This window comes from Methylobacterium sp. GXF4 (assembly GCF_000272495.1).
In the GTDB taxonomy this organism is placed as follows: domain Bacteria; phylum Pseudomonadota; class Alphaproteobacteria; order Rhizobiales; family Beijerinckiaceae; genus Methylobacterium; species Methylobacterium brachiatum.
The window spans coordinates 1-57671 of record NZ_AKFK01000086.1; the positions used below are offsets into that span (position 1 = coordinate 1).

General features: G+C 69.0%; 47 protein-coding genes, 1 pseudogene and 1 riboswitch (1 of these 49 running past the window's edge). Of the genes and pseudogenes, 24 read left to right on the forward strand and 24 right to left on the reverse strand.

Annotated features, from left to right (window positions below):
• Positions 1 to 86: 86 nt before the first annotated feature.
• Both WYO_RS24695 and WYO_RS24700 read right to left on the reverse strand, forming a co-directional pair.
• Positions 87 to 1283, reverse strand: coding sequence for an FAD-dependent monooxygenase (locus WYO_RS24695; protein ID WP_007567734.1), 1197 nt, complete (start codon positions 1281 to 1283; stop codon positions 87 to 89).
• Between the two features lie 11 nt (positions 1284 to 1294).
• Positions 1295 to 1546 (reverse strand): zinc-finger domain-containing protein, encoded by a 252-nt coding sequence (locus WYO_RS24700; RefSeq protein WP_007567736.1) that lies wholly within the window; start codon positions 1544 to 1546, stop codon positions 1295 to 1297.
• A 215-nt stretch (positions 1547 to 1761) separates the two neighbouring features.
• Between WYO_RS24700 and map the strand changes: the two genes are divergently transcribed.
• The 6 genes from map (at position 1762) to WYO_RS24730 (ending at position 7657) form a co-directional block, all read left to right on the forward strand.
• Positions 1762 to 2589 (forward strand): type I methionyl aminopeptidase, encoded by an 828-nt coding sequence (gene map, locus WYO_RS24705; RefSeq protein WP_007567737.1) that lies wholly within the window; start codon positions 1762 to 1764, stop codon positions 2587 to 2589.
• A gap of 39 nt (positions 2590 to 2628) precedes the next feature.
• Entirely contained in the window at positions 2629 to 3336 is a 708-nt protein-coding gene (gene radC / locus WYO_RS24710; protein ID WP_047170932.1) for a DNA repair protein RadC, read from the forward strand.
• 97 nt (positions 3337 to 3433) lie between these two features.
• Positions 3434 to 4873 (forward strand): circularly permuted type 2 ATP-grasp protein, encoded by a 1440-nt coding sequence (locus tag WYO_RS24715; protein ID WP_007567741.1) that lies wholly within the window; start codon positions 3434 to 3436, stop codon positions 4871 to 4873.
• A 59-nt stretch (positions 4874 to 4932) separates the two neighbouring features.
• The gene (locus tag WYO_RS24720) at positions 4933 to 5880 is read left to right on the forward strand and encodes an alpha-E domain-containing protein (protein ID WP_007567743.1); all 948 of its coding nucleotides are present in this window, start codon (positions 4933 to 4935) and stop codon (positions 5878 to 5880) included.
• Positions 5881 to 6005: 125 nt separating this feature from the next.
• Positions 6006 to 6833 (forward strand): transglutaminase family protein, encoded by an 828-nt coding sequence (locus WYO_RS24725; RefSeq protein ID WP_007567745.1) that lies wholly within the window; start codon positions 6006 to 6008, stop codon positions 6831 to 6833.
• A gap of 74 nt (positions 6834 to 6907) precedes the next feature.
• Entirely contained in the window at positions 6908 to 7657 is a 750-nt protein-coding gene (locus WYO_RS24730) for a hypothetical protein (RefSeq protein WP_007567748.1), read from the forward strand.
• A 2-nt stretch (positions 7658 to 7659) separates the two neighbouring features.
• On the opposite strand, the gene WYO_RS24735 is transcribed toward WYO_RS24730, so the two are convergent.
• From WYO_RS24735 to WYO_RS24775, 9 genes are all read right to left on the reverse strand, one after another.
• Positions 7660 to 9426 (reverse strand): ATP-binding cassette domain-containing protein, encoded by a 1767-nt coding sequence (locus WYO_RS24735; RefSeq protein WP_007567750.1) that lies wholly within the window; start codon positions 9424 to 9426, stop codon positions 7660 to 7662.
• Between the two features lie 176 nt (positions 9427 to 9602).
• On the reverse strand, positions 9603 to 10229 hold the full coding sequence (locus WYO_RS24740; protein WP_007567752.1) for a thiamine phosphate synthase: 627 nt from the start codon (positions 10227 to 10229) through the stop codon (positions 9603 to 9605).
• Positions 10226 to 11029, reverse strand: coding sequence for a thiazole synthase (locus WYO_RS24745; RefSeq protein ID WP_007567755.1), 804 nt, complete (start codon positions 11027 to 11029; stop codon positions 10226 to 10228). The genes WYO_RS24740 and WYO_RS24745 overlap by 4 nt, the downstream gene beginning before the upstream one ends.
• Before the next feature lie 2 nt (positions 11030 to 11031).
• Positions 11032 to 11244 carry a sulfur carrier protein ThiS gene (gene thiS, locus WYO_RS24750; RefSeq protein WP_007567757.1) on the reverse strand — a complete coding sequence of 71 codons (213 nt, stop codon included), beginning with the start codon at positions 11242 to 11244 and terminating at the stop codon, positions 11032 to 11034.
• A complete protein-coding gene (gene thiO / locus WYO_RS24755; RefSeq protein ID WP_007567760.1) occupies positions 11241 to 12464 on the reverse strand; it encodes a glycine oxidase ThiO in 1224 nt (407 codons plus the stop codon). The genes thiS and thiO overlap by 4 nt, the downstream gene beginning before the upstream one ends.
• 64 nt (positions 12465 to 12528) lie before the next feature.
• Positions 12529 to 12657, reverse strand: a riboswitch (TPP riboswitch).
• 121 nt (positions 12658 to 12778) lie between these two features.
• Positions 12779 to 14038, reverse strand: a complete 1260-nt coding sequence (locus tag WYO_RS24760) for an adenylate/guanylate cyclase domain-containing protein (protein WP_007567762.1) — start codon at positions 14036 to 14038, stop codon at positions 12779 to 12781.
• Between the two features lie 77 nt (positions 14039 to 14115).
• Positions 14116 to 16116: an RNA polymerase sigma factor RpoD gene (rpoD, locus tag WYO_RS24765; RefSeq protein WP_007567764.1), complete on the reverse strand. Its 2001-nt coding sequence runs from the start codon at positions 16114 to 16116 to the stop codon at positions 14116 to 14118.
• Positions 16117 to 16316: 200 nt separating this feature from the next.
• A complete protein-coding gene (gene dnaG, locus WYO_RS24770) occupies positions 16317 to 18215 on the reverse strand; it encodes a DNA primase (RefSeq protein WP_007567766.1) in 1899 nt (632 codons plus the stop codon).
• A 121-nt stretch (positions 18216 to 18336) separates the two neighbouring features.
• A complete protein-coding gene (locus tag WYO_RS24775; RefSeq protein WP_007567769.1) occupies positions 18337 to 18798 on the reverse strand; it encodes a GatB/YqeY domain-containing protein in 462 nt (153 codons plus the stop codon).
• 192 nt (positions 18799 to 18990) lie between these two features.
• Here WYO_RS24775 and carA point away from each other — a divergent pair, with 192 nt between their 5' ends.
• Both carA and WYO_RS24785 read left to right on the forward strand, forming a co-directional pair.
• Positions 18991 to 20223 (forward strand): glutamine-hydrolyzing carbamoyl-phosphate synthase small subunit, encoded by a 1233-nt coding sequence (gene carA / locus WYO_RS24780; protein ID WP_007567771.1) that lies wholly within the window; start codon positions 18991 to 18993, stop codon positions 20221 to 20223.
• Positions 20224 to 20349: 126 nt separating this feature from the next.
• Entirely contained in the window at positions 20350 to 20727 is a 378-nt protein-coding gene (locus WYO_RS24785; protein WP_007567773.1) for a hypothetical protein, read from the forward strand.
• Positions 20728 to 20758: 31 nt separating this feature from the next.
• Here the strand turns inward: WYO_RS24785 and WYO_RS24790 are convergent, their stop codons facing one another.
• Positions 20759 to 21193 carry a pseudoazurin gene (locus WYO_RS24790; protein WP_007567775.1) on the reverse strand — a complete coding sequence of 145 codons (435 nt, stop codon included), beginning with the start codon at positions 21191 to 21193 and terminating at the stop codon, positions 20759 to 20761.
• Positions 21194 to 21498: 305 nt separating this feature from the next.
• On the opposite strand from WYO_RS24790, the gene carB reads away from it, so the two are divergent.
• From carB to trxB (WYO_RS24820), 6 genes are all read left to right on the forward strand, one after another.
• On the forward strand, positions 21499 to 24972 hold the full coding sequence (gene carB / locus WYO_RS24795; protein WP_007567777.1) for a carbamoyl-phosphate synthase large subunit: 3474 nt from the start codon (positions 21499 to 21501) through the stop codon (positions 24970 to 24972).
• 90 nt (positions 24973 to 25062) lie between these two features.
• The gene (greA, locus tag WYO_RS24800) at positions 25063 to 25539 is read left to right on the forward strand and encodes a transcription elongation factor GreA (RefSeq protein WP_193375366.1); all 477 of its coding nucleotides are present in this window, start codon (positions 25063 to 25065) and stop codon (positions 25537 to 25539) included.
• A 5-nt stretch (positions 25540 to 25544) separates the two neighbouring features.
• On the forward strand, positions 25545 to 26048 hold the full coding sequence (locus tag WYO_RS24805) for a hypothetical protein (RefSeq protein ID WP_007567781.1): 504 nt from the start codon (positions 25545 to 25547) through the stop codon (positions 26046 to 26048).
• Positions 26049 to 26081: 33 nt separating this feature from the next.
• Entirely contained in the window at positions 26082 to 27143 is a 1062-nt protein-coding gene (locus WYO_RS24810) for a mitochondrial fission ELM1 family protein (protein ID WP_007567782.1), read from the forward strand.
• 14 nt (positions 27144 to 27157) lie between these two features.
• Positions 27158 to 28108 (forward strand): thioredoxin-disulfide reductase, encoded by a 951-nt coding sequence (gene trxB, locus WYO_RS24815; protein WP_007567784.1) that lies wholly within the window; start codon positions 27158 to 27160, stop codon positions 28106 to 28108.
• Between the two features lie 43 nt (positions 28109 to 28151).
• The gene (gene trxB, locus WYO_RS24820; RefSeq protein ID WP_007567786.1) at positions 28152 to 29156 is read left to right on the forward strand and encodes a thioredoxin-disulfide reductase; all 1005 of its coding nucleotides are present in this window, start codon (positions 28152 to 28154) and stop codon (positions 29154 to 29156) included.
• 376 nt (positions 29157 to 29532) lie between these two features.
• On the opposite strand, the gene WYO_RS24825 is transcribed toward trxB (WYO_RS24820), so the two are convergent.
• The 5 genes from WYO_RS24825 to WYO_RS24845 form a co-directional block, all read right to left on the reverse strand.
• Positions 29533 to 31812 carry an AAA family ATPase gene (locus tag WYO_RS24825; protein ID WP_007567789.1) on the reverse strand — a complete coding sequence of 760 codons (2280 nt, stop codon included), beginning with the start codon at positions 31810 to 31812 and terminating at the stop codon, positions 29533 to 29535.
• Complete coding sequence (locus tag WYO_RS24830) at positions 31809 to 32318, reverse strand: hypothetical protein (RefSeq protein WP_007567791.1); 510 nt, start codon at positions 32316 to 32318, stop codon at positions 31809 to 31811. The genes WYO_RS24825 and WYO_RS24830 overlap by 4 nt, the downstream gene beginning before the upstream one ends.
• Complete coding sequence (locus WYO_RS24835; RefSeq protein ID WP_007567793.1) at positions 32318 to 32971, reverse strand: hypothetical protein; 654 nt, start codon at positions 32969 to 32971, stop codon at positions 32318 to 32320. The genes WYO_RS24830 and WYO_RS24835 overlap by 1 nt, the downstream gene beginning before the upstream one ends.
• 1 nt (position 32972) lies before the next feature.
• Positions 32973 to 36419 (reverse strand): hypothetical protein, encoded by a 3447-nt coding sequence (locus WYO_RS24840; protein WP_007567795.1) that lies wholly within the window; start codon positions 36417 to 36419, stop codon positions 32973 to 32975.
• Positions 36420 to 37000: 581 nt separating this feature from the next.
• Positions 37001 to 38437, reverse strand: coding sequence for a site-specific integrase (locus WYO_RS24845; protein WP_007567797.1), 1437 nt, complete (start codon positions 38435 to 38437; stop codon positions 37001 to 37003).
• 151 nt (positions 38438 to 38588) lie between these two features.
• Here WYO_RS24845 and WYO_RS24850 point away from each other — a divergent pair.
• The 3 genes and pseudogenes from WYO_RS24850 to WYO_RS24860 form a co-directional block, all read left to right on the forward strand.
• Positions 38589 to 38732: pseudogene (locus tag WYO_RS24850) on the forward strand (thioredoxin reductase); the annotation flags it as partial.
• Between the two features lie 262 nt (positions 38733 to 38994).
• Positions 38995 to 39885 (forward strand): LysR family transcriptional regulator, encoded by an 891-nt coding sequence (locus WYO_RS24855; protein ID WP_039904094.1) that lies wholly within the window; start codon positions 38995 to 38997, stop codon positions 39883 to 39885.
• A 42-nt stretch (positions 39886 to 39927) separates the two neighbouring features.
• Positions 39928 to 40188: a YARHG domain-containing protein gene (locus WYO_RS24860; RefSeq protein ID WP_007567811.1), complete on the forward strand. Its 261-nt coding sequence runs from the start codon at positions 39928 to 39930 to the stop codon at positions 40186 to 40188.
• Between the two features lie 106 nt (positions 40189 to 40294).
• Here the strand turns inward: WYO_RS24860 and msrP are convergent, their stop codons facing one another.
• From msrP to WYO_RS24880, 4 genes are all read right to left on the reverse strand, one after another.
• Entirely contained in the window at positions 40295 to 41248 is a 954-nt protein-coding gene (gene msrP, locus WYO_RS24865) for a protein-methionine-sulfoxide reductase catalytic subunit MsrP (protein ID WP_007567812.1), read from the reverse strand.
• 141 nt (positions 41249 to 41389) lie between these two features.
• Positions 41390 to 43144 carry a long-chain-fatty-acid--CoA ligase gene (locus WYO_RS24870; RefSeq protein ID WP_007567813.1) on the reverse strand — a complete coding sequence of 585 codons (1755 nt, stop codon included), beginning with the start codon at positions 43142 to 43144 and terminating at the stop codon, positions 41390 to 41392.
• A 102-nt stretch (positions 43145 to 43246) separates the two neighbouring features.
• A complete protein-coding gene (locus WYO_RS24875; protein WP_039904097.1) occupies positions 43247 to 43873 on the reverse strand; it encodes a hypothetical protein in 627 nt (208 codons plus the stop codon).
• Between the two features lie 316 nt (positions 43874 to 44189).
• The gene (locus tag WYO_RS24880; RefSeq protein WP_007567815.1) at positions 44190 to 45701 is read right to left on the reverse strand and encodes a leucyl aminopeptidase; all 1512 of its coding nucleotides are present in this window, start codon (positions 45699 to 45701) and stop codon (positions 44190 to 44192) included.
• A 183-nt stretch (positions 45702 to 45884) separates the two neighbouring features.
• Between WYO_RS24880 and lptF the strand changes: the two genes are divergently transcribed.
• The 5 genes from lptF (at position 45885) to rsmA (ending at position 53066) form a co-directional block, all read left to right on the forward strand.
• The gene (gene lptF, locus WYO_RS24885) at positions 45885 to 47045 is read left to right on the forward strand and encodes an LPS export ABC transporter permease LptF (RefSeq protein WP_007567816.1); all 1161 of its coding nucleotides are present in this window, start codon (positions 45885 to 45887) and stop codon (positions 47043 to 47045) included.
• A gap of 7 nt (positions 47046 to 47052) precedes the next feature.
• Positions 47053 to 48141 carry an LPS export ABC transporter permease LptG gene (gene lptG / locus WYO_RS24890; protein ID WP_007567817.1) on the forward strand — a complete coding sequence of 363 codons (1089 nt, stop codon included), beginning with the start codon at positions 47053 to 47055 and terminating at the stop codon, positions 48139 to 48141.
• 78 nt (positions 48142 to 48219) lie between these two features.
• Positions 48220 to 50814, forward strand: coding sequence for an LPS-assembly protein LptD (locus WYO_RS24895; protein ID WP_007567818.1), 2595 nt, complete (start codon positions 48220 to 48222; stop codon positions 50812 to 50814).
• A gap of 282 nt (positions 50815 to 51096) precedes the next feature.
• Positions 51097 to 52215 carry a 4-hydroxythreonine-4-phosphate dehydrogenase PdxA gene (pdxA, locus tag WYO_RS24900; RefSeq protein WP_007567819.1) on the forward strand — a complete coding sequence of 373 codons (1119 nt, stop codon included), beginning with the start codon at positions 51097 to 51099 and terminating at the stop codon, positions 52213 to 52215.
• Entirely contained in the window at positions 52212 to 53066 is an 855-nt protein-coding gene (rsmA, locus tag WYO_RS24905; protein ID WP_007567821.1) for a 16S rRNA (adenine(1518)-N(6)/adenine(1519)-N(6))-dimethyltransferase RsmA, read from the forward strand. The genes pdxA and rsmA overlap by 4 nt, the downstream gene beginning before the upstream one ends.
• Positions 53067 to 53362: 296 nt before the next feature.
• Here rsmA and WYO_RS24910 read toward each other — a convergent pair whose 3' ends face one another.
• The 3 genes from WYO_RS24910 to WYO_RS24920 form a co-directional block, all read right to left on the reverse strand.
• A complete protein-coding gene (locus tag WYO_RS24910) occupies positions 53363 to 54328 on the reverse strand; it encodes a TIM44-like domain-containing protein (protein ID WP_007567822.1) in 966 nt (321 codons plus the stop codon).
• A 124-nt stretch (positions 54329 to 54452) separates the two neighbouring features.
• Positions 54453 to 55547, reverse strand: coding sequence for an ATP-binding protein (locus WYO_RS24915; RefSeq protein ID WP_007567823.1), 1095 nt, complete (start codon positions 55545 to 55547; stop codon positions 54453 to 54455).
• A 102-nt stretch (positions 55548 to 55649) separates the two neighbouring features.
• Positions 55650 to 56282 (reverse strand): helix-turn-helix transcriptional regulator, encoded by a 633-nt coding sequence (locus tag WYO_RS24920; protein WP_007567824.1) that lies wholly within the window; start codon positions 56280 to 56282, stop codon positions 55650 to 55652.
• 532 nt (positions 56283 to 56814) lie between these two features.
• Between WYO_RS24920 and WYO_RS24925 the strand changes: the two genes are divergently transcribed.
• Together WYO_RS24925 and WYO_RS24930 are read left to right on the forward strand one after the other, a co-directional pair.
• Positions 56815 to 57165 (forward strand): DUF952 domain-containing protein, encoded by a 351-nt coding sequence (locus tag WYO_RS24925; RefSeq protein WP_007567825.1) that lies wholly within the window; start codon positions 56815 to 56817, stop codon positions 57163 to 57165.
• Positions 57162 to 57671, forward strand: the 5' portion of a protein-coding gene (locus tag WYO_RS24930; RefSeq protein WP_007567826.1) for a quinone-dependent dihydroorotate dehydrogenase. Its footprint extends 567 nt past the window's final position; 510 of the gene's 1077 nt are visible here — the first part of the coding sequence; the start codon lies at positions 57162 to 57164; its stop codon lies beyond the right edge, outside the window. Before WYO_RS24925 ends, WYO_RS24930 begins: the two co-directional genes overlap by 4 nt.

Sequence of the window (57671 nt, forward strand, 5' to 3'; positions counted from 1 at the left end):
TAGGAGTGCAAGATTTTAAGTCTCGTGCGTCTACCGGTTCCGCCACGTCCGCATGGGTCCCTCGGTAGCCGCGCCGGCGCGCGCGATCAAGCGGGGGGCGTCCAGCCGTAGAGCCAGGCGTAGCGGTCGCGCATGCCGTCGGGGCCGAGGCGGCGCATCACCATGTTGCGGGCAAAGCCCATCAGGCGGCCGGAATGGTAGGTCCGGCCGTTGGAGCGGGCGGCCCATTGCACGCGCCGCACCCGGGCGGTCCGGTCGGCCGTATATGCCGCGAGCGCGGCGGCGACGTCCGCGTGGTCGGCGAGCGCCCGCCGGAGCACGGCGGCATCCTCGATCGCCAGGGCCGCGCCCTGCGCGAGGTAGGGCAGGACCGGGTGCGCCGCGTCGCCGAGCAGCGCCACCCGGCCGGCGGCCAGCGGGCGCGCCACGGCCCGGTCGGCCAGCGACCAGACCAGCCAGGAATCGGGCAGGCTCAGCAGGTCGCGCAAGGGGCCGGCGCAGCCGCGCAGATGCGCGCGCAGCACGGCGGGCTCGCCCAAGCGCCCCCAATCCTCGTCGCCCACCGCCTCGGGCACCACCGCGACGACGTTCAGGAAGCGGCCGCCGCGCACCGGGTAATGCACCACGTGCCGGCCCCGGCCGAGCCAGAGGCCCGTGGCCGGGCCCTGGAACGCCTCGGGCACCGCTTCGCTGGGGATCAGCGCGCGCCACGCCGCCGCCCGGCCCGGCCTCAGGGGCGCCGCGTCGAGATGGCCGCGCAGGCGCGAGCGCAACCCGTCGGCCCCGATCACGAGGTCGAACGGCAGGGCCTGCCCGCCACCGCTGCTTTCCGCGGTGAGCATGGCGCCGGAATCGGTCTCGGCCAGGCCGGTGATGTCGCGGCCCATCATCAGGCGGATCGCCGGACGGCTGCGCAGGGCGTCGAGCAGCAGGGTCTGCAGGTCGGCCCGGTGGATCACGTAATAGGGCGCGCCGAAGCGCTGCTGTGCCGCCGCGCCGAGGCTGACGCCGCCGATCCGGCGGCCGCTGTCGAGGGCGCGGACCTCCACCGCAGGCGGCTCGCTCGCCGCCCGGCGCAGGGCCGCCGACAGGCCGAGATCGGCCAGCACCCGGCTGGCATTCGGGGAGATCTGGATCCCGGCCCCGACTTCGCTGAAACCGGTGCGGCGCTCGATCACCGTGACGGCGTGGCCGGCATCCGACAGGGCCAGGGCCGCGGTCAGACCGCCGATGCCAGCCCCGACGATCCCGATCTCCAAGGGCGTTCGACTGTCCGAGGGCAAGGGAGGGTGCGCTACTCCGCGGCGACGGCGTCGTGCCAGACGCAGGCCTGCGGATCGGCCTGGTCGGCCTTCAGGCCGGCGCGGTAGCGATAGAGCGTCGAGCAATACTGGCAGATGATCTCGGTGTCGGCGCCCATGTCGAGGAACACGTGCGGGTGGTCGAACGGCGGCAGCGCGCCGATGCACATGAATTCCTTCACCCCGACCGCGATCACGGGCACGCCCGGCTCGTTGTGGAAGTGCGGTACCGCCTTGCCTGCCATACGGCCCTCGCCTGCCCTGCGCCCGTCCGCTGGGGCGAATCTGCCCGGACGCTCCGGGGCGTCTCGCGCCCGCTTATGCCGCCAGCCCCGCGGCCGGCGCAAGCCTCCCGAGCCGCGTACCCGCGCGCCGCCGGGTGCCGGCGGCTTGGCCTGCCGCGCCCGGCACCGTACATAGGTCCGACAGCCGATTTACGACGCCGCAAAAAGTCTCGACGATGCAACAGGAACAGGCCACCGCGCAGGGCACGCGCCGGGCGCCGGAGCCGCCGATCCACGGCCCGGAGGGATTCGAGGGCATGCGCCGGGCCGGCCGCCTGACCGCCGAGGCCCTGGACGTCCTGATGGAGGCGACCCAGCCCGGCGTCACCACCGAGGAGCTCGACAAGCTCGCCTACGAATTCGCCATGGATCACGGCGCCTATCCGGCGTCGCTGCTCTATCGCGGCTATCCCAAGTCGATCTGCACCTCGATCAACCACGTCGTCTGCCACGGCATCCCGAACGACAAGCCCCTGCGCGAGGGCGACATCGTCAATCTCGATTGCTGCCTGATCCTCGACGGCTGGCACGGCGATTCGAGCCGGATGGCCTATGTCGGCGAGGTCCCCCGCAAGGCGCAGCGCCTGTGCGAGATCACCTACGAGGCGCTGATGCGCGGCGTCGCGGCGGTGAAGCCCGGCGGCTCCACAAACGATATCGGCCGGGCGATCCAGACCTATGCCGAGAGCGAGCGCTGCTCGGTGGTGCGCGACTTCTGCGGCCACGGCCTCGGGCGGATCTACCACGACGCCCCCACCATCCTGCACTACGTCGAGGCGAGCTACGACGTGCCGCTGAAGCCCGGCCAGTTCTTCACCATCGAGCCGATGATCAATCTCGGCCGTCCGGCCGTGAAGGTGCTGGGCGACGGCTGGACCGCGGTGACCCGGGACCGCTCGCTCTCGGCCCAGTTCGAGCACACGGTGGCGGTGACCGAGACGGGCGTCGAGATCTTCACGGTCTCGCCGAAGGGGCTGCATCAGCCCATCAACCCGGCGGCCTGACCGTCCGTGGCGCCGGCCCCGGACGACGGCGCGGCGGGGCTGTTCGACGACAGCCCGACGCCCGCCGCCAAGGAGGCGCCGCATTATCACGGCCATCGCGACCGCCTACGGGAGAAGTTCGCGGCGGCCGGAGGCGAGGCCCTGCCGGATTACGAGCTGCTGGAGCTGGTCCTGTTCCGGGCGATTCCCCGCCGGGACGTGAAGCCGCTGGCCAAGGCGCTCGTCGCTCGCTTCGGCAGCTTCGCCGAGGTGGTGAGCGCCGAGCCGGCGCGGCTGATGGAGGTCGAGGGCGTCAGCGCCGGGGTCGCCGGCGATCTGAAGGTGATCGAGGCGGCGGCCCGGCGGCTCACCCGCGGGGCGCTCCGCGAGCGCGACCTCCTCAATTCCTGGGGGGCGCTCCAGGATTATCTGCGCACCACCATGGCGTTCGCGCCGCGGGAGGAATTCCGCATCCTGTTCCTCGACAAGCGCAACCACCTCATCGCCGACGAGGTGCAGGGGCGCGGCACCGTCGACCACACGCCGGTCTATCCCCGGGAGGTCGCCCGCCGGGCCCTCGAGCTCTCGGCGACCGCGATCATCCTGGCGCACAACCATCCCTCCGGAGACCCGGCGCCCTCGGCGGCCGATGTGGCGATGACGCGGGAGATTGTTTCGGTTCTGGCACCACTGAAAATTGTGGTGCACGACCATGTCATGCTCGGTCGAAACGGACATGCCAGCCTGAAAGGCCTCAAGCTGATCTGATCTTCCTGCCGTCTTGAGCGTTGTCGACCGCGCGTATAGCCCTGTTGGGGGTGGCGCGCCTCTTGCCTGAAGAGCGAGAGCGTGAGGGAGAAGCGGAATGGCGTTGACGGCCTTCGACGAGATGAACGGGATCGTCAACGGTGCCGCCGACCCGGCCGCCGTCCGCGACGCCTACGGCAAGCTGAAGACCTGGCTCGAGACCACGCCGCCCGAGCATTTCAACACCCGAAGGAGCCAGGCCGAGCTGCTGTTCCGCCGGATCGGCATCACCTTCGCGGTCTACGGCGACAACGAATCGACCGAGCGGCTGATCCCGTTCGACATCATCCCGCGGGTGATCACCAAGCCGGAATGGGATTTCCTGGAGCGCGGGCTGAAGCAGCGGGTGACCGCGATCAACCTGTTCCTGAAGGACGTCTACGGCGCCCAGGAATGCATCAAGGCCGGCATCATCCCGGCCGATCTCGTCTACCGGAACGCCCATTACCGGATGGAGATGCGCTCGTTCCGGGTGCCCCACGACCTCTACGTCCACGTCGCCGGGATCGACATCGTCCGCACCGGCGAGAAGGATTTCTTCGTCCTCGAGGACAATGCCCGGATCCCGTCCGGGGTCTCCTACATGCTGGAGAACCGGGAGGTGATGCTGCGCCTGTTTCCGGACCTGTTCTCCAAGCACCGGGTCGCCCCCGTCGAGAATTATCCCGACGCCCTGCTCGCCACCCTGCGCAGCCTGGCCCCGGGCTCGGCCACCCGCGACCCGACCGTGGTCCTGCTCACACCCGGCCGCTACAACTCGGCCTTCTACGAGCACTCGTTCCTGGCCGACAAGCTCGGCGTCGAGCTGGTGGAGGCCTCCGACCTCTTCACCAAGGACGACGTCGTCTACATGCGCACCACCGAGGGGCCGCGCCGGGTCGACGTGATCTACCGCCGCCTCGACGACGATTTCCTGGATCCCCTCGTCTTCCGGCCGGATTCGGTCCTCGGCGTGCCGGGCCTGATGAACGCCTACGAGCGCGGCTCCGTGACATTGGCCAACGCGGTCGGGACCGGCATCTCCGACGACAAGGCGGTCTACAGCTACATGCCGGAGATCGTGAAGTTCTTCACCGGCGAGGAGCCGATCCTGCACAACGTGCCGACCTATCGCTGCCGCGAGAAGGACTCCTTCGCCTACGTGATGGACAACCTGTCCGAGCTGGTGGTGAAGGAGGTCAACGGCTCCGGCGGCTACGGCATGCTGGTCGGGCCGCATGCGAGCAAGCGCGAGATCGAGGATTTCGCCAAGAAGCTGAAGCACGCGCCGGACGGCTTCATCGCCCAGCCGACCCTGTCGCTCTCGACCTGCCCGACCTTCGTCGCCTCCGGGGTCGCCCCGCGCCACGTCGACCTGCGGCCCTTCGTGCTGTGCGGCGCCGACCAGATCCGCATCGTGCCCGGGGGGCTGACCCGGGTCGCGCTGAAGGAAGGCTCCCTGGTCGTCAATTCCAGCCAGGGCGGTGGTACCAAGGATACCTGGGTGCTCGACGCTTGAGGGAGTCGCCGCTCCACCCGTTCTGACGCGCCGCCTGCCGCCGAGCCGAGTCGCACACCATGCTGTCCAGGACTGCCGACAACCTCTTCTGGCTCTCGCGCTACGTCGAGCGCGCCGACTTCGTCGCGCGCATCCTCGACGCGGCGCACCGGCTGGCCTCGCTGCCCACGAGCTATGGCGGCGGTGAGACCAACGAGTGGGAATCCGCCCTCGCCTCGGCGGGCGACCCCGACCTGTTCAAGCCGCATTACAGCGTGATCAACGCCGACACGGTCTGCGACTTCCTGGCCTTCAGCCCGCACAACCCGTCCTCGATCCGCTCCTGCATCGAGTCCGCCCGCGAGAATGCCCGCTCGGTGCGCACCGCGCTCACCACCGAGATGTGGGACGCGATCAACGGCGCCTGGCTGGAGCTGCGCAACTACAGCGGCAAGGAGCTCAGCCGCGACGAGTTCGGCCGGTTCCTCGATTGGGTGAAGACCGTCTCGCTGACCTTCGACGGCTCGGCCTTCCGCACCATGCTGCGCAACGACGCGTTCTGGTTCACCCGCCTCGGCACGGCGATCGAGCGGGCCGACAACACCGCGCGCATCCTCGACGTGAAGTACCAGATCCTGCTGCCGCAGAACGAGACAGTGGGCGGCAGCCTCGACTACTTCCAGTGGACCACGATCCTGCGCGAGGTCTCGGCTTTCAACGCCTATCACTGGGTCTATCGCGAGAGCGTCAAGCCGCTGCTCGTCGCCGACCTGCTGATGCTGAACAAGCAGATGCCGCGCTCGTTTGCCAATTGCTACGGCGTGATCGTGGAGTATCTCGACCTGATCGCCGACGCCTACGGACGGCGCGGCCCGAGCCAGCGCCTGGCCGGGAACATGCTGGCCAAGCTCGAGAGCGAGGATATCGACCGCGTGTTCAATTCGGGCCTCCACGAGTTCGTCGAGGCCTTCATCGCGGAGAACAACAGGGTGGGCGAAGCCATCGCCAAGCAGTATCTGGTCGGCTAGCGGATCATCCCGGGGCTCGGATCCGGGACGGTGCGCCGAGAACGTGACGCCGCATCATCGTCGCCTGATGGCCGGCGAGACCCGTTCGGGATGATGCAATCGGACGAGACGGACAGGCCCGGCGCATGCGCATCCGCGTGGTCCACGAGACCATCTACACCTACGAGCAGCCGGCCCGTGGCCTGGTGCAGGTCATGCGCCTGACGCCCCGGGACCATGACGGGCAATATGTCCGCAGCTGGCGGATCGACACCTCCATCGACGGGCGGCTCACCGCCCGGGAGGACGGGTTCGGCAACATCGTCCACTGGTTCACGCCCGACGCGCCGGCGGACGCGCTGACCATCCGGGTCACCGGCGCGGTCGATACCGAGGACACCCACGGGGTGATCCGCGGCACGGTCGAGCGTCTGCCGGACGAGTTCTACCTGCGGGATACGGATCTCTGCACGACGACCCCGGAACTCCAGATCTTCGCCGAGCGGGTCGCCACCGACGGCGACGGCACGCCGCTCGCCGTGCTGCACCGCCTGCGCGCCGCGGTTCCTCAGGCGGTGGCCTACGAGCCCGGGCCGGCCGTCAACGGCGTGCCGTCCGGGAAGGCCTTCGCCGCCGGCAAGGGCATCTGCCAAGATCTGACCCACGTGTTCATCGCCGCCGCCCGGCATCTCGGCATCCCGGCGCGCTACGTGGCGGGGTATCGCGCCCGCGACGACGGTGAGGCCGATGTCGAGGCCCCGCACGGCTGGGCCGAGGCCCTGGTGCCGAATCTCGGCTGGGTCGCGTTCGATGCCTGCTACGAGAACGCCCCGTCCGACGGCTACATCCGCGTCGCCACCGGGCTGGACTATCTCGGCGCGGCCCCGATCCGCGGCAGCCGCACCGGCGGCGGGACCGAGACCCTGGACGTCAAGCTCCGCGTCGAGCAAGGCAGGGACGCCACGCAATCCTGATTCCCTGCCTGATTCCCTGAAGTCGGGCCGCCGGCCGCATGCCAGCCGGAGGCCCCCGCGAGAGCCCGAGATCCATGACCTACTGCGTCGGTGTCCTCGTCGAGGAGGGGCTCGTGATGGTCGCCGACACCCGCACCAATGCGGGGCTCGACGACATCTCGACCTACCGCAAGCTCCATCATTTCAACGTGCCCGGCGAGCGGGTCATGATGCTGGCCTCGGCCGGCAACCTGTCGATCACCCAATCGGTCCTGAGCCTGCTGCAGGAAGGCGTGCCCGGCGAGGACGGCGAGCCGGCCCAGAAGCTGATCGAGGCGCCGACCATGTTCCAGGCGGCGCAGCTCATCGGCCGCGCCATCCGGCGGGTCCGGGCGATCGAGAAGGACGGGTTCGAGGCGGCCAGCATCCGGTTCTCGATCTCGCTGCTGTTCGGCGGCCAGATCGCCGGCGAGGCGATGCGGCTGTTCCTGATCTATTCGGCCGGCAACTTCATCGAGTGCAGCACCGATGCGCCGTTCCTCCAGATCGGCGAGCACAAATACGGCAAGCCGATCCTCGACCGGGCGGTGAAGTTCGAGAGCGACCTCTACGACGCCCTGAAGGTGAGCCTCGTCTCGATGGATTCGACCATGCGGTCGAATCTCGGCGTCGGCCTGCCGATCGACATCGCCGTGGCCCGGCGGAACGCCCTGGTCCTCGAGGTGAACCACCGGATCGAGGCCGGCGAGGGTTATTTCCACGACCTGCGGGAGCGCTGGTCGGCGGCGCTCCGGGCCGCGCACCGGGCGATCCCGCGTCCGCCCTACGGCCCCGCTGCGCCGTAAGGTCAGCTCACCGCTTCGGCCTCCCGCCCGGCGGGCTGGGCCATCGAGCGGGTGTAATCCTCCCAGAGCGCCGCATAGAGCGGCACCTCGCGCAGCAGATCGTCGTGGCGGCCGTCGCCCAGCAGCCGGCCGCCGTCGAGGATCAGGATCCGGTCGGCCTGGCGTGCGGCGGCGAGGTGGTGCGTGACCAGGATCAGCAGCCGGTCGCGGCCCCAGGCCGTGAGGTTCCGCTCCAGCGCCAGGGCGGCTTCGGGGTCCAGAAAGGCAGTCGGCTCGTCGAGGAGCGCGACCGGCGGGTTGCGGATCACCGCCCGGGCGATGGACAGGCGCTGGCGCTGGCCGCCGGACAGGATCCGGCCGCCCTCCCCGAGCGCGGTGTCGAGGCCTTGGGGCAGGGTCTCGACCAGCGCCCCCAATCCGGCGAAGCGCAGCGCCGCTTCGATCGCCGCCGCGTCGGGACGCTGCCCGGCGAGATTCTCCCGCAGGCTCCCGGAGAACAGCATCGTATCCTGATCCACGGTGCCGATCCGGCCGCGCAGCCAGCGGGGATCGTAATCGCGCAGGTCCGCGCCGCCGATCTCCACGCGACCGGTATAGTCGCGCTGCAGGCCGAGCAGGATGCGCAACAGGGTGGACTTGCCCGAGCCGTTGCGCCCGACGATGGCGACGATGCCCCGCTCCGGCAGCACCGTGCTGAGATCCTGCAGGGCCGGCCGCGCCGTACCCGGATAGGTCAGCGACACGCCATCGAGCCGGATGCCGCCTCGGCCGAGCCGGCGCAGGGGCGGATGGCGGCTCGCCCGCTCGCGGGGCAGGTCGAGGAAGCTGCCGATCTCCCGGATCGCGACGTTCACCTCCTGGGCCATGCGCAGGATGTCCGCGCTGCTCAGGAGCGGGCCGGTGATCCGGGCCGAGACGACCTGGATCGCCAGGAACTCGCCGACGGTCAGATGGCCGCCATAGATGCGCCAGCAGCCGACGCCGATCACCAGCAGCGTCACGGCCCGGGACACCGCCTGGGACCGCAGCCCGTAGCGGCGCTGGAGGTCCATCACGGCGCTGAGCTCGCCGAGGACGCTGGCGATGACCGCGTCCCAGCGGCGCATGCGCGGCCCTTCCAGGGCGAGCGCCTTCACGGTGGGCAACCCGTTCACGGTCTCCGCCAGCGTGCCGTCGCGGACGCTGACCGCTTGGTAGTAGGCTTTCGCGGATTTCCAGATTCCGCTGATCTGGTTGCTGGCGATCACGACGATCACCGGCGCCGCCGCGGCCAGCGCCAGGCCGACGGCGAGGTCGTAGTAGAACACGAGGCCGAACGCGACGAGCGCGCCGCCGGCATCGATCACCGAGTTCGGGATCTGATGCAGGACGAAGTCCCGGATTTTCGTGACCTGCTGGAAATGGTTCAGCACCTCGCCGGACTTGAAGTTCGCCCCGTCGATCCGCACGCGCAGGAGATGGGCGAAAACCCGGCGCGACATCCGGCGGTCGAGATGGACCGCCAGGTCGATGATCAGGCGCCCCCGGAACGCGGTGAGCGCGACCTCCGCGCCGATCGACAGGAGGGCGAGCATGGCCAGTCCGAGCAGGGGCAGGTCGGCCCGCCCGGCCACGATCGCGTCGACGATCCGCTGCGTGGCGACCGGGAAGACCAGCCCGACGCCGTAGCCTGCCGCGATGGCGAGGAGCAGCCGGGCCACCTGGCCCCGGCGCAATGCGAGGGAACGGCCGAGCCAGCGCCAGCCAAAGGACGAACGGTCTGCGCGCAACGCCACCCTCCGAATCGGGGGCGGATTGAGACATAGTTTGCTGCGGCTGACGACCTGCGCCCGTGTCGGGTCGGCACCTCATCCGCCCCGCGGGCCGATCGCGGCGACGCAGGGCGCGGGCTCCCAGGGCAGGATCGTGCTCAGCGTTCGAGAACGACGCGGGGGGGGGGCGACGCTTACTCAGCCCAGGGGGCGAGGAAGGCCCGGGCCGCGGCGGCGGGGTCGGGCGCACGCATGAGCCCGCCCATCACGGCGATGCCGGCCGCCCCGGCATCCCGGCATTCCGGGATCCGATCCGGCGTGATGCCGCCGAGCGCGACCACCGGCAAGCCGGCGCGGCAGGCCGCCGCGATGCCGTCCGGGCCCAGGGCCGGGCCGTAGCCGGGCTTGCTGGCGGTGGGATAGATCGGGCTCAGAGTGACGTAGTCGGCGCCGGCAAGTGCGGCGGCCTCGACCTCGACGGGTGCATGGGCCGAGACGCCGATCAGGGCGTCTGGCCCGAGCGCCGCGCGGGCGGACGCGACCATGTCCGGACCGGTCCCACCGCCGAGATGCACCCCATCGGCATTGAGCGCCCGGGCCAGCGCGACATCGCCGCCGACCGTCAGGAATGCGCCCGCCGCGCGGATCCGGCCGGCGAGGCCGGCGCCAAGCGCGCGGCGCGCCTCCGGATCGAGATCGCGGTCGCGGAACCAGACCCAGCGCACGCCGCCGTCGAGCAGCGCCTGCACGGTCTCCATCAGCGGACGCGACAGCCCGTGCCGGTCCGTCACCGCCAGGAGCGGCGACGGCAAGCTCCTCACGAGCCGACGAGGCCGAGCTGCGGGCTCGACGGGTCGGCCCTGCCCCGGCGCGGGATCCGGCCGGCAAGATAGGCGTCGCGCCCCGCCTCGACGGCCCGGCCCATGGCGCGGGCCATCCGGACCGGGTCGTCGGCCTTGGCGATGGCGGTGTTGATCAGGCAGGCGGCCGCGCCCAGCTCCATGGCAATCACCGCGTCGGAGGCCGTGCCGATACCCGCATCGACGATCACCGGCACCCCGGCCCGGCGGCAGATCAGCTCGATATTGGCCGGGTTGGCCACCCCCATGCCGGAGCCGATCAGCGAGCCCATCGGCATGATCGCGGCGCAGCCAAGATCTTCCAAGCGCTGGCAGACCACGGGATCGTCGTTGCAATAGGGCAGCACCACGAAGCCTTCGTCCACAAGGTGGCGGCAGGCTTCGATCAGCTCGGCCACGTCCGGGTAGAGGGTCTCGCGGTCGCCGATCACCTCGACCTTGATCCAGTTGGTGTCGAGCGCCTCGCGGGCGAGCTCGGCGGTCATGATCGCGTCGCGGGCGGTCTCGCAGCCGGCGGTGTTGGGCAGGAAGCGCTTGCCCTTGAGGATGCGCACCGTGTCGGAGCCGTGGCCCTGGAGCGAGACCCGGCGGATCGAGGCGGTCACCACCTCGGCCCCGGAGACCGCGACGGCGTCGCGCATGATCGCCTGGGTCGGGTAGCCGGCGGTGCCGATGAACAGCCGGGACGCCAGCTCGACGCCCGCGACGGTGAAGCGATCCGCCTCGGCCTCGGCGCGCAGCGGCGTGACATTCTGGTCCATGATCAACCTCCCTGCATGGCGCGGACGATCTCGACGCGGTCGCCCTCCGTGACCGGCGTCTCGTCCCAGTCCCGGCGGCGCAGCACGCGCCCGTTCAGCGCGATGGCGACGCCCTGCGGGCTCTCGATGCCGATCTCCTCGGCCTCGGCCCGGAACAGGGCCGCGACGGTCTCGACCGCGAGATCCCGCGGTTCTCCGTTCACCAGAAGCTTCATGCCGAGGCCCTCCGGGGTTCGGGTTGGTCGAAGCGCGAGCGGGTGAACGGTTTGGCGATCTCCGGCAGCGCGCCCCGCGTGATGAGTTCGGCCACCGCATCGGCGGTGACCGGAGCGAGCAGGTAGCCGTTGCGGTGATGGCCGGTGGCGGCGACCAGGCCCGGCGCGAGGATGTCGATGATCGGCGCATCGTCGTCCGAGGTCGGGCGGTAGCCACTCCACACGGCCTCGACCTCCATCTCCTCGATGCCCGGCAGGACCCGGCGGGCGCCTTCGAGCAGCGCGTAGAGGCCGCCGGCGGTGACGCCCGGACGGAAGCCGCAATCCTCCACGGTTGCGCCGACGATGAGCTGGCCGTCGCTCTTCGGCGCCATGTGGACCTGCTCGGTCCAGATCATCCGACTGAGCGTGCCGGTGCGGGCATTGGTGCGCAGGGCCAGAGACTGGCCCTTGAGGGGGCGCACCGGCAGGGCGAGGCTCTCGGGCAGCAGGCCGCCCTCCCCGCTCCAGGCGCCCGAAGCGAGGACGACCGTGCCGGCCGCCACGCCCTGATCGCCCGCGCGGAGACCGGTGACCGTCCCGCCGGACCAGTCGAGCCCGGTGACGGCTGTGCGTTCCACCAGGATCACGCCGGCGCGCCGGCAGGCCTCGGCCAGCGCCGCCATGACGAGACGCGGATCGACCTGGTGATCCAGCGGGCAATGGACGCCGGCAGTGACGGAGGGGCGCAAGCCCGGCTCCAGGCGGCGTACCTCTGTGCCCGGCAGCCACTGGGCGTCGAGCCCGGACCGGCGCTGCAGATCGTAGCGGAAGCGTAGGCGCTCGACCTCGTCGCGGCCGATGGCGACCACGACGGTCCCGTCCGGCCGATAGTCGATCGGCAGTCCGGTCTCCGCCTCCAGCGCGTCGCGGAAAGCCGGCCAGAGCCGCAGCGATTCGAGGGCGAGCGGCAGAAGTGGATCCGAGCCGGGCTCGTGCTCGGCGGCCGGGGCGAGCATGCCGGTGGCGGCCAGGCTCGCGCCGGCCCCGATCGTGTCGCGCTCGACCACGACCACCGCGCGGCCCGCCCGGGCGAGCCGCCACGCGATCGACAGGCCGATCAGCCCGCCGCCGACGATGGCGACATCGGCCCGCGCGGGCAAGGTTTCCTGCGCGGCCAGGCCGGTCGGGCTACGGCGGCGTCCGATCGGTGAAACGGGGCGGTCATAGGCCAAAGTCATCTCCGCGGAATTCCGTCGCGAAGATCGGGCCGTCTGCTTCGGTACGAAGCTGTGGCCTGCCTGTCGGGCGGCCGCGGTCCAATCCCTACGCCGGTATGAGCCGGATCAGGTTCAAAGGATTTCCGCGCCGCAGGTCCGGGTGGACGTGCCAGCGGTTTCTCAGCCCCTTGCCGGGGATCTCCCTGGAACAGGCATAGATCTGGTCGCGCGGGGCGCGCCGGTCAACCCCGGCGCCCGCCGGTGGCGCGAGCGGGGGCGAACAAACGGCCGGCGGCCGTCACAGCACGGAGGGAAGAGCAGAGACGACGCGCCGCTCAGCTCGGCGCGCGCGGCCGCAGGAATTTCGGCCGGAACACCGCCATGGGCTCGCGGAAGCCGTCCAGCACGTGCTCGCCCAGCGGCACCGGATCGCCCCACAAAAAATCCACGAACGGTTTCGACATCAGAAGCGGCTCGCCCAGGAGGCGGTTGAGCTGGGCGAGCCGGCTCGCGAGATTCACGTCCCGGCCGATCACCGTGAAGTCGAGCCGCGAGCCAGAGCCGACATTGCCGTAGGCAGCCTCGCCGTGGTGCAGCGCGATTCCCGCCGCCACCGGCACCGAGAATTGGTGGAGGGCGTTGGCCTCGTCGAGGGCGGCCAAAGCGTTCTGGGCCGCGGTGAGCGCGCCCTTGGCGGCGCCCCCGAGATCGTCGCCGGATTCCCGGAAGATCGCCAGCAGGCCGTCGCCCAGATACTTTAGGACCTCGCCGCCCTCGCGCTCGATCGGCGGCACCAGGCAGTCGAAGAACACGTTGAGCAGCCCCACCGCCTCCTCGGGGGTCATGTCGGCGGAGGTGCGGGTGTAGTCGCGCATGTCGGCGAACAGGATCGCCGAACGGATCCGCGTCACCTGCCCGCGGCGGATATCGCCCGCCAGGATCGCGCGGTGCGGCTCGTCGCCGACATAGAGCCGCAGGACATGGTCCAGCTGCTTGTTGAGGACGCGCATCTCCACCACGGCGGCGAGCGCCGGCATGACGAAGCGCATGATCGCGATGTCGTCGTCGCCGAACCCTTCCGGTGCCTTGGTGGCGAAGGTGATGCCGTTCTTGGTGCCGTTGGTGAAGAAGAGCGGCGCGACGACGTAATGGGTGTAGCCGCCGGCCTTCAGGTCTGGGATGATCGCGAAGGCGTCGTCCGGGGTCTCGGCGACGTCGAGGATCAGCCATTCGCCGGTCTCGTGGACCGTGTGGAACGGGCTGTTGAGATAGGCCTCCTGCGAGCGGCCTCCGTGCGGGAACAGGCGCACGCTGGTGCCGCCGTCCCGGGTCCAGACCCGCCCGACCCCGGCATATTCCGAGTGCAGCGTGTCGATCGCCGTGGAGGCCCGGTCCACCGGCACGCCAATGGCGATCAGCCGCTCGGCGAGGCCGGAGAGCATGTCCTCGGCCTTCTGCAGCCGGGCGCCCTCGCCCAGCAGCCAGTCGCGAATGCCCACGGAGGGCTGGAGCGCGCCGAAGGGCACGTCGTCGGCCTCGGACCCGTCCGCGAAGGCCGTCGGCAATCCGGGCGTTGGCGGGCGGCGTTCGAGCATGGCGCCACTGTGGATGCCGCGCAACCCCGTGGCTGCGCGGTCGTAGGGAGAGGCGCCGCGGGGGCCGCGACGGGGGCTTAGTTGTCCAGGAAGCTCCGGAGCTTCCGGCTGCGCGACGGGTGCTTCAGCTTGCGCAGGGCCTTGGCCTCGATCTGCCGGATGCGCTCGCGGGTCACCGAGAATTGCTGGCCGACCTCTTCGAGGGTGTGGTCGGTGTTCATCCCGATGCCGAAGCGCATGCGCAGGACACGCTCCTCGCGCGGGGTCAACGACGCCAGGACGCGGGTCGTGGTCTCGCGCAGGTTCGACTGGATCGCCGCGTCGATCGGCAGGACGACGTTCTTGTCCTCGATGAAGTCGCCGAGGTGGCTGTCCTCCTCGTCGCCGATGGGCGTCTCGAGGGAGATCGGCTCCTTGGCGATCTTCAGGACCTTGCGGACCTTCTCCAGCGGCATGGCCAGCTTCTCGGCCAGCTCCTCCGGGGTCGGCTCGCGGCCGATCTCGTGCAGCATCTGGCGCGAGGTCCGGACGATCTTGTTGATCGTCTCGATCATGTGCACCGGGATGCGGATCGTGCGGGCCTGGTCGGCGATCGAGCGGGTGATCGCCTGCCGTATCCACCAGGTGGCGTAGGTCGAGAACTTGTAGCCGCGCCGGTACTCGAACTTGTCGACCGCCTTCATCAGGCCGATGTTGCCCTCCTGGATCAGGTCCAGGAACTGCAGGCCGCGGTTCGTGTACTTCTTGGCGATCGAGATCACGAGGCGCAGGTTCGCCTCGATCATCTCCTTCTTGGCCTGCCGGGCCTCGCGCTCGCCCTTCTGGACCATGTTGACGATGCGGCGGTACTCGCCGATTTCCAGGCCGGTCTCGGAGGCGAGGTCGAGGATCTGGGCGCGCAGCTCCGACACCTGCTTCGAGCCGCGCTCGACCAGGTTCTTCCAGCCCTTGCCGCCCAGGGTGCCGACGCGCTCCATCCAGTTCGGATCGAGCTCGTAGCCCTGGTAGTGGCGCAGGAACTCGTCGCGGGCGACGCCGTGGCTCTCGGCATAGCGCATCAGCCGGCCCTCGTGGCCGATCAGCTGCTTGTTGATCGAGTAGAGCTGGCCGACCAGCGCCTCGATGCGGTTGTTGTTGAGCGACAGCGACTTCACGTCGGCGACGACGCTGTCCTTCAGCTCGATCTGCTTCTGGTCCTGGGCCGGGCTGTTCTTCTCGCCGGCGGCCTTGCGCTCGGCGCCCTCGGTCTGGAACTTGCGCAGCTTGCGGTAGTTCGCGGCGATCGCGTCGAAGGTCTCGAGGACCCGCGGCTTGATCTCGGCTTCCATCGCGGCGAGCGAGACGTTGTTCTCGAGGTCGTCCTCGTCGTCGCCGCCCTCCGGGGGCGCCGGCGGCTCGCCGTCCTCGGCGCCTTCCTCGCCCTCGCCTTCGGCGATCTGCGGCGCGTTCTTGCCGTCCGGGCCGGCATAGGTCGCCTCGAGATCGATGATGTCGCGCAGGAGGACCTTGCCCTCCACGAGCTCGTCCCGCCAGATGATGATCGCCTGGAAGGTCAGCGGGCTCTCGCAGAGGCCCGCGATCATCGCCTCGCGGCCGGCCTCGATGCGCTTGGCGATCGCGATCTCGCCCTCGCGGGACAGGAGCTCCACCGAGCCCATCTCGCGCAGGTACATCCGCACCGGATCGTCGGTCCGGTCGGTCGGCTCCTTGGTGGTCGTGGTGACCGCGACGGCGCGCGTCGGCGCGACCTCGGCCACCTCGCCGCCCTCGGCCTCTTCCTCTTCGCCGTCGGCGCCGTTGGCGGTCTTCTCGCCGGCCGCCGCCTCGTCGGTCTCCTCCGCCTCGACCACGTTGATGCCCATCTCGGACAGCTGCGACAGCACGTCCTCGAGCTGGTCGGGGTCGGATTGGCCCTCGGGCAGGACCTCGTTGACCTCTTCGTAGGTCACGTAGCCGCGCTTCTTGGCGAGCTTGACCATCCGCTTGACCGAAGCATCCGTCAGGTCGAGGAGCGGCCCGTCGGTCTGCTGCTCGGGGGCAGCGTCCGTCTCGTCCCGTTCCGTTGCCTTCGTCGCCATGATCAGCCTATTGTTTCGGATGCGGCGCGCTGCGGAGGCCTGAAGAAGGCCGCTCCACGCCGTCGGCGCCGCGATACTTGCGAGTGGCTCCGGATTGCTCCGGACGCCTTGGGTCGTCGGGTTCCGTATGCAAGCCCGAGGCTTGACCGAATGTTAACTATGGCGCGGCTCTGCCCGTCGCCACCGCCATCGCACAGCCGTCATGCGGCGGTCGAGTCGTTCGACACCGGCTTGTCGGCTTCAGCCTCGGCGGCGATGACGGTCTCCAGCCTCGCCTTGACTTCGCAGAGCCATGCCCACCCGGCATCGGTCGGATCGTCCTCAAACGCCTGCCGTGCTTCGCGAAGTTCGCTATGTAGCGCTCCTGCCTGCCGGTGCAAGATCATCGCTTGTCTGAGAGCGTCCCCGCGCTGCTGCGGATCGGCGTGCGGAGACAGCGTAATGCGGTCGCGCGAGCGGGCGAGCGCGAGAATCCGCTCCGCCGCCTCTCCGAGACCGGCCCGTGTGATGCGGCTTTGCAACAGGTCGGCGTTCGTTTGTCCGTCCTCTGCGGCACAAGCGACCAGGACCGACAGGAGCGCCCGGGCGTCGGGATCCTCGAAGTCGAGTTCCGCGACCTCGTCGCCGAACTCGGCCAGCATTTCGGGGTGGACCAGCAGCGTTCCGGCGATCACCGCCTCGCGCACCGGCGCCGCCCCGGAGAAGCCGGCCGAGGCGGTCATCGAGGCGCTGGGGCTGCCGGTGATGCGCGGCGAGACCGGCTCGCCCGGACGGGTGAAGCGACGGCCCTGCCCCTTCGGACCCGGCCCGGGCCCGGCCGCACGCGCGCCGCGGGGCGACAGGCTGCGCAGCCGCTCCTCGATGTCGTCGCGATAATAGCGCTTCACCGTCTCGTCGCGGATTGTGGCGACGGTGGCGCGCAGCGTCTGGGTGAGCCCCGCCCGCCGCTCCGGCGTGTCGACCGGGCCGGATTCGAGCGCCCGGCGCCAGAGCAGTTCCGACAGGGGCAGCGCGGCTTGCAGCACCTGGTCGATCGCGCCCGGTCCGCCCGAGCGCAGGAGGTCGTCGGGGTCCTGGCCGCCGGGCAGCAGGGCGATCCGCAGGGACCGGCCCGGCTCAAGGGCCGGCAGCGCGATGTCGAGGGCGCGGAAGGCCGCCCGCTGGCCGGCCTTGTCGCCGTCGAAGCACAGGATCGGCTCGTCGGCATGGCGCCAGAGCAGGGCGAGCTGCTCCTCGGTGAGGGCGGTGCCGAGGGGCGCCACGGTCTCGGGATGGCCGGCCAGCGTCATGGCGATGACGTCGACATAGCCCTCGACCGCGATGATCGAGCCGCGCTCGTGCGCCGCCTTGCGGGCGCCGTGCAGGTTGTAGAGCGTCCGGCCCTTGTGGAAGAGCGGCGTCTCGGGGGAGTTCAGGTACTTGGCGCGGACCTCCTTGGAGAGCGCCCGCCCCCCGAAGGCGACGACCCGGCCGCGCGTGTCGGTGATCGGGAACATCACCCGGTCGCGGAAATAATCGTACGGGACTGAGACATCCTCGCCGCCGGCGAGGAGCCCGAGCTCGACCATCAGCGCCTTGTCGACCCCCTGCCCGGCCAGATGATCGCGCAGGGCGTAGCGCTCGTTCGGCGCGTAGCCGAGCCGGAAGGCCCGCTGCGTCTCGTCCTTGAGCCCCCGGCGTTCGAGATAGGCGCGGGCCTCGCTACCCTGCCCCGAACGCAGCCGCTCCTCGAACCACCGGGCGGCCATCTCCATGACCTCGATGGCGCCGGCGCGCTTCTGCTCGGTGGCGCGGTTGTCTTCCGTGGGCGCCGGCAGGCTGACGCCGGCCTCGCTCGCCAGCCGCTCGACCGCTTCGGGGAAGCTCAGCCCCTCGGTCTCCATCAGGAAGGTGAAGATGTCGCCGTGCTTGGACGAGGAGAAGCAGTGATAGAACTGCTTCTGGTCGTTCACGTAGAAGGACGGCGTCTTCTCGGCGTTGAACGGCGACAGGCCGCGCCATTCCCGGCCGGCCTTCTTGAGCTGCACCCGCCGCCCGACCACGGAGGAGGCCGGCAGCCGGGCGCGGATCTCTTCCAGGATGTGGGGTGGATAGCGCACGGGGCCTGCGGGTCGATGGCTTGACCGCTGGATATAGCGCGACGGGGGTGCCCGAGTCCCGCCCGGTCGATCGATGGCGCGATCGGGCGGGGGATTGCGGGGAGAGCCGGAGGTCCGAGCCTCAGCCCTTGGCCGCCAGCGCGGCCTTCACCAGCCCGCTCGCCTTGCCGAAATCCATGCGGCCCGCGAAGGTGCCCTTCAGGGCGGCGATGACCTTGCCCATGTCCTTCTGGCCGGCGGCGCCGGTCTCGAGGATCGCGGCATCGACCGCCGCCTTCATCTCCGCCTCGTCCATCTGCTTGGGCAGGAACGCCTCGATGATCGCGATCTCGGCGCGCTCGTTGGCGGCGAGCTCCGGGCGTCCGCCCTGCTCGTAGACCGAGGCGGATTCCGTGCGCTGCTTAATCATCTTCTGGAGGAGCGACAGGATCTCCTCGTCGGAGGCCGGCTCCTTGCCGAGGCCGCGGGCCTCGATATCCTTGTCCTTCAGGGCGGCCTGGATCATCCGCACGGTGGCGAGCTTGTCCTTGTCGCCGGCCTTCATGGCCTCCTTCATCTCGGTGGTGAGGCGGGCGCGCAGCATCTCGATAAACCTTCCGACGGGAGAAACGGGGGGCTGGCCTGCAGTTTGCGGGTGTTGAGCGGCTTCGGCCACAGGGCCACATTGACCCCATCGCGGGCCGCTCGCTAAGAGCGCCGCACACGATCATGCCGCCAGCCGAGCGCGCCGCAACGCGGTGCCTGCCTTCGGCCGCACATAAGCGAGACCGACCCGATGCTGCAAGACGCCGCCGCGCAGGCCTCAGGCCCCTCCGCCCCCGAGCCCTGGGCCGAGCCCGTGGCGACGGCCCTGCTGGTTCTGGCGGACGGGACCATCCTCGAAGGCTTCGGCATCGGCCGGACGGGCGTCGCCGACGGCGAGGTCTGCTTCAACACGGCGATGACCGGGTACCAGGAGATCCTGACCGACCCGTCCTATGCCGGGCAGATCGTCACCTTCACCTTCCCGCATATCGGCAATGTCGGCACCAACGACGAGGATCTGGAGAGCCTCGAGGCGGCCCCGGCCTCGGGCGTGCGCGGCACCGTCATCGCCTCGGCGGTGACCAAGCCGTCGAGCTGGCGCTCCTCGTCGCATCTCGACGGCTGGCTCGATGCCCGCGGCATCGTCGGCATCACCGGGATCGACACGCGCGCGCTCACCGCGCGCATCCGCGACAACGGCATGCCCAACGCCGTGATCGCCAACGATCCCGAGGGCCGGTTCGACCGCGAGGCCCTGAAGGCGCGGGCCGCCGCCCTGGCCCCCATGGAGGGGCTCGACCTCGTGCCGCCGGTGACCAGCCGCGCGACCACGGAATGGTCGGAGACCGTCTGGGCCCTCGGCGACGGCTACGGCAAGCGCGCGCCCGGCGAGGGCCTGAAGGTGGTGGCGATCGATTACGGCGTGAAGCGCAACATCCTTCGCCTGCTCGCCCAGGCCGGCTGCGACGTCACCGTGGTCCCGGCCACGACCAGCGCCGAGGAGATCCTGGCGCTGAAGCCGGACGGCGTGTTCCTGTCGAACGGCCCTGGCGACCCGGCGGCGACCGGTGCCTACGCCGTCCCGGTGATCCGCAAGCTGCTCGACGAGAAAGTGCCGACCTTCGGCATCTGCCTCGGGCACCAGCTCATGGGCCTCGCGCTCGGCGGCCGGACCGTGAAGATGGGCCAGGGCCATCACGGCGCGAATCACCCGGTGAAGGACAAGACCACCGGCAAGGTCGAGATCGTGTCGATGAATCACGGCTTCGCGGTGGATCCCGCGAGCCTGCCCGCCAGCGCGGTCGAGACCCATGTCTCGCTGTTCGACGGCTCGAATTGCGGCCTGACGCTCACCGACCGGCCCGCCTTCTCGGTGCAGCACCACCCGGAAGCCTCGCCGGGCCCGCGCGACAGCCACTACCTGTTCGAGCGCTTCGTCACGCTGATGCGCTCCGGCGAGCCCGAGAAGGCCGCGAACGCCTGAGCGGTGAGGGACTGTCGGCGCGGTCCCATTCAGGCCGCGCCGGGGTCACAAAATCCGCGAATTCCGGCGGCTTAACCGTCCCATCGACGGACAGCGCATGGCGGTTCCGTCCGAGGGGATTGCCGGATGACCATCGACGAGGCACGCGACGACTTCTCCCGCCTGCACCGTACCTTCACGTTCCATCTCGGTGTCGCGGCCAGCCTCGCCTGGGCGACCGCGCTCTACGCCGCCCTCTACGCTCCCTGGGTGCGCAACATCCGCGCCCTGATCGATCCGGCCGCCGGCCTCGACCGGGTCGAGAGCACGGTCTCCTACCTGTTCGCGATGCCGGCCGTCCTCGCCTTCGCCTGGGTCTCCCTGTATTTCGGCCGGGAGATGCTGCGCCGGGCGCAGACGCTCTCGAACGTCGCGCTGGAATTCGCCGCCGCGGCCGTGGTCGCCTTCGGGATCTTCTATCTCTCCATCGACCGGGCGCTCGCCGCGCTGCACGCCGGGTTCTGAGCGAGGGCGGCGGGCCGCCCCCGCCGGATCCCTACTGCACCTTCTCGAACAGCGGCTCGAAGCGCTTGGCGGCCAGCTTGCCATGCTGGACCGCCTTGGCGGCCTCGAGGTTGTCCGGCTTGTCGCCGACCTCGATCAGGCCGACCATTCCCATGATGTAGTGGGGCGAGCACTTGAAGCCGTAGAGGCCGGGCTTGTCGAAGGTCACGGTCTCCTCCTTGCCGACCACGGTCTTGAAGGTCGGCGCGCCCTCGGGTGCCATCCCCTTGATGAGCTCGGCGTTGTGGCCCTTGTCGGCCGGGACGAACCGGACCGTGTCCCCGGGCTGGATCTTCACGAAAGCCGGATCGAAGACCATCATGCCGCCCGGGCCGCTGTTGAGCGTCTTGATGGAGACTTCGGTCGCATAGGCGCCTGCCGTCGCGCCGAGCAGAAGCATCGCCGCGCTGAACGTTTCCCTGATCATCGTCTATCTCGAATTGGTATCGTTATAATCGACGGACCCGTCGATCGGACGAGCTTTATGGCCCCGGTCCGGACTCGACAATGCCGCGGGCACTCGTCCAAATACTTCAGAACTCTTTGAATCTGGGCCGCGGCGCGCCGGCGCGTCCGCGATCCCCCGCGCAACCGCCGATCGGGCACGGCCTTCCAATGCGCGGATCGCCCGTGTAAACGCGGCGTTCAACGACAATCCCGCCACGCGCGTCCGGGAGCAGGGCCGATCCGAGCCGTGCCCGACCGGGCGCGCTTGGCCTGAAAAGGCCGCCAATGCCCAAGCGCACCGACATCTCCTCGATCCTCATCGTCGGTGCGGGACCGATCATCATCGGGCAGGCCTGCGAGTTCGACTATTCCGGGACCCAGGCCTGCAAGGCGCTCCGCGAGGAGGGCTACCGGATCGTCCTGGTGAACTCGAACCCGGCGACGATCATGACCGATCCGGACATGGCGGACGCGACCTATGTCGAGCCGATCACCCCGGAGATCGTCGCCAAGATCATCGAGAAGGAGCGCCCGGACGCGATCCTGCCGACCATGGGCGGCCAGACGGCGCTGAACTGCGCCCTGTCGCTGCAGAAGATGGGCGTGCTGGCCAAGTACGGCGTGCAGATGATCGGCGCCACCGCCGAGGCCATCGACAAGGCCGAGGACCGGAGCCTGTTCCGGGACGCCATGACCAAGATCGGGCTCGACACCCCGAAATCGGCGCTCGCCAACGCCTCCGCGGCCAAGAAGGCCGACCGGGAGAAGTTTTTGGCCGAGATCGCCAGGATCGAGGCCGCCAACCCCGAGCCGCAGGCGCGCGCCGCGGCGGTCGCCGCCTTCGAGCGCAAGTGGCAGTCCGGGGAATCCGAGCGGCGCAAGCGCTACGGCGAGCACGCCCTCGGCCAGGCCCTGATCGCGCTTGCCGAGGTCGGCCTGCCGGCGATCATCCGCCCCTCCTTCACCATGGGCGGCACCGGCGGCGGCATCGCCTACAACCGCGAGGAATTCCTCGACATCGTCGAGCGCGGCATCGACGCCTCCCCGACCAACGAGGTCCTGATCGAGGAGAGCGTGCTCGGCTGGAAGGAATACGAGATGGAGGTCGTCCGCGATAAGGCGGACAATTGCATCATCGTCTGCTCCATCGAGAACATCGACCCGATGGGCGTGCATACCGGCGACTCGATCACCGTCGCCCCGGCCCTGACGCTCACCGACAAGGAATACCAGGTGATGCGCGACGCATCCCTGGCGGTGCTGCGCGAGATCGGCGTCGAGACCGGTGGCTCCAACGTGCAGTTCGCGATCAACCCCGAGAACGGGCGGATGATCGTGATCGAGATGAACCCGCGCGTCTCGCGCTCCTCGGCGCTGGCCTCGAAGGCCACCGGCTTCCCGATCGCCAAGGTCGCGGCCAAGCTGGCGGTGGGCTACACGCTCGACGAGATCGCCAACGACATCACGGGCGGCGCGACCCCGGCCTCGTTCGAGCCGACGATCGACTACGTCGTCACCAAGATCCCGCGCTTCGCCTTCGAGAAATTCCCCGGCGCCGAGCCGACCCTGACCACCGCGATGAAGTCGGTGGGCGAGGCGATGGCGATCGGCCGCTGCTTCGCGGAATCGCTGCAGAAGGCCCTGCGCTCGCTGGAGACCGGGCTCACCGGCCTCGATGAGATCGAGATCGAGGGGCTGGGGCGCGGCGACGACCACAACGCCATCAAGGCGGCGCTCGGCGTGCCGACGCCGGACCGCCTGCTCAAGATCGCCCAGGCCCTGCGGCTCGGCGTCAGCCACGAGGAGGTCCACGCCTCCTGCAAGGTCGATCCATGGTTCCTGGAGCAGATCCAGGCGATCGTCGACCTGGAGAACCGGGTGAAGGCCCACGGTCTGCCGGGGACCGCCGGGGCGTTCCGCCAGCTCAAGGCCGCGGGCTTCTCGGATTCCCGCCTCGCCGTCCTGGCGAAGATGGAGGAATCCGACGTCCGGGCGAAGCGCCGGGCGCTGGGTGTCCGCCCGGTCTTCAAGCGCATCGATACCTGCGCGGCCGAGTTCAAGGCGCCGACCGCCTACATGTACTCGACCTACGTGGCGCCCTTCGCCGGCACGGTGGTGGACGAGGCGCAGCCGACCGACGCCAAGAAGGTCATCATCCTGGGCGGCGGCCCGAACCGGATCGGCCAGGGCATCGAGTTCGACTATTGCTGCTGCCACGCCTGCTTCGCGCTGTCGGATGCCGGCTACGAGACCATCATGGTCAACTGCAACCCTGAGACGGTCTCCACCGACTACGACACGTCGGACCGGCTCTACTTCGAGCCGTTGACCGCCGAGGACGTGCTGGAGATCATCGAGACCGAGCGGCAGGCCGGCACCCTGCACGGCGTCATCGTGCAGTTCGGCGGCCAGACGCCGCTGAAGCTCGCCCGGGCCCTGGAGGCGGCCGGCGTGCCGATCCTCGGCACCTCCCCGGACGCCATCGACCTCGCCGAGGATCGCGACCAGTTCAAGCGGCTCCTCGACAAGCTCGGGATGAAGCAGCCGAAGAACGGCATCGCCTATTCGGTCGAGCAGAGCCGGCTGATCGCTTCCGAGCTCGGCCTGCCCTTCGTGGTGCGCCCGAGCTACGTCCTGGGCGGCCGCGCCATGGCGATCATCCGCGACGAGAGCCAGTTCGCCGACTACCTGCTCGGGACCCTGCCGAGCCTGATCCCGTCCGACGTCGTCGCCCGCTACCCGAACGACAAGACCGGGCAGATCAACACGGTGCTGGGCAAGAACCCGCTGCTGTTCGACCGCTACCTGTCGGACGCGGTCGAGATCGACGTGGACGCGGTCTGCGACGGGCAGGACGTGTTCATCGCCGGCATCATGGAGCACATCGAGGAGGCCGGGATCCATTCCGGCGATTCCGCCTGCTCCCTGCCGCCGCGCTCGCTCTCGGCCGAGACCATCGCGGAGCTGGAGCGCCAGACCACCGCGATGGCGCTGGCGCTCAAGGTCGGCGGCCTGATGAACGTCCAGTACGCGATCAAGGATGGCGACATCTACGTGCTGGAGGTGAACCCGCGCGCCTCCCGCACGGTGCCGTTCGTCGCCAAGGTGATCGGCGAGCCGATCGCCAAGATCGCCGCCCGGGTCATGGCCGGTGAGAAGCTCGCGAGCTTCGGTCTCAAGCGCAAGGAGCTGGCCCATATCGCCGTCAAGGAGGCGGTGTTCCCGTTCGCCCGCTTCCCCGGCGTCGACGTCCTGCTCGGACCGGAGATGCGCTCCACCGGCGAGGTGATCGGGCTCGATGCCAGCTTCGGCGTGGCCTTCGCCAAGAGCCAGCTCGGCTCGGGCACGCAGGTGCCGCGCTCCGGCACGGTGTTCGTCTCGGTGCGCGACGCCGACAAGGCCCGGATCCTGCCCAGCGTGAAGCTCCTCTCGGAGCTCGGCTTCTCGATCCTGGCCACCGGTGGGACGCAGAAATTCCTGGTTGAGAACGGCGTGCCGGCCGAGCGCGTGAACAAGGTCCTCGAGGGCCGGCCGCACGTGGTCGACTCGATCAAGAACGGCGACATCCAGCTCGTGCTGAATACGACGGAGGGGGCCGGCGCGCTGTCCGACTCGCGCTCGCTCCGGCGCGCGGCCCTCTTGCATAAGGTGCCGTATTACACCACTCTAGCCGGCGCGATGGCCGCGGCCGAAGGGATCAAGGCCTATCTAGAAGGCGATCTCCAGGTTCGCGCCTTGCAAGAATACTTCGCGGCCTGAGCCTCAGGGTCCCGCTGACTTAACTTCGTGGCCCGGGGAGAGTGCTACACTCTCGGCCGGGCCTCTTCATTGTGGCGCGAGACGATGACGATAGACAAGGTTCCGATTACGGTACGCGGATTTGCGGCTCTCGAGGAGGAGCTGAAGCACCGCCAGCAGGTGGAGCGCCAGCGCATCGTCGCGGCGATCGCCGAGGCCCGCGCGCACGGAGACCTTTCCGAGAACGCCGAGTATCACGCCGCCAAGGAGGCTCAGTCCCACAACGAGGGGCGCGTGATGGAGCTCGAGAGCATGATCGCGCGCGCCGAGATCATCGACGTGTCGAAGCTGTCCGGCGACAAGATCAAGTTCGGCGCCACCGTGAAGCTCGTGGACGAGGACACGGAGGAGGAGAAGACCTACCAGATCGTGGGCGAGCCCGAGGCCGACGTGCATGCGGGCCGCGTCTCGATCACGTCGCCGATCGCCCGGGCCCTGATCGGCAAGGGTGTCGGCGACACGGTCGAGGTCACCACGCCGGGCGGCGGCAAGTCCTACGAGGTCGTCGGCGTCCAGTACGGCGGCTGAGCGCGATGATCGCGTCCGCCCGCGGCTGGCTCGCCGGCCTCTTCCTGCTCTGCGGGCTGGCCTCCGCGGTGGCGGCCGGCGATTTTCCGCCGACCGCGGCCTTCTCCGACATCCGCGTCGATGTGCGGCCGCTGCGGGAGGCGGGCGCGGGCGGTCAGGCCGACGCGCTCGCCGCCGACCTGACCGCCGCCCTGCGCAAGACCTTTGCCGGACGGATCGGCGGGCGCGGGCCGCGGCTGGTCGTGGTCGTGAAGGCGCTGTCGCTGCGCCCCTATGTCGGCGGTGGCGCGCGGCGCGGCCGTGGCGGCAATCTCGAGACCGATTATCTGGAGGGCGAGGCGCTCCTCGTGGCGCGCGACGGGCAGGTGCTCGGGCGCCATCCGCAGATGACCGCGACGCCGTCGAGCTACGGCGGCGCCTGGTACGAGCCGGATTTCGAGCGGCGGCGTCTGTCGGTCATCGCCGACATCTACGCCCAGTGGCTCGCCCGCGATCTGCCGCGGGATTAGCCCAAGCTCGGCCCGCGGTGTAAGGCGTTCCCGATGAGAAGCATCGACGCGCCGGAGGCGACGCCCGCCCCCCTCGCCCCCCCGTCCGCGCGGCGCGCGCCCGCGCCCGAACTGTCCCAGGCCCGGGCCTGGATCATCACCGACGGCAAGGCCGGCGACGAGAACCAGTGCGTCGGCATCGCCGAGACCCTCGGCGTCCCGTTCGAGATTCGCCAGGTCCCGGCCGCCGGCCCGTTCGGCTGGGTCGCCCCCTGGGGGCCGATCGACCCGCGCGAGAGCCCGCGTCGCCGCAACGGCGCCCTGTCGGGGCCCTATCCCGACCTGCTGATCGCCTCGGGTCGCCGGGCGGTGCCCTATCTCCGGGCGCTGCGCCGCGCGACCGAGGGCCGGACCTTCACGGCCTTCCTCAAGGATCCCCGGACCGGGGCGGACAGCGCCGACTTCATCTGGGTGCCGGATTACGACGACCTGCGCGGCCCCAACGTCTTCACGACCCTGACCGCGCCGCATCTCGTCACCGCGGCCCGACTGGCCGCGGCCCGGGCCAATCCGGATCCGCGGCTCGCCAGCCTCGACGGCCCGCGGGTGGCGGTGCTGGTTGGCGGCGACAGCCGGCATCTGAGCTACCGCAAGACCGACATGCAGCGCCTCGTGGGCGAGCTGCGCAGCCTGATCGACCAGGGCTGCCGGCTGATGGTGACGATCTCCCGCCGGACGCCCAACCCGCTGCGCGACGCGGTCAAGACGCTGACCGCCGAGACCGGGGGCTTCCTCTGGGACGGCACCGGCGACAATCCCTACGTCGCCATGCTGGCGCTCGCCGAGGCGATCGTGGTCACGTCGGATTCGGCGAACATGGTGAGCGAGGCGGTGGCGACCGGCGCCCCGGTCCTGCTGTTCGACCTGCCGCGCACCTATATCCGGCATCGGCGGATGTTCGCCGGCCTGGCGATCGCCGGCGCGCTGCGGCCGTTCACCGGTCGCTTAGTGGATCTGCCGTACAAGCCGATCGACGCGACCCCGGTGATAGCTGAGGCGCTGGCCAAGGCTTACGCCGCGCACCGTGCGGCGGCCTCGACCAGCGGACCGACCTGAAGGGAACGAGAGAGATGGCCCACACGCATGCCAAGCTCGTGATCGTCGGATCCGGTCCGGCCGGTTACACGGCGGCGATCTACGCCGCCCGCGCGATGGTCGAGCCGCTGCTGATCTCCGGCTTCCAGCCCGGCGGCCAGCTGATGATCACCACCGATGTCGAGAATTATCCGGGCTTCGCCGAGGCGATCCAGGGCCCGTGGCTCATGGAGCAGATGCGGCTGCAGGCCGAGCATGTCGGCACCAAGATCGTCTCCGAATACATCACCGCGGTCGATCTGAAGCAGCGGCCGTTCCGGCTCGAGGCGGATTCCGGCGAGACCTATTCCTGCGACGCGCTGATCATCGCCACCGGCGCCCAGGCGAAGTGGCTCGGCCTGCCCTCCGAGGCGGCGTTTCAGGGCGGCGGCGTCTCGGCCTGCGCGACCTGCGACGGCTTCTTCTTCCGCGGCAAGGAGGTCGTGGTCGTCGGCGGCGGCAACACCGCCGTCGAGGAGGCGCTCTACCTCGCCAACATCGCCAAGAAGGTCACGGTCGTGCACCGCCGGGACAGCTTCCGGGCCGAGCGGATCCTGCAGGAGCGCCTGTTCAAGCATCCCAACGTCGAGGTGCTGTGGCACCGGGAGGTCGCCGAGATCTGCGGCGTCCAGAAGCCCGCCCCCACGGTCACTCACATCCGGCTCAAGGACCCGCGCACGGGGGAGATCAGCGAGGTGCCGGCCGACGGCGTGTTCGTGGCGATTGGCCACCAGCCCGCGACGGCGATCTTCGAGGGCCAGCTCCCCATGCGCCACGGTGGCTACCTGTCGGTGAAGCCCGGCACCACCGAGACCGAGATCCCGGGCGTGTTCAGCGCCTTCTCTGAACCAGGCAAGCCCCTGGACTGTATGTATTCAAACTCGACTGTCGGCTGGTTCGCAGACAACGAGAACGGTTCCGCTGCCGAATTTGAATGCGCAGCGTAAGACACTCTCAAGGCAGGCCTGTTTTCCCCCTCTGAGGCTCGTCATGACTAACCATCACACCCACGTCCTAATCATCGGGGCCGGCCCAGCCGGCTACAGCGCCGGCATCTACGCCGCCCGCGCCAATCTGAAGCCGCTCCTGGTCACCGGCCTGCAGCCAGGAGGCCAGCTCACCATCACCACCGACGTGGAGAACTACCCCGGTTTCGCGACTGCGGTTCAGGGTCCGGACCTGATGGAGCAGATGCGCCTCCAGGCCGAGCATGTCGGCACCAAGATTATCTACGACACAATCGTCTCGGTCGATTTGTCGCGGCGACCCTTCACGGCCATGGGCGATAGCGGTGATACCTACGTCGCCGAGACCCTCATCGCGGCGACCGGCGCGCAGGCCCGCTGGCTCGGCATCCCGTCCGAGCAGGAATTCAACGGTGCCGGGGTCTCAGCGTGTGCCACCTGCGACGGGTTCTTCTACCGCGGCAAGGAGGTTGTGGTGGTGGGCGGCGGCAACACCGCCGTCGAGGAGGCGCTCTACCTGGCGAACCTCGCCAGCAAGGTGACGGTGGTCCATCGGCGCGACCGATTCCGGGCCGAGCCCATCCTGCAGGACCGACTTTTCGCCCACCCCAAGGTCGAGGTCATCTGGGACCACGTCGTCGACGAGGTGCTCGGGGAGCGCCAGCCCGTGAAGTCGATGACGGGCGTGCGCCTGCGCCACGCCACCACCGGCGCGGTGCGGGAGATCTCGGCGCAGGGGCTGTTCGTCGCCATCGGCCACGACCCAGCCACCAAGCTGTTTCAAGGTCAGCTCGACATGGTGGAAGGTGGGTACATCAAGGTCGCCCCTTGGTCGACGAAGACCTCAACACATGGTGTGCTCGCAGCCGGTGACTGTGCTGAATTTGTATTCAGACAGGCTGTAGTGGCTGCTGGAATGGGGTGCATGGCAGCCCTCGAAGCCGAGAAGTTCCTAGCCGAGCACTCAGCGAACCCCGTGGTGCGTGCTGAGGAGAAGCGTGAGGCCGAGATGATCGGCGCTTACGATTGAAAGTCTCCAGGATCGCTGCCTTACCGAGTTCGAGCCATCTCGGCTGCACCAGCTCAACGACCCATTTTTTGCGTACTGAGTTTCGCTTGAGCCTGACCTCCTGCGCGTCCCCTCGCATCATCACCCTGGCATAGCCGTGCTCGCCCGCAAGGCATCCACGCACTTCGTGCGCGGACCCTCCTTGCGGGCTGCGCGCGGCGATGCCGGACGGGCGATGCGAGGGGACGGCTCCGGAGGTCAGGGGTTGCGGGACACCTCCGTCTGGGCTGACGCCCAGGAAAAACCGCTTGCTCAGGGACTCACCAAAGGTCAGGGGGCGGAACGCCTTCCCATCCATCAGCGCGGATCTGGTTGGCCAGCAGTTATCGAAGACGCCTCAGGCCAGGGGGAAATCGCACCCGGTGAGCCGGCGCTGGAATGCCGGCGCACGCTTCATGATGGTCTCAAGGGCAGCCTCCTCCCCGACGAGAACGGCAACCTCCTCGGCTCTCGTCACGGCGGTGTAGAGCCAGCTGGGATCCACGTTCGGCGCATCCACCAGGGAGATCACGACCGCACGTGCTTGGCTTCCCTGCGCCCGGTGGCACGTGATCGCATAGGCAAGAGCTAGATCGATCAGTGCGCCGCCGGCGAACTGATGCTCCTCGCCGTCGAACGAGCATGTGACCGAACGCGTTTCCGGATCGACACCTGTAACGACGCCGAGGCTCCCGTTGCGCAGGCCGCTCTCATAAGCGTTACGCTGGAACGAGATTGGGTCACCGGTGGTGAACACGTTTCCGGAGTACCCGGCGACGGAATGTTCGACCTCATCCCGACCGAGTGCGGCTCGCGCCGAAGCGTTAAGCCGCTGGAATCGGTGGTTCAACTCGCGGACCGTCCCGTCGGCTTCGTCACTCCGGCCGTTCACGGCGGCCAGGACCATAAGCGCCTCGGGTCCGCCGCCGAAGCCACCGAGATCGAGGGCGACTCGTTCAATGGCATCGCTTACCGCACCCTCCTCGGCGGCTAGGAACGAGACGCCCGCAAGGCCGGCCCTGTATCGCTTTAGCGTTGGGTGGTTCAGTGACCGTATCGACCGCGAGACTGCTGGGATCCCGGAGCGGTCCTCCTGGCGTCGAACAATCTCAAGCCTGGCCGTCACTGCATCCTGCAAGACGAGGTGGTGAAAAACCAACCCAAAGCCCACAGGAGGCAGCTGGAACTCGTCCCCGACCATCACAAGACGGCAACCTGGAGGCATGGCTTCGATGACCTGATGCATCTGGCCCAAATCGACCATGGATGCCTCGTCAATCACGAGGAGGGTGTCAGCGGTCAACTCGGGAAGCTCGCGTTCCGGCGCTGGCAGGTCGGCTTCGGCCGGGGGCTTGCCCCAGTGGGTCTCTCCGTTCTTACGCTTGAGCAGCCCTAGGAGGAGCCGGTGAATGGTCAGGGCGGGGCGAGCGTCGGGTCTGGCCCGGCCAGCACCGGCCCCGAGGCGCATTGCCGCCTTCCCGGACAGAGCCGCGAGCTCGACGTGTCCTCCGAGCAATTCCCACAGGTCCACGATGGCTCTGCAGGTGGTGGTCTTGCCCGTCCCACCCCCACCGGTCAGGCAGGAGAACTGGCGCTCGACCGTCGCCAGCACGGCGTCTCGCTGCTCCGGGAAAAGCTGCCTTCCGCGCCGCTCCACCATGGCCAGCATCCGTCGAAGGTCCGGTCGAGCAGGGATCCGAATACGCGATCTTTCCTGCCCCCTAGCCAGCGCCCTGAGACGGGCGAGGACCTCCTCTTCCATGACGGCACAGCCCGGTGCACGCCAGCGGTCGCCGGCATCCACGATGGCATTGGCGCCGAGCCCGGCGTGCAGGACCGGGCATTCGAGATCGCGCTCGTCGTCAAGGTCGAGCTTCCTCATCACGCGAGCCTCGAAACCGGCCTTCAACACGGCGGTGTCGCCTCGCGAAGCTGCGTCCTGCATCACCACGTCGATGGCTCCAACGATGCGTTGGCGGCATCCGGCGGGATCCGTCGCGACCCCGTTCCTCAACGTGATCCGTTGGGCGATGGGGTCGAGGCGTGCCCAAGGGATCACGGATGCGAGGACGTAAGGGTTGCGGCGCATGAGCTCTACGGCACCGGCGCCCAGGAGCCGCGAGATCAGGCGCGCGGCCCGGACATCCTCGACCCCCTGCTCCTCCAACCATTTGACCGTCTCGTACTCCCCCTTGACCTCGTCCCATTGCCGAACGACGGCCACGGCAACCCGGATCGCGAGGTTCGGACGGTCCGGATCTATAACCTCGGCGAGCTTCTCGACGGACACACCGCCTTCGAACACATGGTCGAGGTTACGGTCGAAGGCCTTCATCAGCCGCTCTGCACGACCGGGACCCACACCCGGGATGCGCTCCAGCCAGGGGCCGACGAGGCTGCCGGATGGCAGAAGCCTTCGGAAGGCGTCGCCGTCGCCGTGCAACTGCCAGCCGTGAACCTGATTCGGGCGCCATTCGCCGCGAACCTCATAGACCTCGCCGATGACGGGCAGGAACTCGCGGCCTTTTCCGACCACCTTCAGGCGCGCGCCATCCTTCCTTCTTCCGGAGAAGACGGTGATCCCGTTCCCGGACCAGAGGATCGATGCCACCTGGAGCGTTACGGATTCCGGCATCATTCGCCGGTGTCCTCCACCCGCATCACCACGCCGGTTCGCCGCATCAGGGCGAAGCGCTCGCGGAGACGCTGGTTCTCCGCCTCCTTCGCGGAGAGCTCCCGCTCAAGATGCGCGATCCGCGCCTTGGCTTGCGCATGGCCCTCGCTCTGCACTTTCACGTCCCGGCCCAGGCGCGCCATCCGGGACTGAACCGCGTCGTCCGCTCCGTCGTCTGGCGTTCGCGAACCCACAGCCTTGAGGCCTTGTGCGACTGCGACCGCGTTGATCTCGTGCGCCCACTCCTTGTTCGCGTAGACGTACTGCCAAGCGGAACTCGGCACCGAGCCGCCGCGGTCCGTGGCCCAGTCCCGGAACTCGCGCATGAGGGAGCGGACGTTGACCTTTCCGTCGGCCGTCGCCGGCAAGGTCGGAGTGACGCGGCCGCCTTGGTCCCATTCCGCGTCCTTCTGGTCGAGATAGGTCCGCAGCTCCTCCAGGAGCGCCGGCAACGTCGCGGGACGTGCCATCAGTTCTGCTCTCCTCTGTGAAGCTGCCCATTGGCTTGCTGACGACGCATCCACTCCAGGAACGGCGTCGTATCGGGACGTGCGGCGACGATCCTCCGTGACCCGCTCTCCGCGTCGTCCAGGATCTCGCCGCGCGCCATGTCCAGCATGACGCCGAGCTCCTTATCGGCGAGCCGGTTCAGCAACCTCGCCAAGACGGTTGCCGTCCTCTCGAAGGCCGCGTTCGCGGCCGTCGCCGCCCCTGCGTCATCAGCTAGAACCTCACGCGCGTCCGGGACGTCGGAGATCCCCTGGCGCTCGACCATCCTCTTGAGGCGCAGGTTCTCCCTCCTGAGTGCGCTCGCCTCGATCTGCGCCGAGACGGCTTGGACCTGAAGCTCGGCCCGCGGCGCGGTCTCGCTGACGGGTCCGGTTATGAGGCCGGGGTTCAGCCGGATGTGCTCCCAGACTGCTTGGCGATAGCGCGGGTTGCGCTTCACCGTCGTCGGGTCGACGCCGGCGCCCTGGGCGACGGCCCGCACGACGGCGTCAAAGTCGTCGTAACGCGTCCGTTTCGGCAACGCCTTCAGGACGCGCTGGACCTTAGCAAGCCGCTTATCGGCAGCCGCCCGCTGGTAGTCCCTGAAGTTGTTCTGTCCTTTGCGCGCGCCCAAGTTACGCCTCCGCCGGCCGATGGAGGCGTAGGGGCCCGATATCGCGGCCGAGCACCTGGTCGCCTTGAACCGCCGCAAGGGCCGCCCGGAAGGTCGGGGCGATACCGTGGGCCTCAAGGCCCAGGCGGAGAGCAGACAGGAACGACTTGACCGGGTCGTCCTCCAAAAGGTCGATCTCAGCCTCCAAGGCACGCGGGGAGGCAAGCAGCCTTTGGCGGAGCTGGGCCGCCTGCGCACGGAGGGTCGGCGTCTCGAAGGCAGAATGCCCTTCGCTGTCACAGATGCGCTGGAGGATGAACTCGGCCATCTCGGAGTTCCGAGTAACCATCCTCAGGTGCAACCTGACGGCATCGGGCATCCCGACCTGAAACTGTCCGGACGCGTCCGTCGCTGGTCCGTCGCCGTCGGTCGGGAGGTTCCGGAGGGCGTGCGTGAGATTGAGCAGGGAAGCGCGCCAGCCCTCATACTCCATGACGTCGACCCGGCGACGGTACTGGACCTCCTCGACGGTTGGCGACGGCTCTCCGCGAGCTCGCATGCGGTTGAGGACTTTCGACGCTTCCCTAACCTGCTCAAGGAGATGGCGCATCCGAGCCGCTATGGACGGCAGGTGATCCACGGATTTGACGGCCAGGGGGCAGAGCCCGCATCGACGCGGTTCGACGATGACGTCCATGATGTTCGACGGGCACATCTCGCCGACCGGACAGATGTGCGTCTCGCGGAAGACGACCTGCCCCATCGGCGTCGAGCGAAGCAGTTCCACGCCGTCGGCATCCGGCACCTCCTCGTTGAGCAGGGAGAGCGTCTGGAAACCGAAGGCCGCTTCAGTCTTCGAGCGGTCGGCCTCGAAGCTTCGGCGCAAGGCGCTGTTGACGTGATCGGCGCGGATATGGACCGGATTTTCCGGATCCGGGACCCAGAGTGAGTTCGCGGCCGCGAGTATCTTCTCGCCGACCTTTTCCTCGCTTTCGACGGTGTAGTGGTACGTCGTCGCCTTGTTGGTCTGCCCGACCAGCCAGCCGGTTACCTCGATGGGCAGGATCCCGGACCGCGCCGAGATGAAGGTCGAGCGCGCCGAGTGCGGTGTGTGCCTGAGCCTGATTTTCAGCGGACAACATGGTCTCCGCTCGGCTCCGTCGACGTGCACGGTCACCTTCGGCGTGCCGTTCACCGGGTCCAGGTCCGGTTCGAAGCGCCACATCCTGAGGGGCTCGCTGTCCGGTACGTTATGGCGGTACCAGTCAGCGAAGCCGAGGATCAGACGCTCCCAAACGAGCGCGTAGGACCGGTCCCCGACGGGATAGTCGGATTGCGGGCCGCGGAAGAGCGGCAGGATGGCCTCAAAGCGGGTGTGGTCCCTTCTCTCGTAGTGCACGGGGCGGTCGATGAAGCCGTCCGCCATCATGGCCTGATAGGCTTCCTCGCGAAGCAGCAGCTCGTAGGCCCTACGCACAATCAGGGTTTTCCAGGGACGATCCCTCACCTTGTCCGTGTTCACAATCAGCGGAACGAGTTCCGCGGTTGCCGTGTCGGCATCGACCAGGGACCTGTAGGTCTTACGGCAAAGCCATTGCAGGCCTTGGAAGCGAATGCCCGTTTCCAGGGCGGCGATGACGAGCCTGAGCCCCGAGAGCTGGGGCAGGAACGCTTTCACGCTCCCTTGGCCGTCAGGCCCATTCACGAACCGCTCCTCCCAAGAAGCGACCATTGGCACGCTGTCGATCTCGTAGCGACGTCCGTCGTAATCGAACCCAACCTCGGCATCGAACCGATCAGGTTGGTAGGTTCCGTTGTTGCGGTGGATGGACCGGATAGGCGTGCGGAAGTGGTCCGAGAGATTGCCCGCGAGGGAGCGCTCGCTCAGTTCGAGGAAGAACGCCTCGCATGCATAGGCGTAGCGCAGCAGGAACGGCAGGACCGACGAAGCGATGGGATCCTTGTTCGTCTTCTGAGCTCCACGCACAACCTTACGGTCGAGGTCGGGCACGACGGGATTAGCGAAGTCGGATCTCTCCAGCCTAAGCCTTGGCGCGTCGCCGCGGCAGAACTCGAAGAACTTATGGCTGTCGGCGATGAAGCCGTTGAACCCGTCCCTGCCCTTCCCATGGCGTGTCTCTTCGAAGAACTGCAGCAGGGGCAGCGGCGCGGCCTCGCCCTCGTTGCCCTCGACCCAATGGCCGAACCGAGAGAAGACGGAAGGATCGACCGGCACAGGGGCTTCGATGCCAGGGTGCAATTCCTGCCACCATGGCAGGTAGCAACCCAGATAATCCTTGAAGACGTACCGGAACGACTCCCAGCCCGTTGCCGACTCGAAGCCTTGTTGCTTCCGCCGCGCAAAATAGCGTTCGAACATGTCGTTCCACGTTGCCCAGATGCCTGCCGGAAAGGCATGCATCCGCGCCGGGTACGCGTTGTCTCTGCTACGTGAAACGCCGCGGCCGCGCAGCATTCGCGTATAGGCGAGGATGTCCTCCGGCGCGTTCACCCTGTCGGCGGCCGCCTCGAACTTGACCTCCACAAGGGTCTTCTCGCCATCGAGGATCTTCTGCCGCAGATCGTCCGGCCGGTCGTGCTCGATTAAGTCAACCTGGGCGGCCGCGATGCGCCGAGTAGCAACGGCTTTGCTCCTCTCCTTCATCGCCCGACGTCGTTCGTCAGCACTGAGGATGAATTGCGAGGGCTTGACGTCGACGACCCCGCGTCGGGCGCAATCGATCCAGTAGAGATAGGCCTTGATGTCGGCCTCAGAGTACCTGAACCCGTTGCCGGTCCCTGCCTTGTGCCAAGCCCAGAGGGCGGAGGTGAACGGGGAGTACGGATTGCGGCGACGGAGACCCAGGACCTCGCGCTTCCGGAAATCCTCGCCGAGTTGCAGGCTGAAGGGCCCCAGCATGTCCAGGTCGATGTCGGCGAATGTGCGCCAGCGCGTGGCAAGAGCCAGGCTCACGCCGAACGCGGCCATCTCCCGTTCATGGTTGTCGATGTGGCAGGTGACCACTGGCGGGAGAATGGCCTTGATCTCGCCGTTGCGGAAGGAACTTCCAAGCTTGAAGCTGAGGGGCAGCAGCACGGCTCCTTCGCACCAGAGCTTGAGGTAGACGTATTTCAGCCACCGGTTAACCGTGATGAGTTGGCTTTTTGCGTCCGAGGTCAGCCGCAGCGCTGCCTTCGCCTTCGCAAGGATCTCCTCGTCTTGTCTTCCCTGAGTGAAGCCTTCGAAGAACGTGAACGCGTCGGCGAACTCCTGTCGCGTCATCTCGTCGATAGTTGCCAGCCGCGCGTCGAGGACCTTTTCCAAAGTCGCGGCGCCGGTAGACGTTTCGCCACGCTCACGCCGGGCCAGATCATACGCGGATGCCTCCTGGACGTACCGGACGAACAGCGTCCGCAGTTGTCCCTCGTTGGCGAAGAAGGGCAGCAGGTGGGGTGAGGGGTTGATCACGGGAGCGTCGGCTCGGAGGGGCCGCGCCAACGGGTTTCCGGGACGGGAGGCACTTGAGCCGTGTCCGGCTCGGATGCGCGGCCGCGTTTGCTCTGAACCATGGATGCGCCCACGCGAATGGCCGGCGCACCGCCTCGACGCGGGGGATGCCCCACGCGCGCGGAAAGGGTCGGTCGCCGGTCGCATCAACATCGACGGGTTTCCTTCAAAGGTTGTTAAGGCCGCTGAGGGTGGCGCGCCACGGATTTCGCGACGGCCCGCTTTCGACCGTCTCGATGAGGCGTTCGAACGCTAGCGAAAGGATCGCGCGGTAGCGCACGGGGCGGCCGCGCCAGCGGTCGGCCTCGGACGTCGAGCCCGTCAAACGTCAGGCGGGATTGTTTGATGTCAGGTAGTTCAAGCCGACCAGCGAATGCGTGCGTCGGAAGCCAAGGGAAGTTTCCCGTCCGTCACGCAACGTGAACGAGACACAGGAACTCCCATCCATGTCAATCAAAGTGAATTATGACACTAAATGAGCAGAATTGTCAACTTAACAGGTTGATATAGTTAATCCTACTCCGGGCGAATGCCCTGGGGCATTACGATGCGAAGCGGCCCTGGCCGTCTATCTGGTTCGCCACCTCCCGGAGGCGGCTGGCGATGCTTGCCGGCAAGAGGGCAAGGTTGTCACGGATGTCGCCGGGCACGCCGGAGAAGATCGCGTCGTTGGCTGCCTCGACCTTAGCCTCCAGCAACACTCGGTCGTGGCGCGCGTAGACGGCCGTGCTCTCCACCCTTCTATGTCCCATCAACATCTGCACTTCCGTTAGCTTGAGGCCAGGGCCGCCGGGCACGGGCAGGTAGTTCAGCATGTAAACGCCGTAGCTGTGACGGAGCGAATGGAGGGTCCACACGTGTCGCGGAGCTTCCTTCGGGCCAGGAACCCTCGACCGCACGACCGCTTTTTTGAACTGTTTCTCAAGGGCCGTATCGCTCGCCTCGACCAGGGGCCTCCCGCGGCCGGAACCGTCAATCTTCTTGAAGAGATGCTCCTCCACGGCGGAGGCCGATGGAACAAATTCGGTTCGTAGGTAGCTGTCGAGAGCTTCCCAAAACACGGTGCGCAGGGGCTCGAAAAGGTAGACCCGACTCATGGCGCGCCCCTTGAAGCGCACCTTTTGGCCGGGCGTCATCTCGCGTCCAAACCGGTGGTTTGCCGGATCGAACACCCAAACCTCGCCAGTGGCGGCATCGACGTCGGACAAGCGCAGGTTCAACGCCTCGTGGATGCGCAGGCCGCCGCCGGCTAGGAGCGCCCAGAGCGCGCGATCCCTGTGGGAGCGCGCCTCGCTTAGGAGGTCGCTAAAGCGTCCAAGAGGAAATTCCTTGCTCTCAAGGTCAACCTGGACCTCGCCCCGCAGCGGATTTCGCAATCTTCGAGGACGCACGAGCTTGTCCCGGACCCGTACGACCGCGCCGATCATTGTCTGCTGCCTGAGGCGATCCCTTTCTGCTCTGCTCCAGCGCACGACGCCCTCGATGGCCGCGAAGGTGATGCGCATATCCAACCAGTCGGCGGTGAGTTGGCCGTCGCGGAGCGTCTGCTCCGTCTTCAGCGCCTCGTCGCGCGAGAACCGGAGAAAGTGGTTCACGGCCGCCAAGACGGGGGTGAAGCTGTTCCTGGCTAAGCCTAAGTGAAAGCCGATCTCCTCCGCGTATGTCGCGAGGGAGGGAAGCTCCGGCCAGTCGACGGCGGAGCCGTCTCTCAGGAAGACGGGGTACGCGTCCACAGCTTCAGCGATGTCGGACGGTTGGGCCGGCACCCCGAATGCCCGGCACTCGATGAGGTAGTCTAGGAAGCGACCTGCGGCCTCGTGATAGCGCTTGATGGTATCCGCGCTGTAGCCCCTGCCGTCCAGGTGTTGATTGAAGCGCGACAGAGCCTCGACCTCGACGCCTTGGTCGTCGATGTAGACCAGCCGCAGATCCCCTCGTGAGCCCGGGACGTTCAAACGGGTAAGATGCTTCAAGGACATCGCCAAGGTCCATTTGAATATGCAGCGCTCTACGGCGGCATCACCATGGCTCAATCATACGACATAACGCCTTGAAATCCGGTGCATTTCTATGGTTTCCGCGCGATTAAAGCCGGCGCCTTGAATGTGCAGGGTTCCATGGTTTAGAGAAGCGGCGGGCGACGTCACAGACGACGTCTACCGGCAGGCGATCACGGCGGCCGGCATGGGCTGCATGGCTGCGCTGGAAGCCGAGAAATTTCTCGCCAATCTGGAGATCGGCGAGACCCCGGTTCAGGCCGCCGCGGCCGAGTGAGACCACGCAGCGCGGGCCGCACCGCGCTGTTGGACGAAAGTCCTGTCAACAACTTCGCGATCTGAGTGCTTGCGTCCGACCATGCGCCGGGCGCATAGGGGTTCTGACCGGGCAGGGCTGCAATCGTTGCATGCCCCTGCGGCGCCGGCCGCGTCCCCTCGGGGTCGGCCGCCCACGCATCGCCCGGTGCTCGCCTGATGCCGAGAGGGCTCTCTCCGAGCCGCGGATCGGGTGCGGATTCGCGGTGGTGGGGGTTCTCGCCTTGGATTGGGACAAGATCCGGATCTTCCTGAACGTCGCAGAGGCGGGCAGCTTCACCAAGGCAGGCGACGATATCGGCCTCAGCCAGTCAGCGGTGAGCCGCCAGATCAGCGCCCTGGAGCGCGAGCTGAAGGCGCCGCTGTTCCATCGCCACGCCCGCGGCCTGATCCTGACCGAGCAGGGCGACCTGCTGTTCCGGGCGGCCCGGGACATGAAGCTGCGCCTGGAGAACACCCGGGCGCGCCTCGTCGAGACCTCCGAGCGGCCGACCGGCGATCTCAAGGTGACCACCACCGTGGGGCTCGGCACCTCGTGGCTGTCCCAGCGGGTCGGCGAGTTCCTCGACCTCTACCCGGATGTCCGGATCGAGCTGATCCTCACCAACGAGGAGCTGGATCTCGCCATGCGCGAGGCCGACGTGGCGATCCGCATGCGCCGCCCGGCCCAGCCGGACCTGATCCAGCGCCGGCTGTTCACCGTGCATTACCACGCCTTCGCGAGCGTGGATTACGTCAAGCGCTTCGGCGAGCCCAAGACGATCGAGGAGCTCGACGACCACCGCCTGGTCTCGTTCGGCGGCAACGAGCCCTCCTACCTGCTGGCGGCCCATTGGCTGGCCGATGCCGGGCGCGAGGGCCGCGACCGCCGCAGCGTCCACCTGACGGTGAACAATATCGGCGCGCTCCAGCGGGCCATGGAGGCCGGCGCCGGCATCGGTATCCTGCCGGACTACGCGGTTGACGGCGACCACCAGCTCACCCAGGTCCTGCGCGACACCGAGATGCCGAGCCTGGAGAGCTATCTGGTCTATGCGGAAGAGATGCGCTCGGTCGCCCGGGTGCAGGCGTTCCGCGACTTCCTGGTCTCCAAGGCACAGCGCTGGACCTACTGAGCATCCGATGCTCGACTCCGGTCTTTCCACGGAGACGAATCGATGCGCGCACCCCTTCTCGTCCTGACCCTCATCGCCGGGACCACCGGCGCGATGGCGGACGATTGCGCGGAAGCCTGGTACCAGCGCAACCTGATCTACAAGCAGGCTGGCTATTGCTTCCGCAGCCAGCGGGCGATCCGCACCTTCGGCAACACGGATTGCCGCTACGACGCGACGGACCGCATACCGCTCTCGCGTCAGGAACAGGCCACCGTGGCGGAGCTGCAGGCCTTCGAACGGGCGCATGCCTGCCCGCAATAGAGCGCGCGTCGTAGAGCGGCATGCCGCTTCGGTGTGAGCGGCGGCGTGGCCGCGAAGGATGTGAGCCATGCCCGATCGGGCATGGCTCGAAGGTGGCCGGCCGCGCTCAGACGAATAGGCGCTCGCCTTCCAGCCCCTTGTACAGCCCGGCGACCTGCTCGCCGTAGCCGTTGTAGATCAGGGTCGGCACCCGCTCGTCGGTGCCCAGCACGCGCTCCGAAGCCTGGCTCCAGCGCGGATGCGGCACCGCCGGGTTCACGTTGGCCCAGAACCCGTATTCGGAGGCCTGCAGCCCCTCCCAGAACGTCTTGGGGCGCTCGGCGGTGAACGAGACCTTCACCAGCGATTTCGCCGACTTGAACCCGTATTTCCACGGCACCGCGACGCGGATCGGCGCGCCGAACTGGTTCGGCAGCGGCTTGCCGTAGATTCCGGTGACCATGAAGGCGAGGTCGTTGCCGGCTTCGGCCAGGGTCAGCCCCTCAGTATAGGGCCAGGGATAGAAGAACGCCCGCTGGCCCGGCGCCATCGCCTTGTCCATGAACGTCTCGAAGCGGATGTATTTCGCCCCCGATGTCGGCTTGGCGAGCGCCACGAGCTTCGACAGGGGGAAGCCGGTCCACGGCACCGACATCGACCACGCCTCGACGCAGCGGTGGCGGTAGAGCCGCTCCTCCAGGCCGACCTTCCGGATCAGGTCGTCGACGCCGATCTCGAACGGCTTCTCCACGAGGCCATCGATCTTCAGGGTCCAGGGCTGGGTCTTGAGCGCGTTGGCGGCCGGCAGCACCGTCTTGGACGTGCCGAACTCGTAGAAGTTGTTGTAGTCCGCGCTGAACCGCTCGGGCGTCACTGGCCGGTCCAGCGTGTAGGCGGGATTGCGCGGCGCCGGATAGAGCGGCCCGTCACCCGCGGCCGCGAAGGCGGACCGGCCGCCCAGCACCGAGCCGGCGGCGAGCCCGGCGGCGGCACCGATCAGCGCGCGGCGGTTGAGGAACACGGCCTCGGGCGTGGCCTGACTCTCCGGGATCTCCCACCCGCGCCTGCTCCGGATCAACATCGCCATCTCCTCGCCTGTCCCGCGGCAACAGCCCACAGATCGGCCCGGGCCGACAGGGGCGCAAGCGCCGCAGCCTCACCCTTCGGCGATCGGGGCCGGTCGGTTACGTGCGCGGCCGACGACCATCCGCCGCGGGCGCCCTCAACCGGGGGGCGTCTCGTCGCGCAGGACTCGGCGCAGGACCTTGCCGACATTGGTCTTGGGCAGCGTGTCGTGCAGCACCACCCGGCGGGGCACCTTGTAGCCGGTGAGCTGGGTCCGGGCATGCGCCCGAAGGGCGTCGGTCGAGACCTCCGGATCCTTCATGACCACGTGGGCCACGACCATCTCGCCGGTCTCCTCGCTCGGGGCGCCGACGACCGCGCATTCGAGCACACCGGGATGGGCGGCCAGCACCTCCTCGACCTCGTTCGGGTAGACGTTGAACCCGGAGACGAGGATCATGTCCTTCATCCGGTCGACGATCTTGATCTGGCCGTCGGGCTCCATCACGGCGACGTCGCCGGTGCGGAAGAAGCCGTCCGCCGTCATCGCCCGCGCGGTCTCCTCCGGCCGGTTCCAGTAGCCGCGCATCACCTGCGGGCCGCGCACGCAGATCTCGCCGGGCTGGCCCGCCGGCACCGGCTTGCCGGCGGCGTCGCGGATCGAGACCTCGGTGGACGGGAACGGGTAACCGATCGTCCCGGTGAATTCCTTGATCCCGGGCGGGTTGGCGCTCACCACCGGGGAGGTCTCCGACAGGCCGTAACCCTCCAGGATCGTGTTGCCGGTGAGCGCCTTCCAGCGGTCCGCAACCGGCCGCTGCACCGCCGTCCCGCCGCCGACCACGAAGTCGAGGTGAGAGAAATCGACCGTGTGGATCTTCGGGTGGTTGATCAGCACGTTGAACAGGGTGTTCACGCCCATCAGATGCGTGAAGCGGTGACGGCTCAAGGTCTTCACCATGCCGTCGCAGTCGCGCGGGTTGGGGATCAGCAGGCAGGACCCGCCATTGCGCATGAACTGGAAGAAGCAGGCCGTCAGCGCGAAGATATGGTAGAGCGGGAGGGCCGTGACGGCGCAGCGGAGGATGCTCGGATCCTTCGAATTGAAGAACAGCTGCGACTGCTCGACATTGGCCATGACGTTGCGGTGGGTCAGCATCGCCGCCTTGGCGACCCCCGTGGTCCCGCCGGTATATTGCAGGAAGGCCAGATCCTCGGGATCGACCGGCATCGAGGCGTGCGGCATGCCGCTGCCCCGGCGCAGGGCGGTCATGAACGGCAGCGCGAGGCCGTCGGGCAGCCGGAACGGCGGCACGGCCTTGCGCACGTGCCGGCTGGCGAGGTTGATCACCTGCCCCTTGAGCCCGAGCCCGTCGCCCGGCCCGACCAGCAGGACGCGCTCGAGCGTGACATCCGCCAGCGCTCCCGCGACGGTGGCACCGAAATTCTCCAGCACGATCAGGAACCGCGCCCCGGAATCGTTGATCTGCTGGGCGAATTCCCGGGGCGTGTAGAGCGGGTTGACGTTGACCACGGTTCCGCCGGCCGAGAGCACGCCGAACAGGGCCACCGCGTAGGCCGGGACGTTCGGCAGCATGATCGCGACGCGGTCGCCCTTCGCCAGCCCCTGGGCGCGCAGCCAGGCCGCGAGGGCGCGGGCCTGCTTGCCCATGGTGGCGTAGGTCAGGGTCGAGCCGAAGCACAGGATCGCCGGGCGGTCGGCGAAGTCCGCAACGCTGGTCTCGAACAGGTCGACCAGGGTGCCGAGGCTCTCGACGTCGATCTCCGCCGGGACCCCGGGCGGGTAAGACGAGAGCCATGGCCGGGGCGTCAGGTTCGCGAAGGCGGGATCCGGCTCGGATTCATGCCGGCGTGCCGCCGTGCCCTGCTCGATCAAGCTGGCCTCGCGCATCGCGTCGTCTCCCGCGGGCACGGCTCTCGACGGCCGCGTCCCGTCCCTACGCAGAACCGCCCGACTGTGGGCGAACGGGCGGCCACTAGCAAGGCGGGCCCCTCAGGCCACCCGACGAAGCCGGCGCAATGTCGTGAGCGCGGCATGCGGCAGCGCGGCGACAATCAGCAGCAGCGCCGCGAGGCCCGCCTCGGCGGGGCGGAAGGCCCGATGCGGCCAGGGACCGAGGCCGAGATCGCCGGCGAGCCCGATCACGCAGGCGCCGAACCACAGCGCCAGGAAGGCCAGCGCGCCGGCTCCGATTCGCCGGAGCCGCGGACGCAGCGGCCGGTTGGTGAGCAGGGCGAAGAGGCCGAGGATCCCGCCGAAGATCGCCGCCGCGACGCCGGCGCCGAGCCCGTAGGCCAGCCACAGGGGCTGGTGCGTCAGGAACGCCATCCCGCCGGTGGCGAAGCCGCCGCGCAGGATCAGGCCGCCGAATGTTGGGTAGAGGCCGACCAGCGCGAGGATTGCCGCGCCGGCCGCGCCGAACAGGATCCTTCGCGGTACCGAGGCCGGCCCGGGACCGGCCGCGACCGCGCCCAGATGCGCAATCCCGTAGACGAGCGCGAAGGCGAAGAGCGGATAGCGAGTGATGAAATAGCCGTAGATCCAGGGCTCGAACGCCTCCGGCACCGCCGAGCGTTGGCTGAAGCCGGTGACGGCCACCAGCGCCAGCGCGGCGAGCATGGCCAGGATCGGGACCGCCGCGGCGAGGATTTTTTTTGTAGTTATCACAGCTACTTGCGTTCGGTTGCGCTCGACGCCCCCGCTCCACGAAGCTTGATCAAAATTCCTCAAACCCACCCCCTCATCCTGAGGTGCGAGCCAAGCGAGCCTCGAAGGAGCCCTCCAGTCCTCTCGCGATCCCTGGAGGGCTCCTTCGGGGGCGCCGCCGTGCGTCGCCACCTCAGGATGAGGGGGGTGGGTAGGGCGGACGCGGATCAAGGCCGAGCCCGCCATATCGCCTCCCGCGGGCGCGGTATCGTCGCGCCCGCGATCCGTCTTACCGCGCCTCGTAATGGTCCCGGACCAGCCGGTCGAGCAGGCGCACCCCCCAGCCGGCGCCCCAGCTGCGGTTGATCTCGCTGGCGTTCGACGACATCGCCACGCCCGCGATGTCGAGATGGGCCCACGGCACCTCCTCGACGTAGCGCTTGATGAACGAGGCCGCGGTGGCGGCGCCGCCGTGGCGGCCGCCGGTGTTCTTCATGTCGGCGAACTTGGAATCGATCGCCTTGTCGTAGGCGGGGATCAGCGGCATCCGCCAGACCTTCTCGCCGGTGGCCTCGCCGGCCGCGTTGATGTTGGCGGCGAGCGCGTCGTCGTTGGAGAACATCCCGGCGATGTCCTGGCCGAGCGCCACGATGATCGCCCCGGTCAGGGTCGCGAGATCGACCATCGCCTTCGGCTTGGCGCTGCGGACCACGTGCGTGATCACGTCGGCCAGCACGAGCCGGCCTTCCGCGTCGGTGTTGATCACCTCGATGGTCTGGCCGGACATGGAGGTGATGATGTCGGAGGGGCGGTAGGAGCCGCCGTCCGGCATGTTCTCGACGATGCCGATGGCGCCGACGACGTTGCAGCGGGCCTTGCGGGATGCGAGCGCGTGGATCGCGCCGACCACGGCGGCCGCGCCACCCATGTCGCCCTTCATGTCTTCCATGCCGCCGCCGGGCTTGATCGAGACGCCGCCGGAATCGAACACCACGCCTTTGCCGATGAAGGCGACCGGCGCCTCGCCGGCCGGGCCGCCGTTCCAGCGCATGATCACGACCCGCGGCTCGCGCACCGAGCCCTGGGCCACGGCGAGCAGCGCACCCATGCCGAGCTCGCGCATCTTGGCCGGCTCCAGCACCTCGATCTCGACCCCGAGCTTCGACAGCTCCGCGGCGCGCCGGGCGAATTCCTCCGGAAAGAGCACGTTCGGCGGCTCGTTCACGAGGTCGCGGGCCAGGATCACGCCCTCGGACAGAGTCCGGGCGGCCTCACCTTCGCGCGATGCGGTGCCGTGCTCGGCGAGCAGCAGGGTAAGCGTGGTGCGGCTCTTGTCCTCGGCGTCGGGCTTCTTCTTGGTCTTGTAGCGGTCGAACGCGTAGCTGCGCAGGCGCGCGCCCAGGGCGAACTCGCCGGCCTGCGCAGCGCCGACCGTCGCGCCCGGCCAGTCGAGGACCACCCGGGCCGTGCGGCCCGAAACCTTGCCGGCGGTGAAGCCGCCGAGCGCCGGCCAGTCGGTCTTGGCCCGGTCCTTCTCGGAGCCGAGCCCGACCACCACCAGCCGCTCGGCGTTGACGCCCGCCGGTGCCGGCAAGCTCATGGCGCTGAGCGAGCGGCCCTTGAACTTCTCCGAGGCGGCGGCCTTGGCGACGAGGTCGGCGCCCGCGCTGCCGAGCGCTGCGCGCGCCGCCGATCCGAGGGCGAGGTCGTCGCCGACGAACACCACGAGATCGCCCGCTCCCCCCGGACCCTGGCCGCTCTGCTCCAGGGGGCCGAAACCGATCTCGATACCGTCCGCCATACCCGTCGCCCTGCCCGCCGTTCCGCAGTTTTCGAGGCGCCCAAACCGGATCGCAGGGCGCAATCCGCTCTGTGTAGCCGCTGAGGCGGCAAACGCAACGCGGCGCAGCAGCCCTGGAATCGCCCCTTTTGTCGGTTCCCTGGCCCTTGAGGGCGCGAGAGGACGGGCGGAACTGCCGGGCCAATGAGGCAGATCGAGCGCTACATCTTTCGGATCGCCCTGGGCGCCAGCCTCGCCTGCTTGATCGGCCTCACCGGCACGATCTGGCTGACGCAGGCTCTGCGCGAGCTCGATCTCGTGACCGCCAAGGGGCAGACGCTCCTGGTCTTCCTGTTCGTGACCGGCCTGTCGCTGCCGACGCTGGTGGTGGTGATCGCCCCGGTGGCGCTGTTCATCGGCACCGTCTACGCGCTGAACAAGCTGAACGGCGATTCCGAACTGATCGTGATGTCGGCGGCCGGCATGCCGCCCCGCGCGCTGCTGCGGCCATTCCTGACGCTCGCGCTGTTCGTGAGTTTCCTGGTGGGCTTCCTGGTGCTGGTGGTGATGCCCGCGAGCTTCCAGGAACTGCGCGACGTGATCACCCGGGTCCGGGGCGACTTCATCGCGAACGTCGTCAAGGAGGGCCAGTTCACCCAGCTCGACAACGGCATCACCTTCCATTTCCGCGAGCGTGGGCCCGGCGGCGTGCTCAAGGGCCTGTTCATCCAGGACCGGCGCGAGGCCGGGAAGACCAAGGTCTACCTCGCCGATCGCGGCATCGCGGCCGATATCGACGGGCAGAGCTTCCTGATCCTGGAGAACGGCAGCGTCCACCAGCAGCAGAAGGAGTCGCGGGATTCCTCGATCCTGACCTTCGAGCGCTACACGATCGATCTGGCGGCCTTCGCGCCCCCGGATTCCGACACGATCTACAAGCCGCGCGAGCGCTCGACCGCCCAGCTCCTGTTCCCCGACCAGACCGAGGGCTACTACAAGCTCCAGAAGGGCCGGTTCCGGGCTGAGCTGCACGACCGGCTCTCGGCCTGCCTCTACCCGCTGGCGCTCGTTTTCATCGCCTTCGCGGCGCTCGGCGATCCCCGCACCACCCGCCAGGGCCGCGGGCTCGCAGTCGCGGGCGCGATCCTGGCCGTGGTCGGCTTGCGGATCGCGGGCTTCGCCGCGGTGAGCGCCGCCGCGCGCAGCGCCGGGGCGGTGGCGGCGATCTACGGCGTGCCGATCCTGGCGATCGCCCTCTCCAGCCTGCTGATCTTCTTCGGGCCGCGGGTGCGCGCCTTCAACGCCGCGCTGGCGGGGGCCCTGCGCGCCCTGTTCCGCGCCCCGCGCCTCGCCTCGGCACGCTGAGCCTCCGATGCTGATCGGTCCGACCCTCGGGCGCTACTTCGCCGCCCGGTTCGCCCGCACGGTGCTCGGCGTCTTCGTCACCGTGTTCGCGCTCGTCTACACCCTCGACTTCGTCGAGCTGCTGCGCCGCGCCGGCGAGGCCGAGGGCGCCTCCACCGGGCTGATGGCCCTGCTCTCGCTCTACCGCACCCCGGCGGTGGCCGAGGGCGTGCTGCCCTTCGCGGTCCTGTTCGGCTCGATGGCCGCCCTGCTCCAGCTCTCGCGCAAGCTGGAACTGGTGGTCGCCCGGGCGGCCGGGATCTCCGCCTGGCAGTTCCTGCAGCCCGGCTTCTTCGTGGCCCTGGCGCTCGGCGCGATGGCGGTCGGGATCTACAACCCGGTCTCGGCCCTGCTGAAGCAGCGCTCCACCGAGATCGAGGCCAAGATCTTCGCCAAATCGACCAAGGCGTCCTCCGGCAAGGACCTCTGGATCCGCCAGCGCGGACTCGACGGCGAGGCGATCATCCGGGCCGAAACCGCCGTCGAGGGCACCACCACGCTGGCCGGCGTTTCGGTCTTCACCTTCGACGCGGCCGGCAAGTTCGCCGAGCAGATCGTGGCGGCCCGGGCGACGCTCCACGACGGCTACTGGGAGCTCTCGGACGTGCGCCTCCTGGCGCCGGACGCCCCGCCTGAGTCGTTCGACACCTACCTGATCGCCTCGAACCTCGATCCCGGGCAGGTCCGGCAGCGCTTCACCCCCCCGGAATCTGTGCCTTTCTGGCAACTTCCCACAACCATCGCACGGACCGAGCGGGCCGGTCTCGACGCCACCCGATACCGTCTTCAGTACGATGTCCTGTGGGCTCGACCGGTCCTGTTCCTGGCGATGGTGATCGTCGCCGCAACCGTTTCCTTACGGTTCTTCCGCTTTGGTGGGGTCGGTAAACTCGTCCTCGGCGGCGTCGCGGCGGGCTTCGCGCTCTACGTGGTCCGACAGGTCATGGAAGGGCTCGGGGCGTCCGGACTCGTCGCCGCACCGGTGGCGGCCTGGTTCCCGGCCGTGGTAGGCAGTCTTCTCGGTACGCTTACGCTTCTGTACCAGGAAGACGGCTGACGCCCGTGATCCATCGCGGGACGGGAGACGGGTGTGTGAGGTTGGTGGCGGATCACGTCACAGGGGTTGGGTCGCGCGTTGCGTAAGGTCGCCCACATCCTGCGGAAGACGGCCCTCCTGGCTGCGCTGGCATTCGCCGCGCCACTGGCCGGGGGCGTCTCGGCGCATGCCCAGGGGATGGCCGCGCCCAAGCTCGGCAATTCTGGTGGGAAGCTGCCGGGCGACAAGCTGTTGGTCGAGGCCAACGAGCTGATCTACGACAACGACCACAACACCGTGACCGCGCGTGGCAACGCCGAGCTGCATTTCGGCGCGCGGACCCTGCAGGCCGACAGCGTGCGCTACGACCGCGCCAGCGGCCGGGTCTTCGCCCAGGGCAATGTCCGCCTGACCGAGGCCGATGGCGGCGTCGTGACCGGCGAGCGCATGGAGCTGAGCGACGACTTCAAGACCGGCTTCGTCGACGCGTTCCGCGGCCAGCAGACCGTCGAACGGCGCGCCGAGACGGTGCGGACGCGCTTCTCCGCCCCCCGGGCCGAGCGCCTGAACGGCGAGCAGACCAGCTTCGAGGCCGGCAGCTACACCGCCTGCGAGCCGTGCAAGGACAATCCGGAGACGCCGCCGCTCTGGCAGATCCGTGCCAAGAAGATCATCCACGACAACGAGACCCATACGATCTACTTCGACGATTCCACCCTGGAGATCGCCGGGATCCCGGTCGCGTACCTGCCCTATTTCGAGGCCGCCGACCCGACGGTGAAGCGCAAGACCGGCTTCCTGACGCCGCGCTTCATCTCGACCACGGCTTTGGGCCGGGGCGTGTCGCTGCCGTACTTCATCAACCTCGCGCCGAACTACGACCTGACGATCACCCCGACCCTGCTGAGCCGCCAGGGCGTGCTCGGCCAGGCGGAGTTCCGCCAGCGGATCGACAACGGCTTCTACAACATCCGCCTGTCGGGCATCTCGCAGACCACGCCCTCCGCCTTCCTGCCGAGCCCGCTCGGCGCCGGCGAGCGCGACTTCCGCGGCTCGGTGGAATCGCAGGGGCGGTTCTACATCAATGACCGCTGGCGCACCGGCTGGGACCTCGTCGGCGTCACCGACAAGTGGTTCCTCGACAATTACCGGATCCGCAACCAGAACATCACCACGGATTATTTCCGCGAGGCGACCTCGACGGCCTACCTCATCGGCCAGGGCGACCGGTCGTGGTTCGAGGCGCGCGGCTACTACTTCAAGGGCCTGTCGAGCTTCGACTGGCAGAAGCAGCAGCCGATCGTCGCCCCGGTGATCGACTACGACAAGCGGATCAACGGCCCGGCCGAGATCGGCGGCGAGGTCCGGTTCCAGGCCAACATCACCAGCCTGACCCGCGAGACCACCCAGTTCCAGGGCCTGCCGCGCACCTCGAGCTACCTGTTCTCGCCCAGCGTGAACGGCGTCAGCTTCCCGCTCTACCAGACCTGCACGGTGTTCCAGCGCGGCCTGTGCTCAATCGACGGGCTGGCCGGCACCAACACCCGCGCCTCGGCGGAGCTGTCCTGGCGCCGGAGCTTCATCGACGAGTGGGGCCAGAAGTTCACGCCGTTCGCGTATCTGCGCACCGACGCGTTCTTCACCAACCCGAGCTTCTCCGGCTACCAGAACGACCTCGCCCCCCAGGTCGCCAAGATCGACGACGGCTTCGCCGGCCGGGTGATGCCGGCGGTCGGGCTCGATTACCGCTACCCGTTCGTCGCCAATTTCGGGGCGCTGGGCGTCCACACCCTGGAGCCGATCGGCCAGATCATCGCGCGCCCGTCCGAGACGCGGATCGGCCGCCTGCCGAACGAGGACGCCCAGAGCCTGGTGTTCGACGACACCTCGCTGTTCGAGTGGGACAAGTTCTCGGGCTACGACCGGGCCGAGGGTGGCGTCCGCACCAATCTCGGCGGCCAATATTCCGTCGTCACCCCGTCCGGCTGGTACACCAACATCATGTTCGGCGAGTCCATCCAGCTCGCCGGCGTGAACTCGTTCCGCCGGGGCGACATCGCCAATGTCGGCCTGGATTCCGGACTCGAGACCCGGCGCTCCGACTTCGTCGGGCGGTTCCAGGTCTCCCCGAACCAGAACATCACCTTCATCACCCGGGCGCGGTTCGACCAGTCGGACTTCCACGTTGCCCGGCTCGAGACCGGCGCCACGGCGCGGTTCGCGCCGTTCCTGCCGCTCACGGTCTCGGCCTTCTACTCGTATTATGAGGCGCAGCCGCTGCTCGGCTACAGCCACTACCGCGAGGGCGTGACCGCCACCGCGACCTACAACATCACCCCGAACTGGTTCGTCTCGGGCTCGCTGCTGGTGGACCTCACGCACTATCTCGACGTGCGCAACACCTACACGGACGCCCTGTCGGCCTACCTGTCCAACCCGATCGGGACGGTGCCGACCTACCAGAACCCCGGCCGGTTCTACCTCTCGGGCGCGAGCTTCGGCGGCGGCTACCAGGACGAGTGCACCACCGTCTCGCTGAACTACATCAACTCCCCGATCGCCACCGCCACCGGCGTGCGCGAGCGCAACCAGACCGTGCTGCTCCGGGTCGAGCTGAAGACACTCGGCGAGGCGGATCTCCGCCAGAACGTCGGCACCGCCACCACCGCGGACGGCATCGCCACGGTGCGGTAGTTTTTCGGGATTTTTCGGGGAGCCCGCTCAACGGCAGGCTTCGCACCTGCAAACCCGCCTTTCCGCTCATACAGCGACGGGACTGTCTCGTTTCCGGATGTAACGCGGGTCCCCCCTCCCGCACGGGAGAGGGAGTTCGTCGCGCCTTCAAGAAGAGGAAGTCTGAACATTGCTGCCCGCGTAGGCGCAGGGAAGCTCGCGTCGGGCACACGCTTCCCACCATGAGGCCAAAGCCTCCCCCAAAAGGGTGCGCCCCCGCCCCGCCGGCGCTATAGACCCGGGATGCCGCCTCTCGCCCTCACCCTCGGAGACCCGGCCGGGATCGGCCCGGATCTCGCGCTCAGCGCTTGGCTCGCCCGCGGCGGGGCGAACCCGCTGCCGCCGTTCTTCCTGGTGGCCGACCCGGACTTCATCGAGCGCCTCGCCAACCGCTTGAACCGTCTGGTGCCGGTGGCCGAGGTCGATCCCGAGACCGCAGCCGAGGTGTTCCCCCGGGCGCTGCCGGTCGTGCCGCTGCCCAGCGGCGCCAAGGTGTCGGCCGAGCCGGGCGCACCGGATTCCGCCAATGCCGGGGCGGTGATCGAGTCGATCACCGCCGCCGTCGCCTTCGTGGCGGCCAAGCGCGCCAGCGCGGTGGTGACCAACCCAATCGCCAAATTCGTGCTGACCCGGGCCGGCTTCGCCCATCCCGGGCATACCGAGTTCCTGGCCGCCCTCTCGGTCCCCCCCGGCCGCACGCCGCCGCGCCCGGTGATGATGATCTGGAGCGAAGACCTCGCCGTCGTGCCGGTGACGATCCACGTCCCGCTCAGGGACGTGCCCGGCCTGCTCACCCAGGAGCTGGTGGAGGACACCGCCCGGATCGTCGCCCGGGACCTGCGCGACCGGTTCGGCCTGCCCGAGCCGCGGCTGGTGCTGGCCGGGCTCAATCCCCATGCCGGCGAGGCCGGGACGATCGGCCACGAGGATCGCGACGTGCTCGCTCCCGCGGTGGCGCGGCTGCGCGCCGCCGGCATCGACATCCGCGGGCCGCTGCCGGCCGACACGCTGTTCCACGCCCGGGCCCGGGCGACCTACGACGTCGCCCTGGCGCCGACCCACGACCAGGCGCTGATCCCGATCAAGACCATCGCGTTCGATGACGGCGTCAACGTCACCCTCGGGCTGCCCTTCGTGCGGACCTCGCCCGATCACGGCACCGCCTTCGACATCGCCGGCACCGGCGTCGCGAGGCCGGACAGCCTGATCGCTGCCCTGCGGCTGGCCGAGCGCCTCGCCGCCACCGAGGCCGCCCGCACTGCCCCGGGGCCGGGCGGGGCCGACATCATTCCGTTCAGCATCTATGCCGGACGGCCGCGCGCGTCGGGCGCCCAGCATTTCGACGCCGAGGACGAGCTGTGAGCGATGGAGACGGGCTGCCGCCCCTGCGCGAAGTCGTCGCCCGGCACGGGCTGGAGCCCAAGAAGGCGCTGGGCCAGAACTTTCTGTACGATCTCAATCTGACGGGGCGGATCGCCCGGGCGGCGGGGCCCCTCGAAGGCGTCACCGTGGTCGAGGTCGGCCCCGGACCCGGCGGCCTGACCCGGGCGCTGCTCGCCGAGGGCGCGGCCCGGGTCGTGGCGATCGAGCGCGACCCCCGCGCCCTGCCGGCGCTCGCCGAGATCGCCGCGCATTATCCCGGCCGGCTGGACGTCGTTGATGCCGACGCCCTCGCCTTCGATCCCCGGCCGCTGATCGGCGACGGGCCGGCCCGGATCGTGGCGAACCTGCCCTACAATGTCGGCACGGCGCTGCTCACCGGCTGGCTCGACGGCGAGGCCTGGCCGCCCTGGTGGGACCAGGCGGTGCTGATGTTTCAGCGCGAGGTCGCCGAGCGGATCGTCGCCGGGCCGGAGACCCGGGCGGATTACGGCCGGCTCGGCGTGCTGTGCGGCTGGCGGACCCAGGCCGACATCCTGTTCGACGTGAGCCCCTCGGCCTTCGTGCCGCCCCCGAAGGTGACGTCCAGCGTGGTGCGGCTGATGCCCCGGGCGCAGCCCCTGCCCTGTCGGGCCGGCGCCCTCGAGGCGGTGACCCGGGCGGCGTTCGGCCAGCGCCGCAAGATGCTCCGCCAGAGCCTGAAGGCGCTGACACCCGAGCCGGGTGCCCTGCTGGCGGCCGCCGAGATCCTGGAGACGGCCCGGGCCGAGGAGGTGCCGGTGTCCGGGTTCGTCACCCTGGCGAATCTGTGGGATGCGCAGCGCGGACGTTAGCTTCGCCAGCCTGCCGCCCGTTCAAGGCGTACGCGGCGGCTGAAGCATCCACCCCGTCATTCCGGGGCCGCGGAGCGGAGCCCGGAAACCAGAAACGCAGGTCCAGCAAAACCTTGCGCCGTAAGCGGCTCTGGATTCCGGGCTCGCCGGCGGCGCCCCGGAATGACGGGTTTGTTTCCACGGTTGCCGGAACGCCCGATCCGGCGCCTACCCAAAACAAAAAGCCGGCGCCGCGGAAACGGCACCGGCCCGAAGCGTGCGCCCCGGCCTGAACGGCCGGAGCGCCAAGTCCCAGATCAGCGGGTCTGCTGGATCGCCGAGAGCACCCAGCCGCGGCCGGGCTGGCGCTGGAAGGTCCAGAGCTCCGTCGCCTCGGGGGCCGGCTCGGTCTTCACGACCCGGCCGCTGGCGCGGTCGACCATGACGTCCTTGAGGGCATAGCGCATCGCCACGGTGGCGTAGTCGGTACGGTCCTCGCCCCAGGCTTCCGCGAGGTCGCCCTGCAGGAGCTTCACGTCCGTGATCTTGTTGACCACGCCCTGAGCGGCGTTGTTGCGCAGCTCCTCGTCGAAGTAGCCGGCCATCTCGGGCGTCGCCAGGTTGCCCAGGGTCACGCGATCCTCGCGGGAATAGGCGTCCTGGATGTCGCCGAGCAGCCGCTCGAACGCCTGGTAATCGGCCGGGCCGATCTCGACCTTGCGGGTCTGCACCGGGCGGGCGCCGCCGAACGAGCCGCCGGCCGCCGGGGCCGGACCGCCCATCGGGCCACCCGGGTTCGGGCCGCCGTCCAGCGTCGAGCGGGCGTAGGGCGCACCGGCGCCGGCCGGCTCGCTGCGGCGACGGAAGAACCGCACCGCCAGCATCACCACCAGCACGACCAGGCCGACCTGGAACAGCAGGCCGATCATCGAGGCGATGCCGCCGAGGCCGCCGAAGAAGCCGCCGCCGAGCAGGGCGCCGAGCAGGCCCGCGCCGAGCAGGCCGGCGAAGAAGCCGCCGCCGAAGCGGCGACCCTGGGCCGGCGCCTGCATGCCGGGATTCGACATGCCGGGGGACGGCGCGGTCTGGGACCGCTGCATGGTCGAGCCGCCGCCCGGCGCCGTCGGCGTGGCCGAGGGCGCCGTGTAGGTGCGCGAGCCGCGCGAACCGAAGGATCCGCCGCCGCCCGGACGGGCCTCGGCGATGGGGGCCGCGACGGTCAGGGCAGCGGCCAGCGCCAGGAAGGCGGCCGTGCGCCGACGACGCGAGAATTGGGTGAGCATGTACACGCCTCTGAGGACGAGAACCGAGTGGCGGAAGCCGCCGACGACTATATGGTGACGGCTCAGCGCGGGTTTTAGTCCGCGCCTCTCGTCGTCGTGATGACGTTTGTCGCGGGCCGTATCCTCAATGCAGCGTCCGGTCCGGCGCCGCCGGGAAGGCGAGGCGGACCTGGGTGCCCTCCCCGGGCCGGCTGTCCAGGGTGATCGTGCCGTTCTGGCGCTTCATCAGACCGTGCACGATCGCGAGGCCCGCGCCCCGTCCGGCCTCGCGGCTGGTCTGGAACGGCGCCAGAGCCCGGGCCAGCATCTCGGGCGACATGCCCTGCCCGGTATCGCTCACCACGATCCCGACCGTGCCCGGCCCGGGCTGGTGCATGGCCCGGTCGTTCGGATCGACCCGGAAGGTCGAGAGGGTCAGGGTGCCGCCGGCCGGCATCGCCTCGCAGGCATTGGCGACCAGATGCCGCAACGCGAACTCGATCTGGGTCGGGTTGCTGATCGCCCGGGGCAGGCCCGGCGTGGTGTTGACGATGAGGCGGATCCCGGGGGGAAAGTCCGGGGCGAGCCGCTCGGCGAGATCGGCCACGATGGCGTCGAGATCCACCGGGCGCACGTCCGGGGCGATCCGGCGGGAATAGGCCAGGAGCTGGCGGGTCAGGATCGCGGCCCGCTCGGTGGCGTCGGCCGAGCGGCTGAGCGCCCGCTGGATGAACGGCTCCGGCCGGTCGCCCAGGCGCCGCTTCAGGCCGTCGATGTAGCCGATCAGGATCTGCAGGAAGTTGTTGAATTCGTGGGCGACGCTGTTGGTCAGCAGCCCCAGGGCCTCGCGCTGCCGCGACAGCGCCAAGGCGCCCTCGGCCTCGCGCCGCGCCGTGACGTCGAGCATCTGACAGACGGTTTCGTCGGTCCCGGGGAGCCGCCCCACGGCCAAGCTCGCCCAGAAGCTGGTCGCGTCCGACCGCACGGCGAGAAATTCCTGGGGCGCCTCGGCGGACAGGTCCGGGGCCGACCCGCGTGTCGCCAGGATCAGGTCGAGGCCGCGCTCCGCCAGCGCCGCGGCCGGATGCCCGGTCAGGCGCTCGAAGGCCGGGTTGGCGTGCCGGATACGACCCTGCGCATCCACCAGAAAGCTCGGCGTGGGCAGCGCGTCGAGGAGCGCGCGGGCCTGCCCCTTCAGCGGACCGCCCGCCTGGCCGTGATCCGTCCCGGGCTGCGTCATGCTGCGTCCGAGCTGAGCGGGTGCGGGAAACCCGCGAGGAGGCCCGCGATAGCGACGAACCGCGGCCGGGCCAAGTGCGGCAGGTTTATTCCCGGATCGCGGCTACTGCCTGACCCACATCACCCGGGCCATCCAGGCGACCTCGCCGATGTTGAGGACGCGGTCCTCGTGCTCCGGATTGAGCGAGACCAGCTCCACGGTGCGGGCGGTGCGGCGCTTCAACTCCTTGGCGAGGACCTCGCCGCCGTGGAGGCGCACCACGACCCGGTCGCCCTTGCGCACGCTGGCGGTCGGCGAGACGATCAGCACGTCGCCGTCGCGGAACAGCGGCTGCATGGAATCGCCCTGGATCTCCAGTGCGAAGGCACGCTCCTCGCCGAGATCGGGGAACTCGATCTCCTCCCAGCCGGCGCCGCCGGTGGGCATGCCCTCGTCCGTGAACAGCCGCCCGGCCCCGGCCTGGGTCAGGCCGATCAGCGGGACCATGGTGCGGGCGGGGATCTCCCGGGCCTCGATCAGGCGCAGGAACTCGTCGAGGCTGGCGCCGGTGGCGGCCAGGACCTTCGAGACCGATTCCGTGGAGGGCCAGCGCTTGCGCCCGTCGGCGCCGATCCGTTTGGACCGGTTGAAGCTCGTCGCGTCGAGGCCCGCGCGCCGGGCAAGGCCGGAGGCGGAATAGCCATGGCGCTCCGCCAGACGGTCGATGGCATTCCAGATCTGCTCGTGAGACAGCATGTCGGGCTCGAAGGCTCAACGTGAGCGGGCCGGCACCCCCGTCTCGCCAGCCGGCACCCGGCTGCCTCGGGGGCACGAAGGCAATCCCCCCGGAGGATTCGGACCGAAACCGCCGGAGAAGCGCGGAATATTGAAGACCGCCACGAGCCGGCCCGAGTGCCCCGTCTCGGACACCGTTCTGTGACGCTCAGCCTAGTCGTAGGAAAGTAGAACTACAACCTGCAGAATGCAATCGCCCATGGAATGGTTCTGGTTTCCGGGTGTTGCTGGCGGAGAGCGGCGCGTCCGGGTGCGCGCTATGATCGACCCCCGCCACCCCACCCCTCATCCTCGCGTGCCGAGGGACCGTCGATCGAGGGCTCCGCCGCGCGGCCCCGGGATGACGGAATTGTTGTCCGGGCTGCTTCTGCAGAGGTTTAGATGGACGCGCGGGAGAACCTCTGGCGCATGCGTCGGCCGGGACACGCCATCCGCCCCGGTTCCGGCGCCCGGGCCGATGGGCTATGGACCCTCCGATCCCCGGGGAATGACGATGCCGCTCATCTACAAGATCTGCCCGCGTGCGCTGTGGCGCGAGGCCGAGGCGGCGGGGCGGTTCACCGGGGCGCCCGTCGATCGGGCGGACGGTTTCATCCATTTCTCCACCGCCGAGCAGACCGCCGAGACGGCGGCCCGCCACTTCGCCGGCCAGGCCGACCTGCTGCTGATCGCGGTGGAGGCCGACAGGCTGGGCGCCGCCCTGCGATACGAGCCGTCGCGCGGCGGCGCCCTGTTCCCCCATCTCTACGGCGACCTGCCGCTCTCCGCGGTCGCGTCGGTGGAGGAACTACCCCTGGGCGAGGATGGGCGGCATGTCCTGCCGGCCGGGATGCCGCGCGCATGATCGCCGCCGCCTTCCCGCTGGTCCGCCCGCTGCTGCACCGGCTCGATGCCGAGCGCGCGCATGACCTGACCCTACGCGCCCTGTCGCTGCTGCCCCCCGGCCAGCCGGCCGCCGACGATCCGCGGCTGGCCGTCGACCTGCTCGGGCGCCGCTTCCCCAACCCGGTCGGTCTGGCGGCCGGCTTCGACAAGGGCGCCCGGGTGCCGGACGCGATGCTCGGCCTCGGCTTCGGCTTCGTCGAGGTCGGCGGCGTGGTGCCGCAGCCGCAGCCGGGCAACCCGCAGCCGCGGGCGTTCCGCCTCCCCGCCGACCGGGCGGTGATCAACCGCTACGGCCTCAACAGCGAGGGGCTGGCGGTGGTGGCCGGACGGCTGCGCGCCCGGGCCGGCCGGCCCGGCATCGTCGGGGTCAATATCGGGGCCAACAAGGACTCGACCGACCGCCTGGCCGATTACGTCACCTGTACCAGGACCCTCGCACCGCTGGTCGATTTCGTCACGGTCAAC

Excerpts from the sequence above, each read along its gene's own strand:
- map (WP_007567737.1), top strand. The coding sequence starts at position 1,762 with ATGCAACAGGAACAGGCCACCGCGCAGGGCACGCGCCGGGCGCCGGAG.
- lptG (WP_007567817.1), top strand. The coding sequence starts at position 47,053 with ATGCTGATCGGTCCGACCCTCGGGCGCTACTTCGCCGCCCGGTTCGCC.
- WYO_RS24745 (WP_007567755.1), bottom strand. The coding sequence starts at position 11,029 with ATGGACCAGAATGTCACGCCGCTGCGCGCCGAGGCCGAGGCGGATCGC.
- WYO_RS24825 (WP_007567789.1), bottom strand. The coding sequence starts at position 31,812 with ATGATGCCGGAATCCGTAACGCTCCAGGTGGCATCGATCCTCTGGTCC.
- pdxA (WP_007567819.1), top strand. The coding sequence starts at position 51,097 with ATGCCGCCTCTCGCCCTCACCCTCGGAGACCCGGCCGGGATCGGCCCG.
- WYO_RS24720 (WP_007567743.1), top strand. The coding sequence starts at position 4,933 with ATGCTGTCCAGGACTGCCGACAACCTCTTCTGGCTCTCGCGCTACGTC.
- WYO_RS24785 (WP_007567773.1), top strand. The coding sequence starts at position 20,350 with ATGACCATCGACGAGGCACGCGACGACTTCTCCCGCCTGCACCGTACC.
- WYO_RS24920 (WP_007567824.1), bottom strand. The coding sequence starts at position 56,282 with ATGCTGTCTCACGAGCAGATCTGGAATGCCATCGACCGTCTGGCGGAG.
- WYO_RS24910 (WP_007567822.1), bottom strand. The coding sequence starts at position 54,328 with ATGCTCACCCAATTCTCGCGTCGTCGGCGCACGGCCGCCTTCCTGGCG.
- thiO (WP_007567760.1), bottom strand. The coding sequence starts at position 12,464 with ATGACTTTGGCCTATGACCGCCCCGTTTCACCGATCGGACGCCGCCGT.
- WYO_RS24775 (WP_007567769.1), bottom strand. The coding sequence starts at position 18,798 with ATGCTGCGCGCCCGCCTCACCACCGAGATGAAGGAGGCCATGAAGGCC.
- carA (WP_007567771.1), top strand. The coding sequence starts at position 18,991 with ATGCTGCAAGACGCCGCCGCGCAGGCCTCAGGCCCCTCCGCCCCCGAG.
- WYO_RS24790 (WP_007567775.1), bottom strand. The coding sequence starts at position 21,193 with ATGATCAGGGAAACGTTCAGCGCGGCGATGCTTCTGCTCGGCGCGACG.
- WYO_RS24805 (WP_007567781.1), top strand. The coding sequence starts at position 25,545 with ATGATCGCGTCCGCCCGCGGCTGGCTCGCCGGCCTCTTCCTGCTCTGC.
- WYO_RS24860 (WP_007567811.1), top strand. The coding sequence starts at position 39,928 with ATGCGCGCACCCCTTCTCGTCCTGACCCTCATCGCCGGGACCACCGGC.
- trxB (WP_007567786.1), top strand. The coding sequence starts at position 28,152 with ATGACTAACCATCACACCCACGTCCTAATCATCGGGGCCGGCCCAGCC.
- WYO_RS24870 (WP_007567813.1), bottom strand. The coding sequence starts at position 43,144 with ATGCGCGAGGCCAGCTTGATCGAGCAGGGCACGGCGGCACGCCGGCAT.
- trxB (WP_007567784.1), top strand. The coding sequence starts at position 27,158 with ATGGCCCACACGCATGCCAAGCTCGTGATCGTCGGATCCGGTCCGGCC.
- WYO_RS24875 (WP_039904097.1), bottom strand. The coding sequence starts at position 43,873 with ATGCTCGCCGCGCTGGCGCTGGTGGCCGTCACCGGCTTCAGCCAACGC.
- WYO_RS24715 (WP_007567741.1), top strand. The coding sequence starts at position 3,434 with ATGGCGTTGACGGCCTTCGACGAGATGAACGGGATCGTCAACGGTGCC.
- WYO_RS24880 (WP_007567815.1), bottom strand. The coding sequence starts at position 45,701 with ATGGCGGACGGTATCGAGATCGGTTTCGGCCCCCTGGAGCAGAGCGGC.
- WYO_RS24725 (WP_007567745.1), top strand. The coding sequence starts at position 6,006 with ATGCGCATCCGCGTGGTCCACGAGACCATCTACACCTACGAGCAGCCG.
- WYO_RS24810 (WP_007567782.1), top strand. The coding sequence starts at position 26,082 with ATGAGAAGCATCGACGCGCCGGAGGCGACGCCCGCCCCCCTCGCCCCC.
- rpoD (WP_007567764.1), bottom strand. The coding sequence starts at position 16,116 with ATGGCGACGAAGGCAACGGAACGGGACGAGACGGACGCTGCCCCCGAG.
- thiS (WP_007567757.1), bottom strand. The coding sequence starts at position 11,244 with ATGAAGCTTCTGGTGAACGGAGAACCGCGGGATCTCGCGGTCGAGACC.
- carB (WP_007567777.1), top strand. The coding sequence starts at position 21,499 with ATGCCCAAGCGCACCGACATCTCCTCGATCCTCATCGTCGGTGCGGGA.
- msrP (WP_007567812.1), bottom strand. The coding sequence starts at position 41,248 with ATGTTGATCCGGAGCAGGCGCGGGTGGGAGATCCCGGAGAGTCAGGCC.
- WYO_RS24700 (WP_007567736.1), bottom strand. The coding sequence starts at position 1,546 with ATGGCAGGCAAGGCGGTACCGCACTTCCACAACGAGCCGGGCGTGCCC.
- lptF (WP_007567816.1), top strand. The coding sequence starts at position 45,885 with ATGAGGCAGATCGAGCGCTACATCTTTCGGATCGCCCTGGGCGCCAGC.
- WYO_RS24845 (WP_007567797.1), bottom strand. The coding sequence starts at position 38,437 with ATGTCCTTGAAGCATCTTACCCGTTTGAACGTCCCGGGCTCACGAGGG.
- WYO_RS24730 (WP_007567748.1), top strand. The coding sequence starts at position 6,908 with ATGACCTACTGCGTCGGTGTCCTCGTCGAGGAGGGGCTCGTGATGGTC.
- WYO_RS24830 (WP_007567791.1), bottom strand. The coding sequence starts at position 32,318 with ATGGCACGTCCCGCGACGTTGCCGGCGCTCCTGGAGGAGCTGCGGACC.
- WYO_RS24760 (WP_007567762.1), bottom strand. The coding sequence starts at position 14,038 with ATGCTCGAACGCCGCCCGCCAACGCCCGGATTGCCGACGGCCTTCGCG.
- WYO_RS24915 (WP_007567823.1), bottom strand. The coding sequence starts at position 55,547 with ATGACGCAGCCCGGGACGGATCACGGCCAGGCGGGCGGTCCGCTGAAG.
- WYO_RS24925 (WP_007567825.1), top strand. The coding sequence starts at position 56,815 with ATGCCGCTCATCTACAAGATCTGCCCGCGTGCGCTGTGGCGCGAGGCC.